This window comes from Acinetobacter sp. 789_lipA (assembly GCF_058242845.1).
Window position 1 is genome coordinate 57672 of record NZ_JBZAYS010000002.1, and the last position, 57671, is coordinate 115342.

Below are 57671 nucleotides of genomic sequence, written 5' to 3' on the forward strand. Positions count from 1 at the left end.
TGATCCAGATTGATGGCTCATATCATGACTGGTTTGAAGGAAGAGCCACCAAATGCTGTTTGCTGGTTTATATCGATGATGCTACCGGCAAGCTGTTGCATCTACGCTTTTGTGAGGCTGAAACGACCTTTGACTATATGCTTTCAACCCGAGCCTACATTGAGCAATACGGCAAGCCCTTGGCCTTTTATAGCGATAAACACTCGGTATTTAGAGTCAACCAGAAATCCAGGCAAGACAGCCAGATCACGCAATTTGGGCGGATTCTGAATGAGTTAAACATTGATATTATCTTCGCCAATTCACCCCAGGCCAAAGGTCGCGTAGAGCGAGCGAATAGAACCCTTCAGGACCGTTTGATCAAGGAGATGCGCCTGGAAGGCATCTGTTCGATTGCAGAAGCAAATGCCTGGTTGCCCTGCTTTATTGAGCAGTTCAATCAGAAGTTCGCCAAATGTGCGCGAAACTCAAAGAACCTGCATCGACCATTAACCGAATCTGATCTTGAACTGGATGATATTTTTACCTGGCAGGAACCGCGTAAGGTCACCAAGAACCTGACGATTACCTATGACAAATGTATTTATCTGCTTGAACCGACAGAGCTGAATCATAAGCTTGCTGGGCAATACGTTTCATTTCTGGAGTATCCGGATGGCACTGTGGCCCTCATGCATGAAGGACGAAAGCTCAACTACAGCATCTTCAATAAATTGGCTGGGCTGCAGCAAAATGAGATTGTTGAGAATAAACGGTTAGGTTCAGTCCTGGCGCATATCCAGCAACAACATGAAGAATTGGAGAAACAGAATAAACGTTCCCGTGCCAAGAAAAGTATGCCGAGCCGTAAAGCTCAGAAAGCTGTTATTGGACAAAGAAATTTAAATCCTGTGCTTGACTCTTGTGGTTAAAAACAGGACATTTTAAATGGTTTATCGCATAGACATTTTAATTGGTGAATAACAGGGTTTTGTAACTCCAAAATAGAAATGTCCGCTTTTACAATATGCACTTCTGCAATTTCCTTAGCGGACGGTTTGATATGTTGGTGTCTATGTCGGATAAAGAACTTAAACGATTGTCGGTCTTGCAGGAAATCTGCGATCAACGCATAACTCAATCCCAGGCTACTCAGCTACTTCATATTTCAGAACGTCAGATCAGACGTTTATTGCAAAAATACAAAGCTCAAGGCCCAGCTGCATTAGCACATGCTGCACGTGGCCAAATCAGCAATTCCAGGCTTCCTGAAGAGCTCAGACTCAAGTGCCTCAATATTGTTTCGGATCAACTGCATGGTTTCGGACCCACTTTAGCGCATGAAAAGCTCACCACTGTTCATGGATTCGATATTTCAGTGGAAACACTGCGTTCCTGGATGATTGCAGCCGATCTGTGGATTCCTCGCGCCAAGCGCCTGAAACGCCCGTATCAGCCTCGTTATAACCGAGATTGTTATGGTGAACTGATTCAAATCGATGGCTCACACCATGACTGGTTTGAAGGACGCGCTGCTAAGTGCTGTCTGCTGGTATTTATCGATGATGCCACAGGAAAATTACAGCATTTACGCTTCTGTGAGTCGGAATCAGCATTTGACTATATGATTTCAACACGTTTGTATGTTGAGCAGCATGGTAAGCCGTTGGCGTTTTACAGTGATAAACATTCAGTCTTCAGGGTGAATCAAAGCAGCAAGAAAGACACCAAGATTACCCAGTTTGGACGCGTACTCAGTACCCTCAATATCGATATCATCTTCGCCAATTCACCACAAGCCAAAGGCCGTGTAGAACGGGCGAATAGAACGCTTCAGGACCGTCTGATTAAAGAAATGCGCCTGGAAGGCATCTGTTCGATTGAGCAAGCGAATGCCTGGCTGCCCTGCTTTATCGAGCAATTTAATCGTAAATTTGCCAATATGGCCTTTAATCCCAAGGATCTACACCGGACTGTCACTGAAACAGCCGAAGAGTTAGATGATGTTTTTACCTGGCGTGAACCCCGCAGAGTCACGAACAGCCTGACGATTACTTATGATAAATGCGTATATTTACTGGAAAATACCGAAGAAAATAAAAGGTTGATCGGTAAGTATCTTTAGTTCCTTGAATACCCGGATGGTACTGTAGCCATCATGCATAATAGCCGAAAGATCAATTACAGCCTCTTCGATAAATTAAGTCAGCTGAATCAGCGAGAGATTGTTGAGAATAAACGGTTGGGTGCTGTTCTGAATCATATCCAACAACAGCATGAAGAACTGGAACAGCAAAACAAACGTAATCGTTCTCAAAAGATGCCAAGCAGACGTGCACAGAAAACAGCAATTCAAGAACGAAATCTAAATCCTGTGCTTGACTTGGAAATGTCCATATAGGACATTTCTATTTGGTTATTAGGTAGGACATTTCTACTTAGGAATAACACTAAGTGTAACTCCAAAATAGAAATGTCTATATTCTCACCAATAAAAATGTCTAGTTTATGATGGTTTAAACATCATAGACTGGATATGAAATATAGATGCTGATCACTATGTCTGACAAAGAAATTCAACGTCTTGCTGTTCTGCAAGACGTTCGAGATCAACGTATTAACCAAGTCCGTGCTGCAGAAATTCTTAATCTTTCAACCCGTCAAATAACCCGATTATTGCACAAGCTAAAGCAAGATGGTGTTTCAGGCCTGATACATGCCAGTCGTGGTCAACCAGGTCATCGTCGCCATGATGATTTATTAAAATCGAAATTTTTTCTATTATTTCTGAACATCTGCTTGGATTTGGACCCACCTTGGCGCATGAGAAGCTCAGCAGCATGTTTGCCCTAGATATCCCGGTAGAAACGCTTCGGCGGTGGATGACGGCAAATGACCTCTGGATTCCTCGATCCAAGCGCCTTAAACGTCCATATCAGCCACACTATAACCGGGATTGCTTCGGTGAGCTAATCCAGATTGATGGCTCATATCATGACTGGTTCGAAGGACGCGCTGCTAAGTGCTGCTTGCTGGTTTATATCGATGATGCTACTGGAAAGCTGTTGCATCTGCGCTTTTGTGAGGCCGAAACGACCTTTGACTATATGCTTTCAACCCGAGCCTACATTGAACAATACGGCAAACATCTGGCCTTTTATAGCGACAAACATTAGGTCTTCCGAGTGAACCAAAAATCTAGCCTAAACAGCCAGATCACGCAATTTGGCCGGATTCTGAATGAGTTAAACATTGATATTATCTTTGCCAACTCACCACAGGCTAAAGGTCGCGTAGAACGCGCGAATAGAACCCTTCAAGACCGGTTGATCAAGGAGATGCGTTTGGAAGGCATCAGTTCAATTGCCGAAGCCAATGCATGGCTACCCTGCTTCATTGAGCACTTCAATCAGAAATTTGCCAAGTGTGCGAGAAACTCGAAGAATTTACATCTACCCCTAACCGAATCTAATCTTGAACTGGATGATATTTTTACCTGGCAGGAACCGCGTAAGGTCACGAAGAACCTAACCATCACGTATGATAAATGTATTTATATACTTGAACCGACAGAGCTGAATCATAAGCTTGCTGGGCAATACATTTCAATTCTGGAGTATCCGGATGGCACTTTGGCCCTCATGCATGAAGGACGAAAGCTCAACTACAGCATCTTCAATAAATTGGCTGGGCTGCAGCAAAATGAGATTGTTGAGAATAAACGGTTAGGTTCAGTCCTGGCGCATATTCAACAGCAACATGAAGTATTGGAAAAACAAAATAAACGTTCCCGGGCCAAGAAAAGTATGCCGAGTCGTAAAGCTCAGAAAGCTGTTATTGAACAAAGAAATTTAAATCCTGTGCTTGACTCTTGTGGTTAAAAACAGGACATTTTAAATGGTTTATCGCATAGACATTTTAATTGGTGAATAACAGTGTTTTTAATATTACTTTAAGATCAGTATCTTATCGTTATTCATACCCTCTGGAACGTTCTCGTTCAACCGACTTGGAAACAAGTCGGTTTCTTTTTAAGCAAAACTGTAACTTTTAGCCAATAAAATTGATCAAAAAACATTCGTTTTTGCATTTTTTCCTGATTTCTCAAGGGTCACAGTTCATAAATAATCCCCAATTTCTGCGGACAACTCTTGGGATAAAATAGGCCAACTTTGTAAGCTAAAACTTACATGAATTTAAGATTTTTGAGGATTGGTAATCCAAAGCATTAGCCCTATGATGAATACATAAGGGCACTGGATGTTTCCAGAAAACAAGAATAAGAAAATAGCGCAAGGAATGGGCAGCACGAGATCAGTAAGACGAGCACCCCGATATGAAAAAGCCCGACAGGATGTCGGGCTTTTTTATTGCCTTATGATTTTAATTTCACTTTGACTTTACAAGATTTAATGTTAAGATATATATCAATGATATATATCTTGGTTTCGGGAGGTAATTATGGAAATTGCGAAAGTATTTCAAACTGGTCGCAGTCAGGCTGTTCGCTTGCCTAAAGCCTTTCGCTTTAATGGCACGGAAGTGGCCATCAAAAGCTTCGGTCGTGGTGTATTACTCATGCCCATCGACAATCCTTGGGATGTCATGTTAGAAGCAATAAATGAGTTTGAGGTTGGATTCCAATTGGAGCGAGCTGATCAAGGCGAACAGCTCCGTGAGGAGTTCAGATGATTTACCTCTTAGACACAAATATTTGTATCTATGTCATCAACAATAAGCCTCAACAAGTTTTTGAGCGCTTTAAGCAATATCAACTCGGCCAGCTTGCGATTTCGAGTATCACGGCATCTGAGCTGGCTTTTGGTGTAGAGAAGTCTGGATCTGAACGCAATAAACAGGCGTTAAACAAGTTTTTGTCACCTTTAGAGATTCTTCCTTACGATGAACAGGCGATTTGGCATTACGCCAAATTACGCCAGAATCTTCAATCTACAGGTAAACCGATTGGCAGCTTAGATATGCTGATCGCTGCTCATGCTTTGGCATTGGATGTTGTATTAGTTACGAACAATACAAAAGAATTTGAACGAATTGATGGTCTGAAGCTAGAGAATTGGGTCTAATCGCTATATCTAGCCCGCCCTATGCAGGGCTAGAATTCGTATAAGAGATTTATGTTAAATGGATACAGCTTTTGAAAATTTTAACTTTGAATCAGAGATTTCATTTTTAATATGATAAAAACCAAAGGATAAAGAAAATTTTGATTTAGGTATGTCATAAGTGAATTTTTCAGGTGATGTAGAGGTTTTTTTATCTTGTCTTGGAACTAAAGAGTCAAGTTCAGATATTTTGAAAGCAGTTATTCTTGTTGCAAGTGAGTTTGACTCATTAGAGACTAATTTTGGTGGAGAAAAGCTATCCTATTGGCAATTTTTTAAGAGAGGTATTACGTTCAGGTTTAATGAACATCAGATACTAGATACCATTTTCATCTACGTCAAAGAGAATGAAGAATATTACCCATACCCATTTTTAGAAAATCTGATCACAGGTATTAATCACAAAAGTACGATGCAATCTGTAGCTAATTTATTTGGAACCCCCGAAAGAGAAAGTAACAGTTGGCTTAAATACAAAATATTTGATAATTATTTACATTTTGAGTTTCATAATTCATTAGAATTGAAACAAATTACAATGGGACAATATTAATACCATGTTATTAATTTTTATGTATTTTTTTAAATTTAAACCCTAGATTTGAGTCTAGGATTTTTTAATTTCGTAAAACCGCCATTATGTTAAATTTAGAACATGTTACTTTAAGTTCATAGAGGCTTTGTTGCACAAACCTATCTGTAAAGGCTTTTTCAGCGATATAATTTTCAAATGAAGAAGCCTACACACAAAATCTACCGCACAACCAATTGGCCCGCATATAACCGAGCACTCATGAGTCGCGGAAATATTGCCATTTGGTTTGATCCTGCTACGCAATGGTATGCGCCATCAAAAGGCAAACAAGGGCGAAATCAAACCTACTCCGACGCAGCCATCCAATGCTGCTTAATGATTAAATCCTTATTTCGTCTGTCTTTACGTATGGTCACTGGCTTTGTGCAAAGTCTGATTAAACTTTGCGGATTAAATTGGATAGCTCCAGATTACACCACGCTTTGTAGAAGACAAAAGCATATTGATATTGTAATCAGCTACCAAAAAAGTAGCGATGGGCTGCATCTACTCATGGACTCTACAGGCATGAAGTTTCTAGGTGAGGGCGAATGGAAGCGCAAGAAACATGGACCTGAATATCGTCGCCAATGGCGTAAACTACATATTGGTATAGATGCCAAAACCCTGCAAATACGAGCAGTTCAGCTTACAACCAATAATGTCAGTGATTCACAGGTGCTTGGTGATTTACTTAATCAGATTCCACAAGATGAGCGGATTGACTCTGTTTATACCGATGGAGCTTATGACACCAAGCAATGCCGTCAGGTCATTGCAGATCGGCAAGGGCATGCGGTGATTCCACCTAGAAAAAATGCGAAACCATGGAAAGATACAAAGAGTAGCTCGCTAGAGCGAAATGAATTACTTCGAACAATTAAACGTTTAGGCAGGACACTATGGAAAAAATGGTCAGGCTATCATCGTCGAAGTTTGGTTGAAACTAAGATGCATTGCATCAAATTATTAGGAGATAAACTCAGTGCAAGGAGTTTTGATAGCCAAGTGAATGAGATCCATGCACGTGTAGCAGTCCTTAACAGATTTACGGAATTAGGTCGACCACTTACCCAAGTTACGCCTTAAATTTGGCTCAATTAGGGGCGCTTTGCATTTCAAATCTTTGTGCAACAAAGCCCTGTACAAGTACAATATAGCTTAAAATATTTAAAGCCAATCACTAAAAATCATACCAAAGTAATACGGCACATTTTTAGAGACCTGTAGTTGCAAGTTTTACTCCAAATCCACAAAATAACAAACCAATAGATGCCACACTGATTGCAGTAATTTTATAACGATGATTAAAGTAGCTGGCTAATTTTACACCTGAAAAAATTAATAGAGATAAATAGCTCATACTTATGATTTGTAAGACAATCGCAAGAATAGTGAAACTGAGTGATGGATAAGGATAATTTGGATCCACAAATTGTAGAAAAAAGGATAAGTAAAATAAAATTGCTTTTGGATTAATTAGGCTAATTAACAAGGCCGTTTGATATGGCTTGATACTTTCATTTTTAGTAGATTGATTGGCTATCAATTTAGAAATTTGAGGTTGTGGATGCCAAGTTCGATAAGCAGCAATCAAGAGTTTTACGCCAAGGTAACCTAAATATAGCGCTCCTATAAGCTTTAAAACAGTAAATAACCACGGAAAAGCATGCAATAACGACGCTGCACCTAAAATGGTAAGAATAATTAAAATTAAATCACCACTAAAAACCCCAAAGGCTGCTAAATAACCAGTTTTAATACCGTAACGTGATGCAATAGACATGACATAAAGTGAGTTTGGCCCAGGTAATAATACAATTAAAGTCGTGCCAATAATAAAAGTTGTTAGATCAGTAATTCCAAGCAAAATAAACTCACAGACTCAAAAGCCGATTCGGCATAACGTTAACATCAATTAAAAAATTTATTAAACAAAGAATTAGTATAAACCATTCATTAAATTAAATTTTCATCTAAATACTAGCAAGGATTTAGTCAAACAGTTGATCATCTTTAACTTCATTTGATAATTAAGTAAAAATGCGTTGATGGTAGATAACTCAATTACATTCCTATCAACGCTTATTAATTATAAAAACTAAATGCTACAACCATCAATACCGCAGCTTTGACCTTCAGTAGCCGTTATTTCGCTCTGCTTTTCTGTCCATACCTGCTCTAAAACACTTAGAAAGGTTTCTACAGATTGAGCACCACTGATTGAATATTTATTGTTTATAACAAAAAGTGGAACGCCACTAGCACCTATTGCATGTGCGTTTGCTTCATCTTGTAGAACACCTTGTTTAAACAAATCATTGCTAAAGACACTTTCCGTTTCCTCACGGGATAAGCCTATTTCAGTAGCAAGTTCAACCAACTCCTTACGATCAAATATAGACCGACCTTCTGTTACACTTGCCATGAATAACTTTTCAGCAAGTATCTCACCTAAACCTTTTTGCTGTGCTAGCTTTACTACGGCATGTGCATCTAAAGTATCGCCAAAAAGCATAGTATCAAAGTTATAGATTAGTCCTTCCGACTCACCTGCACTCTTTACTTGGCTCATCATCGCTTCTGCACCATTTTTTCCTCCAAACTTTTTATACAATGCTGCTTTAAATGGTTCAGGCACATACTTATTAGCAAGGCGGTAGCTATGATATCGAACGATCACATGATCCTTGTGTTCAAAAGCATCTAATCCTTTTTCAAATCTTTTTTTAGCAATCCAGCACCACGGACAGATAAAATCGGACCACACATCAATGGTTATTTGTGGGAGTAGTGTTTTCATAAATACCTCAGTAATCTTGATTAGATGTTGTATGAGCAAAGATCTTTTAAGCCTAGCCATAAAAATGGCTAGGCAATCATCTGCTTACTTCACTTCATAATTCGGATAATCTGTATATCCTTTTTCTGGAGAACCACTCACACCGTAATACGTTGTGCGATCACTTTCTGCCAAAGGCCAATTATTCTGCATCCGCTCTACTAAATCTGGGTTAGCAATATACGGAACACCGAAAGCAATTAAATCAACGTCACCTTTTTCCAAGGCAGCTTCGGCACTTTGTCGATTAAAACCTCCTGCGGCAATAATCGTGCCCTGAAAAACTTTACGGAATAAAGTTTTAAAACTCTCAGCTTCAATAGGTGCTGTTTCATAAGTAGGTTGATAGTACAAATGAACGTATGCTAATTCACGTTGCCCAAGAGCCAATGCAATATTTTTCCACGTGTCAGCTTCCCCTTCATAAGCTGCAAGGTCATAAATACGTCCAAATGGTGAAAGACGTACAGCAACTTTATCATTACCAATTTCTTGCGAGATAGCATCGATCGTTTCAAAAAGGAAACGTTGGCGATTTTCAACAGAGCCACCATATTCATCGGTACGGTTATTTAATTCAGTACTGAGGAACTGATCAAAGATAAATCCATTTGCGGCCATAATTTCTACGCCATCAAAACCAGCCTCTATAGCCAGACGTGCAGATTTAACAAAATCTTTAGTGACACGTTTAACTTCTTCAGTTTCTAGTGCTCTAGGAATGCTTGGTGTAACCGCACTAGGTTCTCCAGAATCAGAATACGCAAATACTGTAGTGTTAGTTGCTGGAATAGTTCCAGATGATACTGGTGCTTGATTTTCAGGTAGCACTGAAACATGTGACATTCGTCCCACATGCCAAAGTTGAGCAAAAATACGTCCACCTTTTGCATGCACTGCATCTGTAACTTTGCGCCATCCATGCATTTGCGCTTCATTATATAAACCTGGGGTATATAAATAACCACGCCCTTCTTCTGATACAGGTAAACCCTCAGTAATGATTAGACCCGCTGAAGCTCGTTGAGAGTAATAAAGTGCAACTAGCTCATCTGCCACATCATTTAATGTCCGAGTACGGGTCATTGGTGCCATTACTACACGGTTTTTTAATTGAATATCCGCCAAATTATGGGGAGTGAATAATTTATTCATCATATACCTCAAGAAAGATTTACAAATAATTTAAGCAATTTCTTTGACCACACTCATCAATCTGACAATGAATGACACAGGTCGATAACCTGTTTCTAAAAGATAGAAAAATTCGTATTTTGTTATCCCTATTGCGCAACAGATAAGATAGTGACACTATATCAACCAACTAATAGGTAGGCAATAGTATTTTTAATATTTTATTCCTGAGTTTTACTTATTCATACTCAAAATCGATTAAATATTATTTAACTTATTTAGTGTTCGATATCTATCAGCGAAAAAAGGAAACCCTAAAATGCGTAAATTACTTCCCTTTAATGAAGATAACTTCCACAACATTGGATGGAAAGAAGGTTTGGCTGTGGTACGTTTTCACGCACCTTGGTGCCCGCCTTGCCATAGTAGTGAAAATTTATTTAATGAATTTGCAGAACATATAGAGAGTAATGTAACTGTTGGAGTGGTCAATGTTGATCAATCACCAGTTTTAGCAAATCGTTATGAAATATGGGGTTTACCTTCTGTACTCATGTTTAAAGATGGACAATTAATTCAACGTATCGTAGGCGTAAAGCCCTTAACGGATTATCAAAACGCGTTAGAAGAGCTAATGAAATTAGATTCAAACGGTTTTGAAGATATTGATCAAGAAACAATAGGCTCACTTTGTCTAACAAATTCCAACAGCCATCCCGAATGATTTATTCAGATTAATTTCAAGTGGTGCTTGACATTTGGAATTAGTCTATATAATCTACAAACCAACTAGTAGGTAGATTGAATTAAATAATCAATTATTGAGGTTTTCCATGAGTGAACAACAATTTAAAGGTCAGAAACTTCTTGTCATTGGTGGTACGAGTGGCATTGGTTTAGAAACAGCACAGAAAGTCGCTGAACAAGGCGGTACAGTCGTCATCGTCGGGAATCGTGCAGATAAAGCCGAAGCAGCGCGTAAACAATTAGTTGCTATAACAAGTGAAGATCAAGTTTTTGCACTAACAGCTGATTTATCAAATTTTGATAGCGTTCAAAATCTAATTAGCAAATTAAATAGTGAACATAAAGACATTAACTTATTAGTTAACTCAGCTGGAATTTTTTACCCTAAAAGTTTCCTAGACCACTCATTGAGTGACTATAACAATTTCCTCGATTTGAATCGCGCTTTCTTCTTTATTACTCAACAAGTTGCAGCATCAATAGTTGCGCAGAATAAAACTGGATCGATTGTAAATGTAACTGCCGTTGCTGCACGTCAGGCTATTGAAACTGTTACGGCATCGGCTTATTCAATGGCAAAAATGGGATTAGAGGCTATGACTCGGCATGTTGCAGCAGAACTTGCTGAACATGGCATTCGAGTAAACGCTGTGAGCCCTGGCATGGTAGAAACTCGTATTTTTGAACGATTTATCCCTAGTGATCAACTAGATAGTGCTTTGCAGGATTTCAATAGTTTTCATCCATTAGGAAGAAATGGAACTCCACGTGATGTCGCAGAAACTATTGTATTTCTCCTTTCGGATAAAACATCTTGGGTGACTGGTTCAATTTGGGATGTAGATGGTGGTGTCATGGCATCACGAAAACTTGGTAAATAACGCTTAAAAATTGTAGAGGTACTGAAAATGAATGGTGAATGGACTAACAAATTATCTGCACTTGTTAAAAGCGTAGGTAACTTTGCAAAAACAAATAAACCTGTCGCTAATGCGTTTCACAACTTAGAAGTTGCGACACGAGAAAACAAAGTATTGGATGCAAAAACACATGAATTGATTTCTTTAGCAGTCGCAGTAACGACTCGCTGTGATGGTTGTTTAACGGCTCATGCTGCTGCTGCAAAAAAAGCTGGGGCAACAAAAGAAGAAGTCGCTGCTGCATTGGGAACTGCAATTGCTTTAAATGCTGGAGCAGCCTATGTCTACTCGGCAAGAACCTTAGACGCTTATGACGAGTTATAAATCATAGGGCTTGATTTTTATACAACTGTACTCACTTGGGTTATTCATTTACCCAAGTTATCTAAATTCAAATATAGAGATATTTTCATATGAAAAATACAATCAACGGTATTGATGTAGATGCTTTCCAACAGTTTGCGGAGGGCGTTAGCCAAAACCCTAATACATCAAAAGCTAGCTTTAATGTAGAAACTCGCTGGGCAGGTCAAACACGTTCTGTTTCAACGATTAAGTCCTATGAACTTTGTGGAAAAACATACGAGCGTAATTTCCATATTGCCGCAGATGAACCAACTGATATATTAGGAACTGATACAGCACCGAATCCACAAGAACTGTTAATGGCAGCTCTTAATGCTTGTATGACTGTTGGATATGTTGCAATTGCGGCATCAAAAGGAATCACTGTTAATAAATTAGAAATCAACACGACTGGTGAACTTGATTTACGTGGTTTTCTCGGTCTAGATGAAACAGTTAACCCAGGATATGATGAAATAGAATATAGCGTTTTTATTGATGCGGATGCTACGCCTGAGCAGCTAGAAGAGATTCACAATGCAGTGATTCAAACATCTCCGAATTTTGCGAATTTATCACGTGCAATTCGCATGAAACCTAAGCTTGTAGTCGTTCAAAAGTAAAGTAATAAGGGAGCATACGTACTAGCTGAGGTTTCTTTACTATCAGTGATATCATAGTATGCTCCCCCTCATATTTTCGTACAGGTAAAAGCCATTATGTCTATTGATACCAGAGCATCATTAATTAAATCGGCTGAGTATATGTTACGGTCTAAAGGCTATGCTGCATTTAGTTATGCTGATTTGGAAAAAGTGGTCGGAATCAAAAAAGCGAGTATTCATCACCATTTTCCAAAAAAAGAAGATCTTGGTGCAGTCATTATCGAGTCATATATACAGCAGTCTATTCTAGACTTCGAGAGAATAGAGCAAGATTTTCCGAATGCCTTTGGCCGTCTATGCGCATTCGCTTCTCTTTTTAGAGCAGCAATGTCAGATGGAATGCTGCCCTTATGTGGTGCGCTTGCAGCTGAAATGGCCGCATTACCAGATAAGTTACAAGTGCTGACTCGCCAATATTTTGAGATCCAATTAAAGTGGATTAAAAAAATTATTGATGAAGGAGTTGCATGCAGTGAATTATCTTCTAAAGGTGACACACACCAAAAAGCTTTTCAGATTTTAAGTTTATTGGAAGGCAGTAGTTTTGTTCGATGGGCTATGGATGACGGTACAGAACTAGATCCAGCTATTATTCGCAGTATTGTTAACGCCCTCTAAATCACTTTACATTTTAAGTAAACATAAACCTAATTATTTGAGGTTCATTCGCTTGTCATTCTTCGTAAGGCTGTCAATAAACAAAATAAGGCAGCCCAATACAATCGCGTTGTCGAACGGCTTTGTTGCACAAACCTAGCCTATAAGGTTTATTCAGTCCTATAATTTCAAAATGAATAAACCTACTCCTAAAACTTATCGTACAACCAACTGGTCTTCCTATAATCGCGCTCTCATTAATCGGGGCAACATTTCCATTTGGTTTGATCCAAACACTCAGTGGTATGCACAACCACAAAACAAGCAAGGTCGAAATCAAACTTACTCCGATACGGCTATTCAATGCTGTTTAATGATCAAATCTTTATTTAGACTCTCTTTACGCATGGTCACAGGTTTTGTTCAAAGTCTGATTAAACTTTGTGGATTAAATTGGACCGCACCAGATTACAGTACGCTTTGTCGAAGACAAAAACATATTGATATTGCGATTAGCTATCAAAAAAGTAGTGATGGGCTACATCTACTCGTCGACTCAACTGGCTTAAAGTTTCTAGGTGAAGGTGAGTGGAAACGTAAGAAACATGGACCTGAATATCGTCGCCAATGGCGTAAGCTTCATATTGGCATCGATGCTGAAACCTTGCAAATACGTGCAGTACAGCTTACTACAAATAATGTGAGCGATTCGCAAGTACTCGGTGATTTACTTGCTCAAATTCCCTTAGATGAACGAATTGATTCGGTCTATACCGATGGTGCTTATGACACGAAGCACTGCAGACAAGTCATTCTAGATCGAGATGCACATGCGCTCATTCCGCCAAGAAAAAATGCAAAACCATGGAAAGATCAGAAATTGAGATCTTTAGAGCGGAATGAGTTACTGAAAACAGTTAAACGTTTAGGAAGAACGCTTTGGAAAAAATGGTCTGGTTATCATCGTCGAAGTTTAGTTGAAACCAAGATGCATTGCATCAAACTATTAGGTGATAAATTAACAGCAAGGAGTTTTTCTAGTCAGGTGAATGAGATTCATGCACGCATAGCCGTATTGAACAAATTTACAGAATTAGGTCGTCCTCATACCCAAGTTGTCATTTGAATTCTGTTCAAATGAGCAGAGTGTTATCTTTTAAATCTATGTGCAACAAAGCCTATCCAAAGTTCAACCAGATCACAAAAGCTATCTTATTGGAACATCTAAATTACTCCCCTTGCAGAAAACTAAATAACATCCGAGATCAAAAATAGTAGATAAATATAATAGGATATCTACGCCAAAGTCTGTCGCAATACTCCTTTTATTACATGATAAAAATAGTATTTATCGGTAAACTAACCACAATTTGCTTCATATTTTAATAAGGTTCAAGATGACCCAGGTTCAATTGCAACAACTACAAAGACAGCTTTGGAATATTGCCAATGATTTACGTGGAAAAATGGGTGCTGATGAGTTTCGTGACTACATCCTTGGTTTCATTTTCTTCAAATATCTGTCTGAAAAAGCAATTACCTTTGCTAATGAGCTTCTGAAAGATGAAGGCATGGTGGAAAAGTACAATGAATTGGATGAAAGCAATCCTGACCATGCAGAACTGATCGAAGGCATCAAAGAAAACTCGGTAGATGAAGTGGGTTATGCCCTATCTCCTAGCCAACTTTTTCATAGCCTTGCAGAACGTGGCCGTCAAAATCAATTTATTCTGGATGACTTGGCCGAAACACTAAGAGCGATTGAACGTAGTACATTAGGTGCTGAGTCTGAAGATGACTTTGCTAACCTGTTTGAAGACCTTGATATCAACTCAACTAAGTTGGGTAACAACGCCAATGACCGTAATGAGTTAATCAGCAAAGTACTCACTCATCTGGACAATATTGATTTTGACTTGAGTAACTCAGAATCTGATGTTTTGGGTGATGCTTATGAATACCTGATTGGTGAATTTGCTTCTGGTGCAGGTAAAAAAGCAGGTGAATTCTATACCCCTCAAACTGTATCTACTCTCCTTGCCAAAATTGTCACACAAGGCAAAGATCGCTTACGTTCTGTATATGATCCGACCTGTGGTTCAGGTTCTTTACTATTACGTGTTAAACGTGAAGTCAAAGACGTAGATATGATCTTTGGTCAAGAGATGAACCGCACCACCTATAACTTGGCACGTATGAACATGATTTTACATGATGTGCATTTTGCCAAGTTTGATATCAAGCAAGAAGATACACTGACACGTCCTCAGCATATCGATATGCGCTTTGATGCAGTAGTGGCTAACCCTCCTTTCTCTGCAAAATGGTCAGCAGATCCTATTTACTTACAAGATGAGCGTTTCAGCCGTTATGGTAAGTTAGCCCCAAGTTCAAAAGCAGATATGGCTTTTGTTCAGCACATGCTTCATCAATTGGATGAGCAAGGCACAATGGCTGTTGTCCTTCCGCATGGTGTATTGTTCCGCGGTTCAAGTGAAGGTGTGATTCGTCAGTATCTGATTGAGAAAATGAATGTGGTAGATACCATCATTGGTTTACCTGCCAACATCTTCTATGGCACATCTATTCCAACCTGTATCTTGGTGCTCAAGAAAAATCGTACCCATACAGGTGATATTCTGTTTATCGATGCTAGCAATGACTTTGACAAACAGAAGAACCAAAACAAGTTACTGCCTGAGCATTTGGATAAGATTATTGATGCCTTTACACAGCGTCAGAACATCGAGAAATATGCCAAAGTCGCTACGTTGCAAGAAGTCAAAGACAATGACTACAATCTGAATATTCCACGCTATGTTGATACTTTTGAAGCTGAAGATGAAATTGATCTGAATGCCATTGCTCAACAACTCAAAGACCTTGAGCAGCAAAGCCAGAATACCGATAAAGTGATTGCTGAATTTTGCAAAGAGCTTGGCATTGATTCACCTTTTGCGGAGGTGAAGTAATGTCTGCACCAGCGTTAAGATTCAAAGAATTTGATGGGGATTGGAAGAGTTTCAGTCTATTAGATTTATCCTCAGATAAAACACTAAACAATGGTGTATTCAATGATCAAAATAAAGTAGGTAAAGGTTACAAGTTAATCAATGTCTTAGACATGTATATCGACAGAGATATTGATGAATCTAGACTTTCCTTACTTGATCTCAGCAAACAAGAATTTGAAAGAAATAAAGTTAAATATGGTGATATTTTTTTCACTCGTTCCTCATTAGTAAAAGAAGGAATTGCCTACTCTAATGTGTATTTGGGGAGTAGTAACGATATTACGTATGACGGACACCTAATTAAATTAAGTCCAAACTTAGAGCAAATAAACTCAATATTTTTAAATTACGGTTTGAAAACCTCTAAAGTGCGTAAACAGTTAATTCAAGGTGGTAAAACAGCCACCATGACAACCATTGGACAAAAGGAAATTGCATCTACAAAAATTGACGTCCCTTTCCTACAAGAACAAACAAAAATTGCCTCTTTTCTTTCTGCCATAGATGAAAAAATCAGTCAACTGACACAAAAACACCAACTTCTCAGCCAATACAAACAAGGCATGATGCAAAAGCTGTTTAGTCAGCAGATACGTTTCAAAGCGGATGATGGAAGTGAGTTTGGGAAATGGGAAAGTAAAAAAATAAGTGACTTATTTGATGAGGTAAGAAACAAAGTAGCAGATAGAGATATTGAAACGTACAGTATAACAGCGGGTAAAGGCTTTGTTAGTCAAGCAAATAAATTTGGTAGAGATATCTCGGGGAAGCAAAATAGTAACTATATTGTACTTAAACCTAATGATTTCTCCTATAACAAAGGGAATTCCAAAACTTACAAATACGGTTGTGTATATTTGAATGAGTTGACTTATGACATTGCTGTACCGAATGTATTTATTAGCTTCAGATCAAAAAAACAAAATTTAGTCCATGAAAAATTTTACTCGAAATTGTTTGAATTTCATTATTTAGATAGGTATTTAAGGTTATTGATCTCTAGTTCAGCTCGTATGGATGGGCTCCTAAATGTAAGTAAGGATGGTTTCTTTGAAATTAAACTTCCATATCCTTGTCTTGAAGAACAAACAAAAATAGCTAACTTCCTTTCTGCTATTGATCAAAAAATTGAAGTAACTTCACAGCAAATTGAACAGGCCAAACAATGGAAAAAAGGCTTGTTGCAGCAAATGTTTGTATAGGGGAAAACAATGACCCACGGAAAAAGTATCAAGCTGTTTTTGGTGGATGGTTCGATTAATGGCATCCTGACGGCTGAAATTATCAACTGGACAGGTCATGTTCTTTCAGCACCACGCACTAAACTCTTGGATCTCATCCAACGAGAAGAATGTGCCAGAACAGGTATCTATTTCCTTGTGGGTCAAGATCCCGAAGACTCATTACCAAGCGTCTATATTGGTGAATCAGATGATGTCGCTAACCGCTTGAAACAGCATAACCGTACCGAAGAAGCAGGTGGAAAGGACTTCTGGGAAAAAGTATGTCTGGTCACAGGTAAAGACCAGAACATCACCAAGACCCATATTAAGTATCTTGAGAGTCGCTTGATCGATATTGCGAAGCGTAGCGGACAATGCCTACTCAAAAATGGCACAGCACACCTCTACAACCGCCTACCTGAATCAGATACAGCGGATATGGAATACTTTCTGGAACAAATACAAGTGGTTCTTCCTGCCCTTGGATATACATTCCTCAAGGAAATGAAATATCCAAGTGAACAGCCAAAAGTACACAGTATTGCTCCTGCTTCAGTGGATACCTCCAACATAGAAGCAGATTTCTACCTATCCGCTAGAGACATTCAAGCCAAAGCAAAAATCATTGATGGTGAATTCTATGTACTCAAAGGTTCCCAAGTACGTAGAGATGTCAGTCAACCTACACACAACTACATGAAGAACCTTCGACCACAGTTGTTTGAAAATAACATCATTGATCCAAATACTTATACGTTCAATCAAGACTATTTATTTTCCAGTCCATCAGCAGCAGGTGCCGTCATCTTGGGAAGAGCATGTAATGGTCGTAAAGAATGGAAAGATTCGACCAACCATCTGACTTATGAAACATGGCAACAAAACCAAGTTGAGCGTGTAATTCAAGAATAAATGAAATTGTGAGGGTAAAGCGGTAAATGTCAGTACAAAGCGAAGAACAACTTGAAAGTGAATTGATTCAGCACTTAAAGACCTTAGGCTATCGTCAAGTTGATGTAAAAGATGAAAAGCAGCTCCTGATCAATCTCAAAACCCAGATTGAGCAAGCCAATGGGCTTTCTGTACTGTCTGAAAATGAATGGGGACAGATTCTCAATCATCTGAAAGCTGGTAATAGCTTCAATTGTGCCAAAGTGCTACGTCATCGCTTTCCAGTGACCTTTGACGATGGTTCAACACGACATATTGACTTCCTGTTCTCGGATGCAAGTAAGAACATTTACCAAGTAACACATCAAATTGCGATTGATCATTCCAGTATCAATGGGCATACCAGTCGCTTTGACGTTACCCTGCTGATTAATGGCCTACCATTAGTTCAAATTGAACTGAAACGTGCTGGCGTAGAACTCCCTGAAGCATTCAATCAAACGCAGCGCTATGCCAAAGCAGCCTATGGCAGTGGCACAGGGTTATTCAACTATATTCAGCTTTTTGTGATCAGTAATCGTGACCATACGCATTACTATGCCACAGGGACAAATAACTTCGAATTTACCTTTCCTTGGGCAAACTTTGACAACAAACATGTCCACAAAATCGATGCTTTTGCAGATACCTTTCTGAACCACTCGCATATTACTCAGATGCTGACTGAATACATGGTGATTCTGGAGGCAGAAAAGCGCTTAATGGTACTTCGCCCCTACCAGATTTATGCAGTACAGCAAATTATTCAACGTGTACAAACAGCCCAAACTCACGGCTATATTTGGCATACTACAGGTTCAGGTAAAACATTAACTTCATTCAAAGCCAGTCAATTGATCATGCGCTTGCCTGAAGTCGAAAAAGTGCTATTTGTCGTGGATCGTAGTGATCTGGACACGCAAACAGTGCGAGAGTTCAATGCTTTCAAAAAGGATAGTGTTGATACCACCAAGAATACCAATACTCTGGTCAATCAATTGGGTCAGAAACATGACAAGCTCATTGTAACGACCTTGCAGAAGCTCAATATTGCGATTAGTTCGGATCGCTATGCAGATAAAATTGCCTATCTGAAAGACAAGAAAGTCGTGATTATTTTTGATGAATGTCATCGTAGTCAATTTGGTGATACGCATCGTAATATCAAACGCTTTTTCAACCATGCACAAATGTTTGGCTTTACTGGCACACCTATTTTTGAAACAAACAGCCAACTTAAAATTGATTCCAAGGCTGTGACCACCAATGCCCTATTTGATGAATGCCTGCATAAATATGTGATTACCGATGCAATCCGTGATGGCAATGTATTACCCTTCCAGATTAGCTACCTAGGTAAGTACACTGCAAACGGTATCGAAACCAGTCACAATTATGAAGAAGATGTTGAAGGTATAGACACCAAAGAACTGTTTGACAATCCAGAACGTCTGGAGATGATCACTCGCTATATTGTCGACAATCACCACATAAAAACCAAGAACCAGAACTTCACTGCTATGTTCTGTGTAAGTTCAGTCGATGTACTGAATCAATATTATGCGCTATTTGAAAAAGTACAGCACCAGAAGCAACAAGAGGCAGAAGACCAAGGCCGAATCTTTAAGCCTCTCACTGTGGCAACTATATTCTCCTTTGCAGCCAATGAAGAACTCAAAGTTGAAGATAGTAATGGTTTGATTGATGAAGAATCTGCTGATATTCCAACAAGAATCAGTCAATCCAATCGTGACAAGCTCGATGGCTATATTGCGAAATATAATGCTCAATTTGGACAGAATTTTAACTCAGGTGATGAGTTTTATGCCTATTACCGAGATATTGCCAATCGGGTACGCAAAAAAGAAATCGATATCCTCTTGGTCGTGAATATGTTCCTGACAGGTTTTGACTCAAAGACTTTGAATACCCTATATGTGGATAAGAACCTCAAATATCATGGTCTGATTCAAGCATTTTCACGCACCAATCGCATCCTGAATGCAGATAAGCCATTTGGTAACATTGTCTGCTTCCGTAATCTGAAACAAGCTACGGATAAAGCCCTAGCACTGTTTTCCAACAAGGCTGAAGCAGAGAAAATTGTATTGATTCCAAGCTTTGAAAGCATCAAGGAAAAATACAATGCTGCTGTAGCTGAATTACTTAAGATTGCCCCTGACCCAGACAAGGTGCTGGAACTACCCACAGAAGAGCAGCAATTGCAGTATGTGAAGGCTTTCCGTGAAGTCATGCGGATCAATGCACAACTGGAAAACTTTGTTGAATACGACCAGGATGACACAGACTTAAACAAGGCTGAATTTCAGAAGCATACCTCACAATATAAGTACCTCTATACCAATACTCGTGTCGTACAACCGAAAGACAAAGTTTCTGTACTGAATGATGTGAACTTCCAACTGGAACTCATTCACAAAGATACAATCAATGTCGGCTATATCCTGAATTTACTGCAATCTGCAGTCAACAACACCGATCAGAAACAAAAGCAAAAATATCGAGCACAGGTGCAAGATCTACTGGAAAATAATCATACGCTGTACGACAAACAGGAACTGATCCAAAAGTTTCTGGATGAAAATATTCCACGCATGATCACTGGTCAAAGTGTAGAAGAAGCCTTTGCACAATTTTGGGATGTAGAAAAGGAACGAGCGATTGATGAGCTTTGTCAAAAAGAAGCAATCAAGCCTGAAGTGTTCAAACAAGTGATCGGTAAATATGAATACACCAAACGTCTGCCAAGTCGTGAAGATGTGACTGATCTACCTATTACTCGCCCCAAAATTTCAGAGCGTAAAACGCTCATGAATACGCTAGTGGTCAAAACCAGACAGTTCATCGATAAGTTCTACACTGGGCTGTAGTTTCCATTGGCCCTTGAACAATATACATATCTAAGCAAACTCCCCAACCAAAACTGGTTTTAGCCCTATATCATCGGGCTAAGATCAGGTAAGCATAAATTCCCCATCCCCACACTAAAACTCATTTCTCTGCTCATAGCGAAACTTGATGATTAATCTTTATGATCGTTTTTTATTCACCAATTACGATACTCACATCGAAAGTGAGAATATAGTGAAATGAAAACGGGCAATGTATTTTCTGATATTTGAGTTTAGCCCATCGGATTATCGAACAAATGGACCACATATGGTCTATGAAAATCCGGTGGTCTAGAATCTTCAGGCAACAAAAAACCCCATAAACCAAAGGCTTACGAGGTTGAATGTGGTGGGCCCAGACAGACTTGAACTGTCGACCAACGGATTATGAGTTCATAGGTCTATTAATTAGCTATCAAAATATAACCTAAACTGATATCAAGCTTATTTTACACCTTATAGTAAAAAGTGTAGCAAGTTGCTACACAGTCATATAACGTCTTTTCCAAATATTTCATTCAATCGTTTTCTATTTTCTTTTACAAAATTTGGATTATTTTTTAATTTATATTTCATTTCTTTCTTAAATTCACTCATTGAACTGCCAGCTACAGCAAAATCCATTTGGAACATAATATCATTAACTATCACATTTGCTTGAGATTCAGTTAAGCACCCTTCTGTCTTAAACCACTTACTAAACTGTTTATAATTTGGGTCGTTTGCATATATATACCAAGACCTTACAGTCATATCGAACTTCGCACCTAATTCTTTAACAAGCGCATTATCATCAAAATTGACATCTAAATAGATTTGAGTCTTATCATTAGTATTAGATACAACAACTTCAGTGGCATGCCTATTAAGAATTTTAAATCGAACTCCGACAATAGGTCGACCTTTCTTGATGGTATCGTATTCTAATTGAAGACTAGTCCTTTCATTAATTTCTTCAATAATTTTGTCTAAAACGTATCGTCTAAAATCAACCCAACGATCGTATTTTTTCTCCCCAATATCAATTAATGCTTTGATATTCTCAAGTGAAAGTTCAACCTCATAAGAATCTTGATTAGCATACTTAAATTCATTTTTGATAAAGTATGAATACAAACTCATACTGGTTACAGAGTCCAAAGCAAATAAATCTTTCAATTGATAGGTTGTAAAATTTCCATTTGCTAAACGAGTAAAATATGGAAGTACTTCACTGGTGAAACGTATCTGCAAAGCATTTTTAGCATCATCTTCCCAACGGAGTTCACGAATAATTGGTACTACTGAGTGTACTTTTTTAACTTTACGCTTATTATCATCCACGGACTCTTCAATTACAAAATGAGCTACTCGTGATGATAATTCTTTATAAATACGATCAATAGCAACATTAATGGAATTCTTCTTATCTAATCCTAATAGTTCGCCTAAATCATCTTTATGCAAATAAATATAAGTTTGCTCTGTAATTTCACGATCTTGATTATTCTTCTCACCATAATTCGCAACAGCCATTGCATAAAGTAGAGCTTTATACTCATTAGATGATAATTCAATTGGTCTAATCAGACGGTTACTAGTGCTGACTACTCCATTATGTCGAATATTACCAATACAATAAGGTAGATGTTCTAATTCTTCTGGTTCGTTGTGATTGCTCATGAGTGGAAAGATTAAAATATTTTCTACATGTTATACACAAAAGTGGAAGAAGATGCAAACCGCTCACTATTTTCTCTTCCTTACATTAAATTAACTCAGTTTATGCCCATCAAACACCTTAAGAGTGGAAGAAGTGTCACTATTAAAGTGCAATTTTGATACTATTCAGCCTTATGGTGGAATAAATATAAAATTAAACACTTTTAAGTGACGATTCTTCCACCTTTGATAATTCATCCGTGTCGCTAAAGCAATCAATTTGAAAGTAGGAATACCCTACAGCACCACTAAAGTGGAATTAATAAACAAATTTTCCACTATTAAAGTGACAAGCCTTCCACCATTCCGATATTCTTGACTATCAAACATCATATTATCAATTAAATTTTATACAAATAGTTTATCCACAGAATAAAAAACATCTAATGACAAGTCTTCCACCTTTATTTCAATAAAAACAAACTTATCAACATCACAAGCAGTTGAATTGTATTGTTTTAAATTAAAAAAACCACCTTAAAATAAATCACAATGACAAGTCTTCCACCATAGTGACATACCTTCCACTTATTGGTGACATACCTTCCACTCATTAGTGACAAACCTTCCACTTATCGGTGACAGTCCTTCCACTTATCAATGACAGGCCTTCCACTTATTAGTGACACGCCTTCCACTTTTAAAATTCTATCTATTTGTTTTTAAACAAATAAAATTTGTCTAATTATAATTAACTAATTAATACTAATTAATACTAATTAAAATTAGCTAGCTATATTTTTAAAAAAAGTTAAGAAATGTTTTTGCTACATCTTTTGAATTCAAAAGATAAAAATATGACAAATGAACTGTAGCAAGTTGCTACAAATATCTTTATATTAAATGAAATCAAAGTAAATTCCTTAAGACAAATATGTCAACTAAAATCATTGCTGTAGCTAATCATAAAGGTGGTTGCGGGAAAACAACTACTGTAGTACATCTTGCTTCAGAACTTGCTGAATTAGGAAATAAGGTCTTAGTAATTGATCTGGATCCACAAGCAAATGCAAGTTTACATATAGGATTAAGACATCCTAGCGAAGTTGAAACTACATCAGCTGAATTACTTATTGGTGATATAAGTCTATTATCGGAAGCATTAGAAGAAGAAACAAAATTTAAAAATGTTTCATTAATATATGGCTCATTAACTCTTGGTAAAACTGAAGATCAATTGAAAGATGATGCACCAAGACCAACCGAGGAACTTTCAAATAAATTGGAAATTCTAGAAGGATTATATGACTACATTCTTATTGATTGCCCTCCGAGCTTAAAATTATTAACCAGCAATGCTTTAGCGGCTTCGACACATGTTATTGTTCCAATCGAATCTGGTTCACAATACGGTCTCTATGGTGTTACTGATTTAATTAATCATTTAAGTAAAATTAGAAGAGTTAACCCTGAATTAGAACTCTTAGGTGCTTTATTAATTAAACATGATGAGCGTCAGAATGTATGTAAATTAATAAAAGATGAAGCATTTAATCAAGTTGGAGAATTATTGCATACCACAATTCCAATGAGCACTAAAGTTAATCAAGCTGCAATTTTGCAACAACCTTTATTATCTGTTGATAAAAATTCAAAAGTTCGAAAAGCTTTTGAAACTTTAGCACAAGAAATTGTTCAGCGTGTCAAATAATATAATTCTGGAAATACTATGGTAAGTAATAAAGAGATATTGGCTAAACGTCTTCAGCAAAATACTCAAAAGCATCAACATGCCCAAAAAGAGCATATTAATGATGTCAAAGAGTTAAGACGTAATGTACAAATTACAGATATTCAGGCTAGCCCTAACCAGCCTCGAAAACTCTTTAATCAACAAGATATTGAAGATTTAGCAGCATCAATTGAGGAAATTGGGCTATTACAACCAATTGCAGTTCGTAGAATAAATGATAAATATGAGTTGATTGCTGGTGAAAGACGAATGAAAGCCCACCAATTTCTCAATAAGAACACCATTGAAGTAATCATTATTGATGCATCGGATGAAGAAGTTGCTTTATTAACATTAGCTGAAAATTTAAAGCGAGAAGATCTGACAGATTATGAAATATATGTTGGATTAACTTCTTTGGATGAAAAATTAAAAAAAAATAAGCAGAAGTTAGCAAAGTCATTAGGTATGAATCGTGAAGATATGTATAAATATTTATCTTTTGAAAAATTACCTGAAGAGTTGATTGAAGATTTGGAAAAACAGCCCTCATTATTAGCACGGACCGCTGCTACAGCAGTGAAAAAGTTTCTATCAGATCATGATGAAAACCATGAAAATGCTAAAGAAGCATTATTCGAAGCATGGTCAAAATTGCTTAAAAAAGAAGTTGAACAGACAAAACTCGCATCACTAGCTGAAAAAATCTTTAAGTCAAGAGAAACGAAAGAAGTAATTCAAACTTCAATTGTACATAAAATTGAATATGATGGGAAAGTTGCTGGTAATATCAAATTTGACCATAATACATTAAAGGTATCTTTAAAAATCGGACAATTTGATGATCAAAATTTACAAGAATTAGAAGCTTTCCTAAAACGAATGTTAGAAAAATAAAGTAAAAAAAATAGTGTAGTAAGTTGCTACACTATTTTTTGCAATTAGGAAAATTTATATAAGTAGTCATAATAATATTTTCATAAATTTGTTATGTAAATTGAATATTTAAAGCGTATTTTTCGACCATCCTAAGATGAGTCGATGCAATGCTTTGGCATAAGAAAAAATTTAATAAAAAATTAATAAGTTTGGCATGCTGTAGTTTGGGCACAGTTATTTTGACGGGCTGTCAAAGTCCTGCTTTAGTTCAATCAACTTCTACTTCAGTACAACCATCAAAACAGCCTTAACGTGTGGTTTTTTTCTTGGGAGATGGAATGGGTATCACGACACTAACAGCTGCACGAATTTATACTGTTGGTGAAGATGGCCAACTGCCAGGGTCAGCATTTGTTCGTACTTTCTCAAAAGATGCACAGGTTACAGATAGCGCACCATCGATGGGGGCCTATATGACAGGTGTAAAAATGAAAAATGAAGTGATATCCATGCAGACTGGAACAATTGCAGTAGAACTAAATCAGGGCGGAAATCATCAATGTGGAACCAATCCTCAGAATCAGAATAAGCAAGACACCCAAACTTTACTCGAATTGGCCAAAGTACGAGGTTGGGGTACCGGGGTAGTCACAACAACTCGCATTACGCATGCTACACCAGCATCGACTTATGCCCATATTTGTCATCGTGATGCTGAAAATGACATAGCATCCCCATTAGTACCAAGTTCGCAAGGCGATATTTATCAGCGTTATAACGTCAAATTAAAAGATGGGGTTGATGTGATTCTAGGCGGGGGTAAGCGTCAATTTCTGCCGAAAGATCAAGGGGGAGAACGGATAGACTAACGTAATTCGATCGCAGAAATGCAACAAGCAGGCTATCGAATAGTCTATGATCAAACTCAACTCTCCCAGATGAAGTTAGGAAAGAACGAAAAATTATTGGGTTTGTTTAATACTAGCAATTTAAGTTATGACTTAAATCGAACCAAAAAAAACTTGCCTGAACCTAGCTTAAAGCAAATGACGTTGGCCGCTTTGGACATTCTAACCCAAAATAAAAATGGTTTTTTCCTGATGGTTGAAGGTGGGCGTATAGACCATGCTTTACATGACACTAATGCTAAGCGTGCATTACAGGATACGATTGCCCTAAATGAGGCTTTGGATGCAACCATTAAAAAACTTCAACAAAGTGACCCTGAATTAAAAAATACCTTGATTGTGATAACTGCAGATCATGATCACACTCTAATTTTAAATGGCTATGCCAAGCGTACCGGAAAATATGTACAAGGTCAGTAAACCAGTGTACTAGGTTTGGTTAAAAACGGCTTTGTTGCACAAATATTTAAAAATAAAATCTCCCATACCTACTCATATTTAAGTGACAACTTGGGTATGAGGGCGACCTAATTCTGTGAATTTACTCTGTACACGACAAAAATAGATAACTCATTGAAATAATGTCATAATAATTGTTTTCTAACGACGAATACTATGACACATCTCAATGAGTTATATCTTATCTTAAACAAATATCTAAAATGGAACAAGTCACATTTAAAGTGCTTTGCGCTCATCATGCTTGTGATTATTTTAAAGCAAACATGTAATCTTTCTTCTGCATCTAAAGCCTTGCCCATCAAGTGCTTACCACAATCATTTTATCGACGTATGCAGCGCTTCTTTGCAGGTCAGTATTTTGATTATCGTCAAATTTCTCAGTTGATTTTCAATATGTTTTCATTCGACCAAGTGCAACTGACTTTAGATAGAACCAATTGGAAATGGGGAAAACGAAATATTAATATCCTGATGCTCGCAATCGTTTATCGTGGAATAGCGATACCTATCCTTTGGACATTGCTTAATAAACGTGGAAATTCAGATACGAAAGAGCGTATTGCTTTGATTCAACGCTTTATAGCCATTTTTGGTAAAGACCGTATTGTGAATGTGTTCGCAGACAGAGAGTTTATCGGTGAGCAGTGGTTTACATGGTTAATTGAACAAGACATCAACTTCTGCATTCGTGTTAAAAAAACTTCATTGTCACCAATCATTTAGGAAAGAATCATAAAATTAGTGATTTATTTCGCCATCTTAAAGTTGGTCAAATTGAATGTCGTAAACGACGGATTTTGGTTGGTCGGGTGAAACTATATATAAGTGCACTACAGTTAGAAAATGGAGAGCTTTTACTCGTCGTTTCTCCTCAGTTTAATGCCAATGCTATTCAGGATTATGCATTACGCTGGGAAATTGAAACCTTATTCAGTTGTCTCAAAGGACGCGGGTTTAATCTTGAAAATACGCGCTTGACAGACCCTAGACGAGTGAAAAAATTGATTGCGGTGTTAGCTATAAGCTTCTGTTGGTGTTACTTAACGGGTGAATGGCAACATGATCAAAAAAAAGTGATAAAAATAAAGAAGCATGGACGACTCTCAATGAGTTTATTTCGCTATGGTTTAGACTATGTTCAAATGGCGATTCAGCGTTTAATTGGTTTTGGGAAAAAAGAAGAGTTTAAGGAAATTTTGGCAATTTTAAGAAGGCAGAACCCTGATAGGATAAGGGTTCTGTGAAATTTGTCGTGTACAGAGGTGAATTTATTAAAGACAGCTACGCGTGCATGAATCTCATTCACTTGACTATCAAAATTCCTTGAGCAGAGTTTATCGCCTAATAATTTAATGCAATGCATCTTGGTTTCAACCAGACTTCGCCGATGATAGCCTGACCATTTTTTACAGAGTGTCCTGCCCAAACGTTTAACCGTTCGAAGGAGTTCATTTCGCTCTCGTGAATGAGCTTTTATATCTTTCCAGGGCTTTGCATTTTTTCTAGGTGGAATCACTGCATACGCTTGCCGATCTGCAATGACCTGACGGCATCGTTTTTTGTCATAAGCACCATCTCTGTATAGACAGAATCGATTTGTTCATCTAAAGGGATTTGAGCAAGTAAGTCTTCCAGTACCTGTGAATCACTGACATTATTTGCGGTGAGTTGTACAGCACGTATTTGAAGGGTTTTAGCATCGATACTATTATGAAGCTTACGCCATTTGCGGCGATATTCAGGTCCATGTTTCTTACGCTTCCATTCACCTTCACCTAAAAACTTTAGGCCAGTAGAGTCTACGAGTAGACGGAGACCTCCACTACTTTTTTGATAGCCAATTGCAACATCGATATGCCTTTGTCTTCTGCACAGTGTGAAGTACGAATATCACTGATATTCGGGGCTGCTCAGCCACAATGCTTAATCAGACTTTGGACAAAGCCTGTGACCATACGCAAAGACAATTTAAATAAAGATTTGATCATTAAGCAGCATTGAATAGCCGTATAGGAGTAAGTTTGATTTCGTCCATGTTTTGCTTATGGATGAGCATACCATTGAGTCAAAGGATCAAACCAAATGGAAATATTGCCTCGATTAATTAAGGCGCGCTTATATGTGGACCAATTAGTTGTACGAAAGATTTTGGGTGCAGGTTTATTCATCAAGGAATTATACTGCGGAATGGCTTTGTTGCACAAACCTACCGATATAGTCCTGTCTACCCTCATAATGACATCTAGCTGTGTATCGTACATGTTGTACGCAATAGCCTGAGATTTGTGAGCTGGAAGAACTATAGCTAAATACTAAATAAATCATTACAGTAATCTTTAAACAATTTATCAATATCTTTAACTCTAAATTTATTGCGAATCATTTTTACTCGTGACCACCTTGCACGATATATCGTTCATCTATAGGATTTAAGTCCGCGCTATATTTAGGAAGCCACACAATGTAATAACACTAAATATAAAAAAAATGGAAGAATAATTCACTAAGTTATTGTTTTTAATTTGATGCTTGTTTTATATGGGGATGATAATAACTTCTGATTACTAGTTTTTACCTTAAATATACCGATTGAAATATTCATTTAAAGGCTATGAATACATGAGTTTTACAGTTTGGCTAGGTCAGCATGAGTACTTTTCGCAAGATTTAAGATCGACCATGAACGTGATTAAGTTATAGAGGATTGATGAAATAGTTTTTATGAATTTCTGGCTTTCTGGGCTGATTTTATCAAATTCATGTCTATGCAAAATTGCGACATATTTCTCGTGTTGGTAGTTATCCAGAGTTTGGTCTGCATCTATCCATAGTGCAGCCCTTTTTTTGGTGACAGTTTTTTCTTAGTGATTTTCGATCTGGATGTAGTGATTTCACGTTTGCAGAACATATCTTGGTGGTGATCCATCTAATATTCGTGATTATAAAGCGAGCTAATTCACAGGTTCTACAGATTATGTAGCGACTAACTATAAGTTGATGGTTGGCGCTTAGTTTATATTTACGCTTAGGTTTCAGTTAAAAAAATCAATATTTTGTTGAATTCGTGATTGAATCATCTCTAGGGTAGATTCTCAAATTTGATGGGGATACAGGCGCTGCGCAATTTGACTAAATTGAAGTGCAATTTCACGCATGGCCAAGATGATCTCATCGACTTCTAGAGTAGTCAGATTCGCTTCTGAAGTACCGAGTTTATGTATGTCATTTTGGGAAATATTGAGCGCTTCTCCCATAATGTCCATTTGATGATAACCACCTGGACCTTCACAGAAGGTCACATCATAGGCTGGAGCCAATTTCCATTGACCATTTTTTGCCATGAGAAAAGAAAAGTTCTTGGTATGGTCATCCCGATTATTGAAAAGTACATTAAACACAGCACGTTTAAAGGCATGCAGTCTTTGTCGCACATCTTGCGTACACATCAAGGTTTCCCGAAGAAAACTGCGATAGTCTAGGCTACCTGGAACTTTATAGTCTGCTCCAGTATATGCAGCCAAACTCTGCATTGGAATCCGCATGCCATTTTGACGGTCGAATCGTTTAGAAGCAAAAGCCATTAAACCATTGGGCAAATTAAAAAATGGTTGTCTGGAGTCTCGATTGCACAAAGTCGCAAACAATCTGCATAGACGGCTTTAATGGCGCAGACTTCAGGGTGCTCGTGCTGAGCAGGAAACTTAATCAGCCAGGCTTCATGTTGATTAGAAGCTTGAGTCGAAAACTCTAAATTGACAGGATCTCGATAAACCAATGCTTTGGGTCTGGCACCTTGGGGGGAGTCCCCCATGACCAGCAAATGTTGTAAAAATTCGCTACCTTCTCCTTTGAGGACTTCTTGGACTGAACCGTACCAGGTTTGTCGGAGAGTCAATATTCTGAGAGACTATCCCGATGACAAAATTAAAATATACCCCTGAAATCAGAGAAAGAGCGGTTCAATTACTAATTGAATCTGAAAAAGATTATCCTTCTACTTGGGCAGCAATCACAGCTATTGCTCCTAAAATCGGTTGTACTCCTGAAACACTACGTGTTTGGTATCAAAAATATTTAGATAAACAAAATCCAGTTAAAGTACAGCAGCTTTCAGACCAAGAACGTATCAAACAACTCGAACGCGAAAATAAAGAACTGCAACGCGCCAATGAGATTCTACGTAAAGCAGCCGCTTTTTTCGCCCAGGCGGAGCTCGACCGCCCACACAAATAATGGTGGATTTTATCCATAACAATAAAGATCGATATGGTGTTGAAGCGATTTGTAGAATTTTACCGATTGCAGCTTCGACCTATTATCGGGCTTTAGATCTCGTTGATAACCCAGAACATCGAGCGAAACGTGCTCTGCATGATTTACATCATGCAGAGCAAATCAAACGTATTTGGAAAGAAAGTTCAGGTCGATATGGTGTACGTAAAGTTTGGCAAAAATTGAAACGTGAGGGTTATGTTATTGCACGTTGTACAGTTGCTCGATTGATGCAAAAGCTAGGTATACAAGGTGTTTGGCGTGGTAAGAATAAACAAACTACTCGTAACCGAGATGACCAAAAACGGGCAGATGATTTAGTGAAACGTAATTTTAATGCTGATCATCCAAACCAACTATGGGTGGGTGACTTTAGTGTGCCGCAGCAAGCGGCGTAAGAGATGAGGGTATGGCCCCTCGCTATCGGCTTGCAGGAGCAGGTAGCAAACCACCATAAGCGGCTTGGATCAAAAGTCCCGGTCGTGAGCGTTATGGAAAAGGCATCGTAGAGATGTCAGGTAAGAATTAGGAAGGCGAACAACAGTGAACTGCCGTTCAAGTGTCGAAAGTACTCAAATGACATCAAAACCGGGGATGGAAGTTACCCCGCGATTAGTTTGGCCGTTACCTGCTTACGGGCCATTCGGTGTCCGGCGTAGAGGCAGCGCGATCCTAATTCAGGCTCTTACGTTGAACTGCGGGAACCTTCGGTGGCGATGTCAAGCGAAAGGCACAAGCTCAAAAGGCAAGGCTGATAATAGCAATGCGTCACCAAGGGGCGGAGCAACTCGTAGTAGTGTTGAAGTTACTGTAATGGTAATGGAGCGAAGGGGTTGCATTATCCAGGTCTACGGATTTGTCAACTGTGCAAGCAGGAGGAGCAAAACTTTATGACCAAACCATTTAATATTCCTAAAGCGTTAATCTGGGAGGCATTTAAAAAAGTCAAAGAGAATGGTGGCGCTCCAGGCGTTGATCATGAATCTATTGAGCAATTCGAAAAGCATTTAAAGAACAACCTATACAAACTATGGAATCGACTTTGTTCTGGCAGTTATTTTCCACCGCCAGTTAAGGCTGTTCCGATTCCAAAGAAGTCAGGTGGCGTGCGTATACTAGGTATTCCAACAGTTGCAGATCGAGTCGCGCAAACAGCAGTTAAGCTCTTATTAGAGCCGAAAATTGATCCATCATTTCATCCAAACTCATATGGATATCGTCCGGGGCGTTCTGCCCATGATGCAATTGCGATAGTGAGGAGACGAAGTTGGGATTATGACTGGGTTGTGGAATTTGATATCAAAGGTCTCTTTGATAACATCGACCATGATTTACTCATGCGTGCACTCAAGAAACACTGTGAAATTCCATGGATTCTTTTATATGTGCAACGTTGGTTAAAAGCACCAATGCAACACATAAATGGCCATCTTTTAGAAAGGAATCGCGGCACACCACAAGGTGGTGTTGTGAGTCCTTTATTGGCGAATTTATTTATGCATTATGCTTTTGATATGTGGATTACGAAACATCTTCAAAGTGTACGGTTCTGCCGTTATGCAGATGATGGCGTAATTCATTGTCGGAGTTTATCTCAAGCCAAACTTGTTTTACAAAAGATCGATGCACGATTTCGTGAATGTGGTCTCGAATTGCATCCAGACAAGACAAAGATTGTTTATTGCCAAGATATTAATCGTCGTAAAGCATATCCCGATGTTCAATTTACTTTTCTCGGGTACACGTTTAGGCCCCGTAAGGCTGTGGACAAGTATAAAAGAGTTTATGTAAATTTCTCTCCTGCAGTCAGTCGTGATGCACTTAAAGCAATGCGACAGACTATTCGGAAATGGCATCTACATCTGATGTGTAATCGCGAATTAAGTGATTTATCTGCAATATTCAATCCAATTCTTCAAGGTTGGCAGCAATACTATGGTCGATTCCATGGTTCAGCAATGTCAGCGATCTGGCAACACATGAATGCTTATCTTATACGCTGGATGAGGCGTAAGTATAAAAACTTGGCCCGTCATAAAAGACGGGCTAGATATGCCTTAGGGCGACTTGCGCGTGATTTTCCAAATGCCTTTGTGCACTGGAAAATGGGATGTTTACCATCGGTTGGATAATGGGAGCCGGATGAGCTGAGAGGTTCATGTCCGGTTCTGCGAGGGGCTAAGGGTGAAATTCCCTTGGTCTACTCACCCGTATATTCAAACTCATTCAGGCTGGGTATATACCGCATTTGTTATTGATGTGTTCTCACGAGCAATTGTTGGATGGAAAGTATCTACACGGATGAATACAGATATGGTGCTCGATGCATTGGAGCAAGCATTGCACGATCGAGGTATGCCTAAGAATGTGATTCATCATTCCGATAGAGGTGTTCAATATCTTTCTATTCGCTATACCAATCGTTTAGAAGCTGCAAATTTACGAGCATCAGTCGGTACAACTGGTGATTCATACGATAATGCTCTGGCTGAAACGGTGAATGGCTTATACAAAACAGAGGTGATTGAATATTTAAAAGCAGATTGGCAAGGTTTAGCAGATGTACAACTTGCGACACTAAACTGGGTAGATTGGTTCAATAAAAAGCGTGTACACAGTGCACTGGGTTATGTATCGCCTTTTGAGTTTGAAGCAATGTACTATGATAAGATTAACCCGTTAGGTCAGGTGGCCTAACTTAAATAAAAAAGTCTCCGACAAACCCGGTACGGTTCAGACCTCCTGTGCCAATTGCGGCAGGGGGATATTTTCTGAAGTTTGTATCTCTGCGACACAGGGTTCAAAGGAGAGGGCACCGATTACATGGGTGCCAATATAAGTTAGGCATTCCAAAGGGCCGATTCGTGCTGGATTCAGTCCAATTTTTCGAAAATATCGATCCATCAACAACATGTCCTAACCATCTGGTAAAGCGTCATAGACTGGACCTGAGAGTCCCATTTGATGAGTAGGAAAACCCTGTCTGAATGGTAGACCTTTTAAAGGGAGTAAGTAAGAAGAGAGCTCAACACCTCGCTGTATTGCTTCTGGGCTATATTCAAAAGCAATGTTGGGTCTACCATTGTTAGCGGCAGTTGAACTAATCAGCGTTCCCCCCAGCCAAGTTTCACCCCAACCGTTGTAATAACACTAAATATAAAAAAAATGGAAGAATAATTTATTAAATTATTGTTTTTATGTGGCTGTTAGTGATGTTATGAATAATAATAAATTTTTTCTTAAGAAATTTTACCTAAAAAAATTGATCAGATAATTTTCTTTAAATGTCATGTATACATAAATTTGACAGTTTGAAGGGATCGGTATGTGCATTTTTCACAAGGTTAAAGATCGACCATAAATGTGATAAACGGCAGGGGATCATTGAAAAATGAATGGATTTAAAAACTACATGTATGCACGGAAAAAAGTATCGCTGCGGTTCTGCTGACAGGCTGTATTGAGCATTGAATGCAAATGATGTAGTAATTGTCTACATGCTATAAGACTAGCATGATGAAGAATGAAATGTAGTTGCCAATATCTAACTTGGATTGAAAAGCATAGCGTTGTTATTCGGAGAAGTGAGGTGAGCCATCCTTCTCTTATACTTAAAATGATACTTATTCAACTGATCTCGACTCATGGGCTGGTTCCAATTAGATGGGTAATAACTTCCATCCCCTATTTTTATTACCACATTTCTTGCATTTAATCCCTTCTTTGGAGATTTGATTCAGCATCACTGTTGTCGATTGAATCAAATCAATGACATAGTTCGTTGGTGCAGGAAAAGCAGAAGAGGCTGCTTTATTGCAAAAGAGAACATTTGGATCAAATGGATTGGATTACACAAAAGCCATGATACAGCCACAGAGCAATTCACCTGCATGTAATCTGTAACATCCATTCTGGTCATCAGACGAAGATTAATCTGAAATTTAAGCACTAAACGCCATAAATCTATGTATGGGCAGACTTTTTTGAGACATATGTTGATAAACATGCGGCAAGTTACATTGCTTAAAAGTCTATCTAAGTTAACGATCTATTCAATTCTAGATAAGTAATCTGAATATTACGATCCTAAATTACCCGAAAAGTATTAAGATTTCTAAGAATCGTGTTTGTTGGTTTATTGGGGAAATTAACCAGTGGAATGAAGCAAAGATGATGGCTTATTAAGGATTGTGGGCCCCGACTACTTAAATTTTAGGTATTTTGAATAATGCATATTTCAAAAATCTGAATTAATGGATTTAAATTACCATAAAAACCTTCAACATTGGCTTGAATCCATTGTTGTTGAGAGCCAATGCGAGACCAATCAATACCATAACCAAAATGAGCAATCAGATGCTCAAAGAAAATCCGTTGTGTACGTCCATTGCCTTCACGGAATGGGTGTATGACATTAAGCTCACATTACAAGTCGGCAAGTTGAGGGATCAATTGTTGTGATGCTAAGCCTTGAAAGTACCTTTTTTCTTGAAATGGTTTAAGTAATTTATTGGTTTCAATTTCAATAAGGGAAAAATTACAAAAACGGGTGTCACCTTTGGAAATATCGATTTGTCTTAACTTTCCTGCCCAGTCGTATAAGTCGCCAAAGAGCTGCGCATGAATTGATTTTAAGTATTGTGAGTCGTAAGGTGGTTCAGCATATTCAATGAGGCTACTTGCTAATCCAGACAGTTCCAGTTCAGCTTGTTCTAAAATTTGTTCATCACGAATATTGAGTTTATTTTTTAGGATATTTGTGCCAGGGTAACAATACAGGCTGTCACCCATTTCCCCATATTTATCCATACATGCACCTGACTAAGATTCGGGTTGCGAATACTTCTTATATTTTTGCAAGATTTCAGCTTTACTCTGTTGAGTTGTTTGAGTTGTTTGAGTTGTCGTTGTAATGCCTTCAAGCTTTAGGCTGGCTTGATAGTTTTGCGAACGTGTCGCTTGAATATATTTTCTTTTCTGTTCAGTGGTTCTGAGCATTTCTAAACTCCATTGATGCTACACGTGACGTAATAAGTGTAGCAGAGAATCTTTTTGATCAATGCTGCATACACAGCATATCGAAATGTAATACAACGGTATTATTTCATGTAATAACAGAAAACTAAAAAAAATTGGAAGAATTTTTAAAATTTAGACCACCCATGATAAGTAAACCATATGTATTTGTTGATAATTGTAATTTTGAGAAAATTTAGTTGATAAATTAAATGAATTTTAATATACAAAGATATGCTCATTTTTTATATCGATAAAAATGTTAAAATTTGACTATTTAGTAAAAAATATAGAGATATTTATGGGGCAATTTATCATGCCCTTTTGCTTTGAGCGACAAAATGTTCAATTTAAGATAGTAAAAATTAACTCAGAACTACTGAAAATCAAAAAGATTAAACAGAGCCAGAAAGTAGTAGTACAAGCAAAGTTCAAAATAATCTATGTGAAAATTTGGCAAAAAATATTGCTATTAATGCAAACGGAGCCATGCTTACGTGTACATTCTAATTATGTTGCAATCTTACAGTTGATACATAATCTTGATGATTTTATCGAAAAATCACAGCAACACTTGTGCTTTGAGAGAAAAGCTCAGAAAGAGCTGGATGCTAAATTTTTTGCTAGATTTTTTAAGCTGACAAAGAGTTCAATAAAAGATCAACTTTTACCAAATTGTTCAGATCGTAATGAATTTAACCAATGCAATTTGATAAAAAATTAAGCGAAAGCGAATATGCCAAAGATTGAAACAGAAGAGCAATTCTTAGATTTAGCAGAAAAATTCCAAAAAGATTATTGTTTATTACGCAATCATGTTGTGAATACACAATTTGTCGATCTATCAGATGATTTGTATAAAGAAGTCTACGCGCTATACAAATTAGCACAACAAATTTATAGCTATATATCAGGCTCCAGACAGATCGGTAAGTATTCTTTTTTGGCTGCTTTGAGTTATTTTTCATGTCCGAATATTAGTAATACTCAAGAGTTGTCGTCTGTACGTTATTTGATTTTGCAAGCGAGTTTTTTAACATATCGGCAGTATCAAGAATTTGCAAAGATTGATAAAGCTGAGAATAAGCAAAAACATGTTTGTGATCTCTTTCGCTATGTATCACGATATGTTCTGGATTCTAATCATGCTGAATTATTTCAAGAATGCAGTGAGCTACTAAATCGCTATGTCACGTACGAACGTAATTTGAAAAAAGAGGATCGTAATCAACTTTTTAATATTAAAGATTTCAAACAAGTACAAGTCATAGAGTATTTATCGGCTCTATTAATAATTTTTAAAAGACTAGATGATCGTCGTGTAGTTCATCGTCAGCGTAAGTCAAAAAAAAGCAAAGTTTTGGAATGGCCAACTAAAAATGAACTCAAAAAATTTCGTGAAGTAAAATCAGGTAAGCATGAAGATATCGGACATAACGCAAAGATCAGTTTTTATGATGCCTCTCTTTACAAAGATGAAGATGGTGAAATTGAGTTATTGGACACTGAAGTAGAATTATACTCTGAAGATGAAAAAACTAAAAATTTTAATCATTTAATTAGTGATTATGCTGCGTATTACACGCGGCATCGCCAACGCCGTCATGCGCCATTTATTACAAATCCACATTATTTGGCGCCAGATATACTGAAGCAAATTGTTTATGTGCTAAGAGATGAATTATCAGGACAACCGAGGAATGCGGCGATCGCTGCTGCCTGTTTATTGTCTTTATTGACGGGATTATCACCCGTTGCACTGATGGATTTTAATGACCTTATTCAGGAGGGTACGTTGATTCAAAATGGTTCAAGTAGACGTCGCGAATATTTACTCAAATTAAATCTTAATATTACAGAGCAGAAGATTAAGAGCTTAAATGATGAGCGATGGAATGAAGTGATGACACATCAACTACATTTACCTTCTGCTTGGTTTGACTATATAGAACAAGCATCGAATCCAATAATTTCTTCAACAGACATTAATACAAAACTTAAGAATTGGCTTGATAATCGGTTTGTAGGTTCGATCACTGTTGAAAAACTGCAGGCTCAATTATATTTTCATATATATTATGAAACATATAATGAATATCTAGCTCATGTAATTGCTGGGCGGGATAGTCAGCATCACATGCCTGGTATCTATTATGGAGGGCTACCGAAAGCTCAACTCAGTAGCACATATCTAGCCTTTTTAGAAAAAGCACTTACACCACATTCCACACATTTTACTGAAGACACGGCTGAACTAAAAATATTGCAACAACAATTCAAAGTGCAATCTGCATTATCAATAGAAAGGATAGGGAGCCAACTGGCACTTGAACCCAATTTTGTGAAAGAGCAATTTGATATTTTACATAGGCATTGTCAGGAAAGTGTTCAAAAAGATCAACATATCATTAATCAACTGAATGCATACGCATGTTGGATGTGGCATATCAGCTTGTTGAGTTTGGCAAGTCGGCCTAAAAAAAATCTGTTGGGGAATTTGGATGATTATTGTGTTGAGCTTAAGCTTTTATATGTAAACGATAAAAGAAATAGTAAAGCAAGAAAAGATGGTCGTTTTATCCCATTATCTGATTTTTTCATAAAAACACTGCAAAATTACACAGTCTTTTTAGAACAAATTATTGAAGCGTACGGTTCGTTTTTTAGACAAGTCTTTGCAAAGAAAATTACTGTAAATGATCTTTTTGGCAAGTTCATTGATAGTAAAGATATCTTGCCGATAACTGTCAAAGAGTGGCAGAGCAGAAAAATTAAGTTAATCCCTTTATCTCGAAACTGGGTAAATTTATATATGGAAGGAATCTTTCCAAAGAATATGTATTCGAATTGGTTACGTCATTTTGATATGAATTTTTTGATGTATGCAGAAGAAAAAGAAGAAAAAGAAGAAAAAGAAGAAAAAAAAGAAGAAAAAACTGCTTTAGCATTCCATTTAATACAGGCTCTTTATGGTCATGATCAACGTGACCGAGAGGCTTTTCATCCGCATTCTTCACTTATTCCGAATGTCTATGTACAGCAAGCCCGCCAGCAATTGCAAGATAATGTCAAATTTTTATCGATTAAACACTTAGAGCGAAAATAGTTGTATGCAAAAAATCAAAGAACTAATAAAACCGCAACTAGATGATCTATTTGTTGATATTCATAAATTGGTGAAAAAGTCGCTAGATAGACAGCCTTCTTCACCTGAAGTATTGACGAAAGACATGCAGCAAAAACTTGATCAGCAGATCGCTGAAAAATGGCATGACATTAAAGATAGTGTTGATTATTTGAGTCAAAAGTTGAGCCGAGACGAACAATCAAAACTGATGCAATTTACTGAAGATGAATTTAATAAAAGAAGGAGGCAATTCAACCAGAATGTAGATAAAAAATCATACAGAATTAAGCTAAATCCACATACGAAACGGATAGTACTGCCTAGAAAAATTGAGAGTACAGAGTCACGATTAAAACACGGGCATCTACATATTCTGGTAGTCAAGGAATTAAGGCAGTATTGGCAAGATTCATTTGAATATTGGGATGAACCGAAGTACTTATGGGGAAATTTATGCTTAAGTTTTATATATATTTCAGGCTGTGCAGATGAACAGCATTTGATTACTATTCAGAAACAATTGCAGGATGCCATTGAGCTTGGTACAGATCTGAATTGTTTTCGGTTATACCATTCTGATTATCAAAAGATCACTAATCCATTGTTACTACATTATCGTGTTGAAAACTCTCAATATGGCAACGATGTAGAACAGGGAAAGTTGTACCAATGGAAACATGTTTTTTTTAACCCATATGCGCAGTTCATTTTACAATATTTAAAAAAGTTGAAAGCCACTCAGAAAGAATTTCGTCTGCAACATTCAGTTGAAGATTGTATTTTAGAAAGCTTGAGTAAGATAGGCAGGAAAAAAAGTCTTGGGGATCTGCAATATCAAATTAAACGCCGTGGATTTCGTGCATTTAATGATGTGCAAATGGTACTCGAATTTAATCCAAACCTTAGCCTAGATATATTTTTGAGTAATGTGCTTCAGCAAGAGATTAATACTGTCGCTTTAAGGCCATCCGAATTTAGATTGCTGTGGAATAATGATTACAATCAAGTCACAGAACAAGAGAGTCGCCCTATTCATTTTGAACAAGAGCAGTTACATCCGGAAGTTCCGACTGCTCAAAGCAAATTACAAACGATTCCGTATGAGTTGATGTTGTTTGATCAAAAGAAACGTAAAGGTCAAAAAGTTGAGCGTTTAGATAAAAAGAGGAATAAAGAAGAACGCACGCTACGTTTTTGGCAAGAAACCAGAAGGGTGTTAGAGGAGAAGATAGTTGATGCTAATACGGAGGAAAAGTCTTTAATTGATGCTCAACTACGCTTAATTGAATGGTTAATGCATTTAAAAAAACGAGGGCTTCAATTATCAACTATTGAAAGCTACTTAGGATCGTTTGGTAAAGAATTTATATTTGAGATTTGGCTCAATAAATTAGATTTAAAGCAACAATCCATTGATGATTATGAAGATTTATATCGACAGTTGTTGAAATATAGCAGTGAACGAGATGCACAAGCAACTCAACGTGAAGCTGTTAAAGGAAAAACCTCTCGTAAGATGCACCAAACAGCAGAATACCGTTTTGGTCGCCTAAAAGATTTTCATCAATTTTGTATAGAGAATTTTGATGCACCAGAGGTATTGGTGTTACAGAATTCAAGTTTTAAGCATTTACAAATTTGCAATGCACGCCTAGTAAGCCCTTTGTTATTTGGCAAGCTATTGGAAAAACTAGAACATTTAAGTCAAGAGCCAACGGCATCAGAGTGGGTCGATCATCTGAGTTGTTTAAAGCTGATGTATTTACTGAGTTATAGAACTGGACTCCGATTAAATGAAGTTCGTTGTCTTAAAATACAAGATATTATTTGCCCAGAGTTACTTTGTAAAGAAAAAGAAAATACAGCTTTTAATAATATCACGCTTCATATTCAGAACAATTCATATCGCCGTCTGAAAACGCAAAGTGCAAATCGTCAAATACCTTTGAAAATTGCATTGTCAGAACATGAGTTTTTAGTAGTACAACGTTACATACAACATCGTTATGAGCAATATTTGGTTAATCAGCAGGATGATCTACTTTTTAGTGTGAATCATCGTGTATTAACTGATCAATGTATCAGCAAAATTACAGTAGATTTGTTTAGTCAAATATTAGGTATGCATCATGGTTTTAGTTTTCATACATTACGCCACAGTGCTGCTAACTATCTAGCAATAACTTTGCTCGGTTCAAAAGAAATGATCAAGACCTACACAGATTGTCCTTGGGTAAAAGCAAAAAAGATGAGGGATTTATTGTTTGGTATGAAAGCACGTGCTCAAGAAGAGATTATTCAACATAAATGGCAGGTGCTCGCCTCTTGGATGGGGCATAGCAGTATTGAGCAAACGGCTTCAAATTACCTTCATGTTTTGGATTTATTAGCAGTCGATCGAATTTATAATTCGCCGTGTATCATTTCAAAAAAAGTATTAGAACAGTGTTTTAGTCCAGTGAAGTCAAGTACAGACTATATAAACCTAAATCGTTATACTCAGCAGCAGAAATGGTTTAATTCTTATCAGCAAACACAGCCAGTTACGATGGCTGGCCGACAAGAAAAGAAGTTTAGTATAGAGAAGAGTACTCTGACACCTTTTCAACGTTTGATAAGTTTTAGAGAAGGTCGTTTAAGCGAAGATACTCAAGCTCAAGAATGGATGCAACGATGTCAATGGATGAGCAATAAATGGATGGATCGCCAAAAATTTAATTTAAAAACGAATTATGTTTATAGTAAGAATTTAGAAGAGAGTTGGTTTGATGAACTTTACGAAAAGGCTAAAAAACTGACTCGTCAAGATGAAATAATTCCTCTCCTTGATTTTCATTATAAAGATGATAGGCAGCAAGATGCACTGAAAGAAAAGAACATGTTTAAGGCACTTAAAATATTATTATTACTTGGAAAACTGCGTAAGAATTTTCTACATTTTCAATGCCGAATGAAAGGTGATGAGCAACAAATTGTTAATTTTATTACTGGTATAGAGCCAATGTTAGGAGATCATCTGTATTTAGAAAAACAAAACTACCCAGTTAATTTGGGTGCTCCTGAGCGAACCGTTAAATTTAGTTTTCAAAGAGTTGTCGGTTCTAACAAAAAAAATGTTACTCCGCTGGTTATATTTAATTTAATGTTAAAAATGATGCAAGAAGATGAACTCTGGATCAAATAGCCTAAGCATCTTAAAAAGGGGAAATTTAAAAGCTTTAGCATCACAGTTTCGTCACTGGATTTTAGACACTAGTGTAAATTGGTAAATCGCTGAGCTAAAGTGTTGTAGTCCAAACTCGATATGACAGTTACCCATTTTATAGTGTGCCTGTCAGGTTAAATTTGAGCTAAATTATTCTCAGCCCAAATCCGCTTCCAATCAAATAATGATTCAAGTGGCGTGCCGCCTCTGCTCAATCTAATTCACAGTACCTAAAACAGGTATCAACTTCGGCCCAGCCATTCTCGCTTTGCTAATGATATCCACCAGCTCATAATAAGTCAGTTCAAACTTATCATCACTATCAAAAACATAAACCATGTTCTTGCCTTCATGTTCTTGCGGAGTAGGTGGTACAAATCGTTTCGGGATTAGGAGTTGAGTAATTTGTTCGTCAGTTAATTTAAATAAGTGCATGTTTTTATCCTACTCTAGGTAAGTCAGACCATTTTGTTAAATACGATGGTGATCTAAGGTTTTGATTCATGTGCCATGAGGCTTCTTGATTGTTGGCAATGCCTAGCGTAACGAGATTCTTCCCAAACCGTTCACTGATGGCTTCAATAACATCTGAAAGTTTTTCGCGCTCTTGCTTATGCGAATAGTCCGTGAATAGATCAGGCACAAATTTGGATTTATCCTTAATTTCTAAAAGTACGATTCCTGCCTTTTTATACTTAAAACCCTTCTTAAATATCTGATCGATACCTTTCATTGCAGCCTTGGTGATAAGTAACCAGTCGTCTGTATGCTCATGCATCTGAACTACGGTGTATGGAGTGTAACGCTCAGTCTTATCAAATCGACTGGTTTGAATATAAACCCCAATCATCTTGCAGATTGAGCCATCATCACGCATTCGCTTTACTGCTCTGGCTACATAGAGTCGCACCGAAGCCTTTAGATCATCCACTTCATACACAGGGCTGCCATATGAACGGCTGCTGATAATCTGCTTTTTGGCTACTGCATCATCAGTCAGGTCGATACAAGACAAACCCTGTAACTCAAGTACTGTCTTTTCCATGACGATGCTGAATTGCTTTTTAATTTCTTTAGGATTGGCGTTAATCAGATCTAGAACAGACTGGATGCCCATAGCATTGAGTTTCTTGCAGTTCTGCCTGCCGACTCCCCAAACATCAGATACATCGACTTGCGCCAGTAAAGTCTCAGCAGAGCACTGGTCCATATGAACTAAATTACACACGCCACCAAAATACTTGTTCTTCTTGGCTAAATGATTGGCAATCTTGGCTTCAGTTTTAGAGCGACCGATTCCAATACAGCAGGGTAGGCCTAACCATTGGAATGCTTTAGTTCTCATATCTTGCGCATATTCTGTCAGGTCAAATAAGTGCTCATACGTTGTGAGCTTTAGGAAGCATTCGTCAATTGAATAGACTTCTTGCTCTCCAGGTGCAACATAACTCCCGAGAAGCTCCATAAAGCGTCTGGACATTTCACCATACAGAGAGAAATTACTCGAGAGAACCTGAATGTTATGTTGTTTGATCAAATCCTGAATCTGAAATACAGGAACCCCCATCTTTATACCTAAGTCTTTTGCTTCTTGGCTTCTTGCCACGGCACAGCCATCGTTGTTGCTGAGCACAATGGTTGGGCAATCATTTAGGGCAGGGTTAAACACACGTTCACACGAGACGTAGCAATTATTCACGTCAACTAACGCGAATATTTCATTTTCACTTTTCATGGTTATTCTTCTTTTTATGAGCGGTGATGAATACGCTTTAGGTTAAAAGTCACTACACCCCAAACAGATATCGTCTGACTGTCATCGGGAATGATGTGATTGTAGTTAGGGTTTTCAGCTTTCAACCAAAGTTCTGGAAGCGGATAATTATCATCGCCAAATATCTCTTTGATTTCAGATTTTGACATCTTATTGGTAATCATCAACCGTTTAATGGTCGAGGCACTATTATCAATTAGGGCAACGACGATATCGTAATGTTTGGCTTCAATACTGCGATCGACAATGATTGGATCGTTGATCTCAAAACCTGCATCGAGCATGGATTCACTGTCTACATAAGCAATGAACGTAGAAATCGGGTTGTGAATCAGGAACTCATTTAGATCAAGCGCTTTGTCTTGTTCATCCTTGGTACTGAAGGCTGGACCTGCAGGTATGCGCTCTAGAGAGACGGGAATTGAGACTTTGGATTTGGGTAGAACTGCAGTAAGCCCTAACTGCGCAATCAGTTCATTTTGAACAGCGATTTGTTCCAGTACGGTATTGATGGTAGGGCTTGGCTTACCCTCTGGACCCATGAGCTCTTGCAAAGATGACCATGCGTCGTCAGAGAAGTAGATAGGCAACTTCTTAGACATGTGATACTCCTACGCTACGAGGCGTGTTTGGAAGTAGAATTTGTCTAAATAGGATATTACTAACAACGTTTGAAAATCAAATTTAAAAAGTTGTGGATAAACAAGGATGCGTCAGAATAAGACGTTTTGTTTCTGCTCATCGCGTGGAAAAGTGATGAATTCATCGGGCATTTGAAAAAAATATTCATGCGCGTGTTCATGATCTGCAGTCAGCCAGTCTTTTCTGTACTGCTCTGGAATAACGATGATGGAGCGTTTTTCATCCTTCGGTGCATGGAATTGCTTCATGAAGGGGTGATGATCCGAATTGATGGTCAACATTGAAAAGGAACGTACCTTATTGCCATCAATCACCGCATCATCATAGATCCCTGCAACCGTGAAAGGCTGATCATCTTTACGCTTGATGGTGTACCAGTATGGCTTGCCATTGATGTATTTGGGTTCGTAGAACTCTTGCACAGGGACTAGGCAGAACTTGCTGTATTTCCATGCGTGTCGAAAGCTGGGCTTATCAACTACAGACTCGGTACGTGCATTATAAGTGTGGCTGCTAAATTTCAATTCTTTCGCCCAACTCGGAAGTAATCCAAACTTTGCGATATCAAGCTTTAAGTGTTCTGAGCCATTCAAGATGATTGGAGCGTGATAAGAAGAAAAGACATGATCCTTAAGCTCAAGATCGAACTGGCTAGTATCGACACCCAAGAGGGTCAAATTTCTTTTACTTGGAAATAAGTAATTTGAGCACATGATTATACTACCTTTAAGTGTTGCCAACGGTATTTTAAAATTGCCCCCTTTGATCTCTTATTAAGTTTCAACCAAACTTCGACGGTGATAACCAGACCACTTTTTCCAAAGCGATCTGCCTAGCCGTTTGACTGTCTTTAATAATTCGTTCCGCTCTATAGACCTCGCTTGCTGATCCTTCCAAGGCTTTGCATTCTTTCTAGGTGGAATGATCGCATGTGCATCTCGATCTAAAATGACTTGTCGGCAGTGCTTTGTGTCATAAGCACCATCTGTATAAACAGAATCAATTGGTTCATCCAAGGGAATTTGAGCAAGTAAATCTTCGAGTACTTGAGAATCACTGACATTATTTGTGGTGAGTTGTACTGCACGTATTTGCAGGGTTTTAGCATCTATAGCAATGTGAAGCTTACGCCATTGGCGACGATATTCAGCCCCATGTTTCTTGCGTTTCCATTCACCTTCACCAAGAAACTTCAAACCAGTAGAGTCCACGAGTAGATGCAGTCCATCACTACTTTTTTGATAGCTAATCGCAATATCAATATGCTTTTGTCTACGACAAAGGGTGGAATAATCCGGAGCTGTCCAATCTAATCCAGAGAGTTTAATCAGACTTTGAACAAAACCTGTGACCATACGTAAAGAGAGTCGGAATAGTAATTTGATCATTAAGCAGCATTGAATCGCTGTATCGGAGTAGGTTTGATTTCGACCTTGCTTGCCTTGTGATTGTGCATACCACTGAGTCTTTGGATCAAGCCAAATGGAAATATTACCTCGGTTAATTAAGGCTTGAACCGTACCGGGTTTGTCGGAGACTTTTTATTTAAGTTAGGCCACCTGACCTAACGGGTTAATCTTATCATAGTACATTGCTTCAAACTCAAAAGGCGATACATAACCCAGTGCACTGTGTACACGCTTTTTATTGAACCAATCTACCCAGTTTAGTGTCGCAAGTTGTACATCTGCTAAACCTTGCCAATCTGCTTTTAAATATTCAATCACCTCTGTTTTGTATAAGCCATTCACCGTTTCAGCCAGAGCATTATCGTATGAATCACCAGTTGTACCGACTGATGCTCGTAAATTTGCAGCTTCTAAACGATTGGTATAGCGAATAGAAAGATATTGAACACCTCTGTCAGAATGATGAATCACATTCTTAGGCATACCTCGATCAAGCAATGCTTGCTCCAATGCATCGAGCACCATATCTGTATTCATGCGTGTCGATACCTTCCATCCAACAATTGCTCGTGAGAACACATCAATAATAAAGGCGGTATAGACCCAGCCTGAATTTGTTTGAATATACGTAAAGTCACTCATCCACAGTTGGTCAGGATGATCAGCAGTAAAATTACGTTTCACTAAATCATCTGCTCTTTTTTGATCATCTCGGCTACGGGTGGTTTGTTTGTTCTTACCTCGCCAAACACCTTGTATACCTAGCTTCTGCATCAATCGAGCAACTGTACAACGTGCGATAACATAACCTTCACGTTTCAATTGTTGCCAGACCTTACGCACACCATATCGACCTGAACTTTCTTTCCAAATTCGTTGAATTTGTTCAGCATGATGCTCATCATGTAGATCTCGTTTCGCTCGATGTTCTGGATTGTCAGCGAGATCTAAAGTTCGGTAATAGGTTGAAGCTGCGATCGGTAAAATCCTACAAATCGCATCAACACCATATAAGTCTTTATTGTTATGGATGAAATCCACCATTATTTGTGTGGGCGGTCGAGCTCCGCCTGGGCGAAAAAAGCGGCTGCTTTACGTAGAATCTCATTGGCACGCTTTAATTCTTTAATTTCACGTTCCATTTGCTTCATTTTTTCTTGATCAGATATCTGTTGTACTTTAATAGGATTTTGCTGATCTAAATGCTTTTGATGCCAGGCACGAAGTGTTTCAGGAGTACAACCAATCTTAGGCGCAATTGCTGTGATTGCAGCCCAAGTAGAAGGATAATCTTTTTCAGATTCAATCAATAATTGAACCGCTCTTTCTCTGATTTCAGGGGTATATTTTAATTTTGTCATCGGGGTAGTCTCTCAGAATATTGACTCTCCGACAAACCCGGTACGGTTCAGCTCGGTTATAGGATGACCAATTGGTTGTACGGTAGATTTTAGAGGCAGGCTTATTCATTTTGAAATTATATTGCTGAATAAGCTTTTGATGCTAGGTTTGTGCAACAAAGCCATTATAAGATGAAAGGAATAGTACGCTAAACTACTATTCCTTTCATTAAATTATTTTAAAAAACTAATTCGATGCCTGCACCATATTTCCAGCCTTTTTCAGAATCCGTAGCCTCTTGCATAGAAGTGGCTTTCTGTCCTTTTTCATATTGGTAAGCAACGTCAATAAAAGGTTTAATTCGCTTAGTAATTTCATATCGGGTTTTGATCCCCGTTTTTAGTTCTGATAAACCTGATTTTGCAGCATAGTCAGAATCATCACTAAATACTACATCTGCTTCGATGTAAGGTTGAGTAATAAGTTTTTGAGTTAAAATTAAATCACGTTCGAATTCAAAACTTGTTCCCCAAAAGTTATTCTCTCCTCCATAAAGATATGCTTGTGTCTCAAAGAAATAAGGGGCTAATCCTAATATACCGATAACACCATCAATCCGATTGTTGTTTGGGCTGTTTTTATCTTCACTATATCGAACACCTGTTTGCACATCCCAAAATGGGGCTACATTACGACTATAGAGTGCAGATATATCATAATTAATATCACTGCTTTCTGGCTTTGCTAGATTCGCTTCGATAAATATACGATTTTCATCTGTCCCAATCAAAGTTTCAAACTTCGTTCCTAGTGTACCCTTACCATCTTCATCAACTATCCATGCATTTTCAAGTTTTGTTGCTTGATAAATTTGTCCGCCATGTTCTTTAAGATGATCATCATGAGATGGGGCTGATCTCTTTCTTGCGGTCAGAATAATATTATCTCCCCCATTTGCATTTTCCATTGAATAATATTCTGGATACAATTCTTGGGGGCTATATCTTAAGCCACCAGATTCCTGTAATAAGACTCTCATACCATTTGTAATATTACTTTCTTGTTCCGAAGTGCTGCTATTAGCAAAAGTTAAGTTTGATATACTTATTAATGCAATTGATAAGACTGTTTTTGAGAAGAAATTCTTAGTGATTTGCATGTGGATTTACTCCCTTCTCACTTATTGGGGGCTGAGCAACAATATTTTTTGAAACACTATCTTTGTCTACTTGGGCCACAATTAGTTTATTCATCATTCCTGCGCTCATATGGTAAAGCAGGTGGCAATGAATAGCCCACTCACCTAATTCATCGGCTGTAAGCAGAGTAGTTATAGTTTTCCCTGGTGGAACAATTACAGTATGTTTATTTGGTATATTGCTTGGATCTTGACCATTTTCAAGCTGCATGAACATACCATGTAAGTGCATTGGGTGAGCCATCATACTGTCATTTATAAATTTCAATCTAATCCGTTCACCATATTTAACTTCTAATGGCTCCGTTTCATTGAATTTTTTACCATTGATTGTCCAGATATAACGCTCCATATTTCCGCCAAGTCGTACTTCAATTTCGCGTTCTGGAGCACGAGTATCTTGTTGTTGGTCAAGAGCTTGAAGATCACTATATTGCAAAGCTTTTTTACCTACAGGGGTTGAAGCATTTGCCCATCCAAATACAGTATCGTCATTTGTATTTGATGAGTTTTTAGGAGCGGTATTCATTGACATATCATGATTCATATCTTTCATAGAAGACATATCATGATTCATATCTTTCATAGAAGACATATCATGATTCATATCTTTCATAGAAGACATATCATGATTCATATCTTTCATAGAAGACATATCATGATTCATATCTTTCATAGAAGACATATCATGATTCATATCTTTCATAGATGACATGTCATGGCTCATCCCCATATCTTCCATAGTTAATAAAGCACGAGGGCGAGATTTAGGCATCTCAATTTGTTTGACTGCTGGGCTGCTTTCTTCATGTAATGTTCCCACTGAAAAACCGGTACGATCAATAGATTCAGCTTCAATTTGGTAAAGTGCTTGTTTTGGTTCCACAATTACGTCATAAGTTTCAGCAGTACCAATACGGAACTCATCTACAGGAACGGGCTTTACAGGTTGACCATCAGCACTGACTACAGTCATTTTTAGGTTTGGAATGCGTACATCAAAGAATGACATAGCGGAAGCATTAATAAAACGAAGGCGAACTTTTTCACCAGCTTTGAAGTTACCCGTCCAATTTTGCTGAGGTGTCTTGCCATTCATTAAAAATGTATAACCAGTCACATCGGACATATCTGTTTTCAGCATTCGCATCTGATTCCACATAGAACGGTCTTGCCAAGTCGCTTTTAGCCCATCACGTTTAACTTGTTTTAATACATCGAATACTGTTTCGCGGCGGTTCTGATAGTAGTCTGCTTCTTTTTTAATATTTTTCATAATTTGATCACTTGTCGAATTATGAAAATCAGAAAGCAAAACAACGTAATCTTTATCGGTTTTTTCAGCAGCTGTTAGTGGAGTTTTATCTTTAGGATAAATAACAAAAGCACCATATAAACCGTCTTGTTCTTGTCCTTTACTATGTGAATGATACCAATAAGTACCATTTTGGCGGACTTTAAACTTATATTCATAAGTTTTATTAGGGGCAATGCCATTAAATTTGTTAAATCCAGGTACACCATCCATAATTCCAGGTAATAATAAGCCATGCCAATGGATTGAAGAGTCCTGATTTTTTAACTTATTGTGAACACGGATAACGGCCTCATCACCTTCTTCAAATTCAAGAAGTGGTGCAACGAATTTACCATTTACAGTAATTCTCTCAACTGGTTTTCCTGTGATATTTACAGTTTGTTCAGCGATTGTTAAATCATATTCTTTAACTGCCGCCATTACCCAAGTTGATGAAAATAAACCAACTCCAATTAAGAGTATATGACTTAACTTTTTTGACATTCTATCTCACCTTTAGAAAGGTCAAGATTGAAGTAATAAAGCAAATATTTAGTATAAACTTTAATACTTCTTTCTCGCTATTTATAAAATTATTTATTGCTACTAGGCATATTCATCTTTGAATGATCCATTTTAGAATGGTCCATATTCATCATAGAATGATCCATTTTTGACATGTCAGATGAGTTAGGAGACTGATGTTGACTATGATCTTGCTGAGTCTTGTCATCTTTTTCCATTTTACAAGGTTTTGTACAAGGTTCCTGTGCTTTTACCGTTTTAGTGGCACTTGAGGTTGATACATCTTTTGCCCAAGATTGAGTACCAGCAATTAAAGTTCCAGCACACATTAAAATTGTTAGACTACGACGCACTACGGTTTTCATAAGTTTCTCTAAAAGTTAATTTCTTGCTACTACAATAAAGTGAAGCATTGAACATCTAAGTGACTTGAAAATGACATTTTTGTAATCTATCTCGATCAGATGTTTTATAACGTTATTATAGTTTTAATGAATGACTTAGGATTCGGAAATGAGAATACTATTAGTTGAAGATGAACAAAAAACTGGTGATTATCTCAAGCAAGGTTTATCCGAAGCTGGCTATATTACGGACTGGGTTACAGATGGGTTAACGGGTAAACATCAAGCTCTTTCTGAAGAGTATGACTTAATTATTTTAGACGTGATGTTACCTGGACTAAATGGTTGGAATATTATCAATGATATTCGTAGCAGCGGTAAAACAATGCCCATTCTGTTTTTAACAGCCAGAGATCAGATAGAAGATCGAGTAAAAGGTCTAGAGTTAGGCGCTGATGATTATTTAATAAAGCCTTTTGCTTTTGCAGAGCTTCTTGCTCGAATCAAAACTCTCCTTAGACGAGGGCAGCAAAGAGAAGATAGTAATATTATTAAGATTGCTGATTTAGAACTTGATTTGAGAAAACGTCGGGTAACGCGAGCAGGTCAACGCATTGATTTAACGGCTAAAGAATTTGCTCTTATGGAGCTTTTTATGCGTAGAAGAGGTGAAATTCTACCAAGAGCACTTATTGCATCTCAAATTTGGGATATGAACTTTGATAGTGATACAAATGTAGTTGAAGTCGCTATTAAACGATTAAGAAATAAAGTAGATAGTAATTTTACCCCTAAGTTAATTCAAAATATTAGAGGAATGGGGTATGTATTAGAGGTAGAAGATGAATAATAAATTATTCAAATCTATCAGTTTTCGGATCGGTATTATTTTCTCATTATCTACTATTTTCATTCTAATTATTATGGGCTTATTCATAAATAAATTGGTAATACATCATTTTGAGACTCAAGACCGTACCCAATTAGAAGGTAAAATCCAGCTGATTCAGAATCTTATCCAACAGAATCCTAAAAATTCTCCAGAACTTAATCTATATTTGAGAGACGCTTTAGTTGGACACCATGATCTTATGGTTCAAATAGAACGACCGACAGGTAAAGTTTTATTTAGTTCAGCACCTTCAACAATTAATACTCAACACTTAACCAAGTCTGCAAATAACTCTTGGATTAAATGGAAAATTCAGGATAAGACTTATCGTGGCATCATCTACAACACGGAGATGAATAAAAATAATGTAATACAATCTGTACGAATTATTGTGGGGATCGATACCTCAGAACATCTACATTTTTTAAATGATTTTAAGCGCCAACTTTTTTACATTGGTTTAGCTGGAACGATTTGTTTAATGTTTTTAGGCTGGTTTGCAACCTGGAGAGGTTTAAGACCCGTGCAAAAAATGGCTCAGGTCGCAGAAGGCATTTCTGCCCAACATCTTTCAGAACGTTTAGAAGTTGAGCACACACCAACAGAACTAAAATCATTAGCAATCGCCTTCAATGATATGCTGGACAGACTAGAATCAGCTTTAGAAAAACTTTCCGATTTTTCATCTGATTTAGCACATGAAATTAGAACACCGATTAATAACTTAATGACTCAAACTCAAGTATGTCTTGCACGTAACCGAGATATTAATATCTATCAAGAAGTACTATTTTCTAATTTAGAAGAATTTGAACGTTTGGCTCGAATGGTGTCCGATATGCTTTTCTTAGCAAAAGCAGAACATGGCTTAAATTTACAGAACTTACAGGATATTGACCTGGTTAAAGAAGTTACAGCTTTATTTGATTTCTATGATGCGCTAGCTGCCGAAAAAAATATGATACTTCAACAAACAGGATCTGGAAATGTCAAAGGTGATCCTGCTATGTTACGTCGCGCACTCAGCAATCTATTATCTAATGCAGTTAAATATGGAAACAAGAATTCTACAATACGCATAAAAATTCAACAGAATTTAGATAACACAATGTTTTCAATTGAAAATGAAGGTCCTGAGATTTCTCCTGAACAACTATCCAGATTATTTGATCGATTTTATCGAACAGATGCATCTAGACAAAGGATAGAGGAAGGAACGGGATTGGGATTAGCCATAACCAAATCTATTCTTGATATGCTTGGAGCAACTATTCAAGCAGAATCAAAAAATGGTCGAATAATATTTACTATTATTTTTCAAAGGTAAGTTTAAACTAAAGTGATGATTCTAATGGATTAGATTCATCACTTTGAGTGTGCCTAACTAACTAGATAGATTTAGGTAAATCGAAAAATTTAGCTAAACACTACCCCAAAGTAAATCAAATCCTCGCACTATCGTATCTATATAATATAGGACTTACGCAGTATTATTTATAGATTCTCTGTGGTAGCAGATGATTTTTATCGAGAATAAAGTCATCAATGAAGTTTTTGATCATTGGTCTAAATAATTTCTTCTGCCAACGATATACATTTTCAAAGATCCGCTCAAACTGGTTCTTTTGTATCTCGACGTAGGCCATCAAGGCTGAAAAAATATGATTCAAAATCAGTTTAGATCGTCTTACTTGAAACTTTTCAATATGACAAACCTGTTTAATCACTCGGTGATATTGTTCTATTTTCCAATGACTTGAATGTAATTCATGAAAACCCTCAAAGGACAATAAATCATCTTCATCTTGATGCACAATATAAAACCTCTGCTGTTCTTTTAACTGAGTCTTAAATAATTGTACAAAGCCAAAATCTTTGAGCCAGACCACTTGACCCTGATGGAAATTTGGCAATAAACGCAGTTGAAACCATTGTCCTTTTTCTGGGGAAACCTTACGGTTACAGTCGATACCAAACATAAATCGAATACCATATTTTCTTATGGTTTTTAGATTTCCAGTCGATGAATACCAACTATCACCTGTAATAAATTGAATCTTTGCACCCCAACTGAGTACTTCACTTAACATATCCATAAAGTAATCATTCTTGGTTTTACTTTCAGATTTGTCATAAATTCGGAAATTAATTGGAATATTTTGACCATTTTGATCTGTCGCATACAAGGTAATGAGATTAATACCCTTGACGGATCGGTGGTGTTTGCCTGACCAAAAATAGCTAACTAAGTCCATATGCTGACTATACGGTTTATCTAAAACAGTATCATCAATACTGACTATAAGTTTATTATTATCAATATGTTGAATTGCTTCTTGATATAGGTCGTGAGGTGTGTAGTCTTCACGCTCTAGAAAGCGATTTACACTATCATGCGAGATGTTATAAGTCTCGGCAAGTTGTGTGCAGCTAATAGAGTTCGGTTCTGTCATGAGAAAGCCCATATAAATGGGTAGAGTACAAGTTGCTGTAGAAGCATGTTTAATTCGTCTGATCACAGATACTTTATAAAGTATTTTAATACTTTTTTGAATTCGTCAATGCGTAAGTCCTATAATATTTAAATCATAGACTTTTACGTCGTAAACGAAGAGCATTTGTAATCACTGAAGCGGAACTAAAACTCATTGCTACAGCAGCGATCATTGGTGATAACAACCAACCAGTAAATGGATATAATATGCCAGCAGCGATCGGAATACCTAAAGCATTGTAAAGGAAAGCGAACATGAGGTTTTGTTTCATATTGCTAACTGTGGCTTCTGACAATGAACGAGCAATAGCAATTCCTCGTAAATCGCCTTTAACCAGAGTCACTTGAGCGCTATTCATAGCCACATCAGTGCCTGTACCCATTGCAATCCCTACATTAGCCATGGCTAAAGCTGGAGCATCATTGATACCGTCACCTGCCATTGCAACGATATAACCCTGTTGCTGTAATTGATTCACTAACTTCAATTTATCTGCGGGTTTGACTTCACCATGCACTTCATCAATTCCTAAACGAGCACCTACAGCGCGTGCAGTAGTTAGACCATCTCCCGTTGCCATAATAATACGTAAACCAGCTCGTTTAAGTTCTGAGACTGCTTCATACGTACTGACCTTGATTGGATCGGATACTGCTAATAATCCAGATAAGACACCATCAACGGCAAGATACATTACACTTGCACCTTCAGTACGTAATTGTTCAGCTTGAGGGATGAGTGATTGAACAGATATATCCAACTGCTCCATTAGAGCAGTGTTGCCTAAAGATAATTGATGGCCTGAAACCACACCCTGAACTCCAATTCCTGAACCGGATTCGAAATTTTCAGGTTGTTCCAATATTAAACCTTGTTCACGTGATGCACGAACAATAGCATCAGCTAATGGGTGTTCACTACCTTGGTCAAGACTAGCTGCTAAGCGCAAGACTTCAGATTTTTCCATGCCTGATAACGCCACTACTCGGTCAAATACAGGCCGACCCTCAGTTAAAGTACCAGTCTTATCAATGATTAATGTATCAATCTTATGAAAATTTTCAATTGCAGCTGCATCTCTAAATAATACCCCTTGGGTGGCTCCACGTCCTGTAGCAACCATAATAGACATTGGTGTCGCCAAGCCAAGTGCACAAGGGCAAGCAATAATAAGTACGGCTACTGCATTGATTAGGGCATAGACCCAACTTGGTTCTGGACCAAATATTCCCCAGACAAAGAAAGTCATTAACGCAATAAGCACTACGGCTATCACAAACCAACTAGCAACATGGTCAGCCATACGTTGCATAGGAGCTTTAGATCTTTGAGCTTGGGCCACCATTTGAACAATTTGCGACAACATCATAGAAGAGCCGATTCTCTCTGAACGCATGATCAATGAACCGTTAGTATTAAGAGTTGCACCGATGACTTTATCACCAAGGCGTTTAGTTACTGGTACTGGCTCACCTGTCAACATAGATTCATCAACTGCACTACTCCCCTCAGTAACGATTCCGTCTACTGGTACTTTTTCACCTGGACGAATACGCAGTAAATCTCCTACATGGACATTAATAATTTCAATATCTTCTTCTGAGCCATCCGCCTGAATTCGTCTAGCTGTCTTTGGTGCTAGACCGAGAAGTGATTTAATGGCAGCTGAAGTTTGTGAACGAGCTTTTAACTCCATTACTTGACCGAGAAGCGTTAGGGAAATAATGACAACCGCAGCTTCAAAATAAACAGCGACACGTCCCATAGAAACAAATGAATTCGGGAAAATTTCTGGTGTAACAGTAGCGACAACGCTATAAATAAAAGCAGCCCCTGTACCAAGACTGATCAGCGTCCACATATTAGGACTGTGATTTATAACAGATTGCCAGCCTCGTAAAAAAAATGGCCAGCCAGCCCAGAGCACTACTGGAATAGATAACACTAATTCGATCCAGCTCTGAACAGTCATATCAAATAGATTAAGTTGATGACCAAACATCGCTAAAAAAGTTACGATAATAGTGAGTGGTAGTGTCCACCAAAATCTTCGCTTGAAATCACGTAATTCAGGATTATCTTCCTCTTCTAGCTCTGGAAGTAGGGGTTCTAAAGCCATCCCACACTTTGGACAGTTTCCTGGATGGTCCTGTCTGATTTCTGGATGCATCGGGCACGTATAGAGGGTTCCATTATCTATATTTTTTTGATTAATAGGAACTAGAGAGCTGTTATTTGAAGAATGATGGTGTCCTATAGTTTTTTCTATATTTTTAGATTTTTCTAGGTTCAAAATATACAGCTTGGGATCTGAGATAAACTTGGACTGACATTTTTGACTACAAAAATAATATTTTTTTGCCTCATATTCATGATGATAAGTAGAATCCTGAGTAATGTTCATTCCACACACTGGATCCTTAAGTGCATTTTCATAGATTGGATCTTTTTGATTCATAATCATCCTCACTCATGTTTAGAGATACTTTCAGTTTGAGTAATTCATCATTTTTATAAAGAAACAGTTCAACTGATCAATTACTACTGTTTGATTTTTAAATGAGTTTAGCATCTGTTTTTTTTGTATTTTTCAAAATGACATAAATGTAATTTTGAAGTCATCACTATGTTTCTATGTTTGATTAATAATTGAAATATAACTGGAGGTGGCGAAGTCTTATTAAATATAGATTTTATAAAGTCATTTCTAATGAATTACCAGATCAAGAGGAAACATAAATGAAATTATTTCAAAACAAAATGACCGCTCTACGCAATGTGTTAGTAGGTATCACTATGATAGTCGCAACTACAAATACATTCGCTCATGTGGGTTTGTTGAGTGCAACTCCTGCGGTAAATTCATCTGTTCTTAGTCAGCCAAAGAATTTGACCCTTAATTTTGGTGCAGAAGTAATGTTGATGAATGTTAAGTTGTTAGATGCTCAACGAAAAGATATCCCACTAAAATATCAAGTTAGTCATGATTTAAAAAAATCATTCGATATTGCAGTTCCGAAACTTAAAAAAGGTAAATATACCGTTGTTTGGACAACAATGGGGAAAGATGGTCATAACATGAATGGTGAATATAACTTCACTATCCAATCATCAAAATAAAAATTAATAATTCCTCAACATGCCAGCAATTTGCTGGCATGTTGTTCTAGCATAGGGAACAATAATGATTTCTGAATATTGGATGTGGGCGACGTGGTTAACTAAGGTTTTTTTATACCTTAGTGTAGCTTTTGTTGTAGGTGGGTTCTTCTGTTATGTCTTACTTAGACAATATCTTGTAATCAAAGAATCTCTTCTTAAATATATTACAATTGGTGCTGGATTAGGTTTGATTTCTAGCACATTAGGTTTTTTTATTCTAAATGGTAGTTTTGCTAATTCAGGTCTTATAGGTATGTGGGATCTCACATATTTAAATATCCTGATTAATACTCCTACGGGACAAATACAAATTATTCGGTCTATCAGCTTTGCTCTTTTACTAAT

Annotated in this window: 41 protein-coding genes, 13 pseudogenes and 2 other annotated features (2 of these 56 cut by a window edge); of the genes and pseudogenes, 32 read left to right on the forward strand and 22 right to left on the reverse strand. The window is 37.6% G+C overall.

The genetic code is table 11. The features are described from left to right. The 7 genes and pseudogenes from AC4CUZ_RS18865 to AC4CUZ_RS18895 form a co-directional block, all read left to right on the forward strand. Positions 1-911 carry the 3' portion of an ISNCY family transposase gene (locus AC4CUZ_RS18865; RefSeq protein ID WP_071851543.1) on the forward strand. It extends 424 nt beyond the left edge of the window, so only the last 911 of its 1335 coding nucleotides appear in the window; its start codon lies off the left edge, out of view; it ends in the stop codon at positions 909-911. 143 nt (positions 912-1054) lie between these two features. After that, positions 1055-2380: pseudogene (locus AC4CUZ_RS18870) on the forward strand (ISNCY family transposase). A gap of 146 nt (positions 2381-2526) precedes the next feature. Beyond that, a pseudogene (locus AC4CUZ_RS18875) lies at positions 2527-3860 on the forward strand (ISNCY family transposase). Between the two features lie 580 nt (positions 3861-4440). Then, positions 4441-4671, forward strand: coding sequence for an antitoxin (locus AC4CUZ_RS18880; protein WP_000401521.1), 231 nt, complete (start codon positions 4441-4443; stop codon positions 4669-4671). Further along, on the forward strand, positions 4668-5063 hold the full coding sequence (vapC, locus tag AC4CUZ_RS18885; RefSeq protein ID WP_000639719.1) for a type II toxin-antitoxin system tRNA(fMet)-specific endonuclease VapC: 396 nt from the start codon (positions 4668-4670) through the stop codon (positions 5061-5063). Before AC4CUZ_RS18880 ends, vapC begins: the two co-directional genes overlap by 4 nt. Positions 5064-5223: 160 nt before the next feature. Next, on the forward strand, positions 5224-5655 hold the full coding sequence (locus AC4CUZ_RS18890) for a DUF6392 family protein (protein WP_004763240.1): 432 nt from the start codon (positions 5224-5226) through the stop codon (positions 5653-5655). 177 nt (positions 5656-5832) lie between these two features. Continuing rightward, positions 5833-6765 carry an IS5 family transposase gene (locus tag AC4CUZ_RS18895; RefSeq protein ID WP_081405714.1) on the forward strand — a complete coding sequence of 311 codons (933 nt, stop codon included), beginning with the start codon at positions 5833-5835 and terminating at the stop codon, positions 6763-6765. A 127-nt stretch (positions 6766-6892) separates the two neighbouring features. On the opposite strand, the gene leuE is transcribed toward AC4CUZ_RS18895, so the two are convergent. The 3 genes from leuE to AC4CUZ_RS18910 form a co-directional block, all read right to left on the reverse strand. After that, positions 6893-7546 (reverse strand): leucine efflux protein LeuE, encoded by a 654-nt coding sequence (leuE, locus tag AC4CUZ_RS18900; RefSeq protein WP_205667493.1) that lies wholly within the window; start codon positions 7544-7546, stop codon positions 6893-6895. A 231-nt stretch (positions 7547-7777) separates the two neighbouring features. Beyond that, entirely contained in the window at positions 7778-8479 is a 702-nt protein-coding gene (locus AC4CUZ_RS18905; protein WP_062034505.1) for a DsbA family oxidoreductase, read from the reverse strand. 84 nt (positions 8480-8563) lie between these two features. After that, a complete protein-coding gene (locus tag AC4CUZ_RS18910; RefSeq protein WP_228132313.1) occupies positions 8564-9676 on the reverse strand; it encodes an alkene reductase in 1113 nt (370 codons plus the stop codon). A 295-nt stretch (positions 9677-9971) separates the two neighbouring features. Here AC4CUZ_RS18910 and AC4CUZ_RS18915 point away from each other — a divergent pair, with 295 nt between their 5' ends. The 10 genes from AC4CUZ_RS18915 to AC4CUZ_RS18960 all read left to right on the forward strand — a co-directional run bounded on the left by AC4CUZ_RS18915 (position 9972) and on the right by AC4CUZ_RS18960 (position 20984). Next, entirely contained in the window at positions 9972-10376 is a 405-nt protein-coding gene (locus AC4CUZ_RS18915; RefSeq protein WP_025095515.1) for a thioredoxin family protein, read from the forward strand. A gap of 109 nt (positions 10377-10485) precedes the next feature. After that, positions 10486-11280, forward strand: a complete 795-nt coding sequence (locus AC4CUZ_RS18920) for an SDR family NAD(P)-dependent oxidoreductase (RefSeq protein WP_025095516.1) — start codon at positions 10486-10488, stop codon at positions 11278-11280. 27 nt (positions 11281-11307) lie between these two features. Further along, positions 11308-11643 (forward strand): carboxymuconolactone decarboxylase family protein, encoded by a 336-nt coding sequence (locus AC4CUZ_RS18925; RefSeq protein ID WP_025095517.1) that lies wholly within the window; start codon positions 11308-11310, stop codon positions 11641-11643. An 89-nt stretch (positions 11644-11732) separates the two neighbouring features. Then, positions 11733-12287 carry an OsmC family protein gene (locus tag AC4CUZ_RS18930; protein ID WP_034120175.1) on the forward strand — a complete coding sequence of 185 codons (555 nt, stop codon included), beginning with the start codon at positions 11733-11735 and terminating at the stop codon, positions 12285-12287. A 96-nt stretch (positions 12288-12383) separates the two neighbouring features. Beyond that, entirely contained in the window at positions 12384-12947 is a 564-nt protein-coding gene (locus tag AC4CUZ_RS18935) for a TetR/AcrR family transcriptional regulator (protein ID WP_025095519.1), read from the forward strand. A gap of 172 nt (positions 12948-13119) precedes the next feature. Next, entirely contained in the window at positions 13120-14052 is a 933-nt protein-coding gene (locus AC4CUZ_RS18940; RefSeq protein WP_004758956.1) for an IS5-like element ISAha2 family transposase, read from the forward strand. 271 nt (positions 14053-14323) lie between these two features. Then, the gene (locus tag AC4CUZ_RS18945) at positions 14324-15898 is read left to right on the forward strand and encodes a type I restriction-modification system subunit M (RefSeq protein ID WP_490748098.1); all 1575 of its coding nucleotides are present in this window, start codon (positions 14324-14326) and stop codon (positions 15896-15898) included. Continuing rightward, complete coding sequence (locus AC4CUZ_RS18950) at positions 15898-17142, forward strand: restriction endonuclease subunit S (protein WP_490748100.1); 1245 nt, start codon at positions 15898-15900, stop codon at positions 17140-17142. Before AC4CUZ_RS18945 ends, AC4CUZ_RS18950 begins: the two co-directional genes overlap by 1 nt. Positions 17143-17151: 9 nt before the next feature. Further along, on the forward strand, positions 17152-18075 hold the full coding sequence (locus tag AC4CUZ_RS18955; protein ID WP_034704644.1) for a GIY-YIG nuclease family protein: 924 nt from the start codon (positions 17152-17154) through the stop codon (positions 18073-18075). A gap of 26 nt (positions 18076-18101) precedes the next feature. Then, a complete protein-coding gene (locus tag AC4CUZ_RS18960) occupies positions 18102-20984 on the forward strand; it encodes a type I restriction endonuclease subunit R (protein WP_490748101.1) in 2883 nt (960 codons plus the stop codon). Between the two features lie 510 nt (positions 20985-21494). Here AC4CUZ_RS18960 and AC4CUZ_RS18965 read toward each other — a convergent pair. Then, entirely contained in the window at positions 21495-22667 is a 1173-nt protein-coding gene (locus tag AC4CUZ_RS18965; RefSeq protein ID WP_034700330.1) for a replication initiation protein, read from the reverse strand. Positions 22668-23580: 913 nt separating this feature from the next. On the opposite strand from AC4CUZ_RS18965, the gene AC4CUZ_RS18970 reads away from it, so the two are divergent. The 4 genes and pseudogenes from AC4CUZ_RS18970 (at position 23581) to AC4CUZ_RS18985 (ending at position 27871) form a co-directional block, all read left to right on the forward strand. Continuing rightward, positions 23581-24357, forward strand: a complete 777-nt coding sequence (locus AC4CUZ_RS18970) for a ParA family protein (RefSeq protein ID WP_004637171.1) — start codon at positions 23581-23583, stop codon at positions 24355-24357. Between the two features lie 18 nt (positions 24358-24375). Continuing rightward, positions 24376-25275, forward strand: coding sequence for a ParB/RepB/Spo0J family partition protein (locus AC4CUZ_RS18975; protein ID WP_000254416.1), 900 nt, complete (start codon positions 24376-24378; stop codon positions 25273-25275). A gap of 296 nt (positions 25276-25571) precedes the next feature. Next, positions 25572-26582, forward strand: a pseudogene (locus AC4CUZ_RS18980) (alkaline phosphatase); the annotation flags it as partial. Positions 26583-26780: 198 nt separating this feature from the next. Further along, positions 26781-27871 (forward strand): IS4-like element ISAba1 family transposase gene (locus tag AC4CUZ_RS18985; RefSeq protein ID WP_088631513.1). Its coding sequence is split into 2 segments (ribosomal slippage): positions 26781-27321 and positions 27321-27871, totalling 1092 coding nucleotides; the frame shifts between segments, so codons are not numbered across the junction. A gap of 11 nt (positions 27872-27882) precedes the next feature. On the opposite strand, the pseudogene AC4CUZ_RS18990 reads toward AC4CUZ_RS18985, so the two are convergent. Continuing rightward, positions 27883-28795 (reverse strand): annotated as a pseudogene (locus tag AC4CUZ_RS18990) (IS5 family transposase); the annotation flags it as partial. Positions 28796-29652: 857 nt separating this feature from the next. After that, a pseudogene (locus tag AC4CUZ_RS18995) lies at positions 29653-30492 on the reverse strand (type II toxin-antitoxin system HipA family toxin); the annotation flags it as partial. A gap of 50 nt (positions 30493-30542) precedes the next feature. On the opposite strand from AC4CUZ_RS18995, the pseudogene AC4CUZ_RS19000 reads away from it, so the two are divergent. From AC4CUZ_RS19000 to AC4CUZ_RS19010, 3 genes and pseudogenes are all read left to right on the forward strand, one after another. Next, positions 30543-31285, forward strand: a pseudogene (locus AC4CUZ_RS19000) (IS3 family transposase); the annotation flags it as partial. Further along, positions 30818-30934, forward strand: a sequence feature (AL1L pseudoknot). It overlaps the preceding pseudogene by 117 nt. A gap of 504 nt (positions 31286-31789) precedes the next feature. Next, the gene (ltrA, locus tag AC4CUZ_RS19005; RefSeq protein WP_490747823.1) at positions 31790-33031 is read left to right on the forward strand and encodes a group II intron reverse transcriptase/maturase; all 1242 of its coding nucleotides are present in this window, start codon (positions 31790-31792) and stop codon (positions 33029-33031) included. 79 nt (positions 33032-33110) lie between these two features. Continuing rightward, positions 33111-33596 (forward strand): annotated as a pseudogene (locus tag AC4CUZ_RS19010) (IS3 family transposase); the annotation flags it as partial. Between the two features lie 39 nt (positions 33597-33635). On the opposite strand, the pseudogene AC4CUZ_RS19015 reads toward AC4CUZ_RS19010, so the two are convergent. Both AC4CUZ_RS19015 and AC4CUZ_RS19020 read right to left on the reverse strand, forming a co-directional pair. Then, positions 33636-34019: pseudogene (locus AC4CUZ_RS19015) on the reverse strand (HipA N-terminal domain-containing protein); the annotation flags it as partial. A 490-nt stretch (positions 34020-34509) separates the two neighbouring features. Further along, positions 34510-34762 (reverse strand): annotated as a pseudogene (locus tag AC4CUZ_RS19020) (hypothetical protein); the annotation flags it as partial. A 220-nt stretch (positions 34763-34982) separates the two neighbouring features. On the opposite strand from AC4CUZ_RS19020, the gene AC4CUZ_RS19025 reads away from it, so the two are divergent. After that, complete coding sequence (locus tag AC4CUZ_RS19025) at positions 34983-35084, forward strand: AlpA family phage regulatory protein (RefSeq protein ID WP_419350460.1); 102 nt, start codon at positions 34983-34985, stop codon at positions 35082-35084. A 27-nt stretch (positions 35085-35111) separates the two neighbouring features. Here AC4CUZ_RS19025 and AC4CUZ_RS19030 read toward each other — a convergent pair. Both AC4CUZ_RS19030 and AC4CUZ_RS19035 read right to left on the reverse strand, forming a co-directional pair. Further along, positions 35112-35708: pseudogene (locus AC4CUZ_RS19030) on the reverse strand (putative adenosine monophosphate-protein transferase Fic). A 12-nt stretch (positions 35709-35720) separates the two neighbouring features. Beyond that, on the reverse strand, positions 35721-35897 hold the full coding sequence (locus tag AC4CUZ_RS19035) for a YhfG family protein (RefSeq protein ID WP_490748102.1): 177 nt from the start codon (positions 35895-35897) through the stop codon (positions 35721-35723). A 277-nt stretch (positions 35898-36174) separates the two neighbouring features. On the opposite strand from AC4CUZ_RS19035, the gene AC4CUZ_RS19040 reads away from it, so the two are divergent. Genes AC4CUZ_RS19040 through AC4CUZ_RS19050 form a run of 3 tightly spaced genes read left to right on the forward strand, consistent with a single transcriptional unit; the run spans position 36175 to position 42226 of the window. Then, complete coding sequence (locus AC4CUZ_RS19040; protein ID WP_000911011.1) at positions 36175-36639, forward strand: hypothetical protein; 465 nt, start codon at positions 36175-36177, stop codon at positions 36637-36639. 12 nt (positions 36640-36651) lie between these two features. Continuing rightward, complete coding sequence (locus AC4CUZ_RS19045; protein WP_490748103.1) at positions 36652-39021, forward strand: hypothetical protein; 2370 nt, start codon at positions 36652-36654, stop codon at positions 39019-39021. A 4-nt stretch (positions 39022-39025) separates the two neighbouring features. Beyond that, positions 39026-42226, forward strand: a complete 3201-nt coding sequence (locus AC4CUZ_RS19050) for a tyrosine-type recombinase/integrase (RefSeq protein WP_490748104.1) — start codon at positions 39026-39028, stop codon at positions 42224-42226. 237 nt (positions 42227-42463) lie between these two features. On the opposite strand, the gene AC4CUZ_RS19055 is transcribed toward AC4CUZ_RS19050, so the two are convergent. The 9 genes and pseudogenes from AC4CUZ_RS19055 to AC4CUZ_RS19095 form a co-directional block, all read right to left on the reverse strand. After that, positions 42464-42682 carry a hypothetical protein gene (locus tag AC4CUZ_RS19055; RefSeq protein ID WP_000550046.1) on the reverse strand — a complete coding sequence of 73 codons (219 nt, stop codon included), beginning with the start codon at positions 42680-42682 and terminating at the stop codon, positions 42464-42466. A gap of 4 nt (positions 42683-42686) precedes the next feature. After that, a complete protein-coding gene (locus tag AC4CUZ_RS19060) occupies positions 42687-43982 on the reverse strand; it encodes a Y-family DNA polymerase (protein WP_000834353.1) in 1296 nt (431 codons plus the stop codon). 14 nt (positions 43983-43996) lie between these two features. Then, a complete protein-coding gene (locus AC4CUZ_RS19065; protein ID WP_262734968.1) occupies positions 43997-44623 on the reverse strand; it encodes a LexA family protein in 627 nt (208 codons plus the stop codon). A gap of 111 nt (positions 44624-44734) precedes the next feature. Next, on the reverse strand, positions 44735-45376 hold the full coding sequence (locus tag AC4CUZ_RS19070; protein ID WP_262734967.1) for an SOS response-associated peptidase: 642 nt from the start codon (positions 45374-45376) through the stop codon (positions 44735-44737). A 60-nt stretch (positions 45377-45436) separates the two neighbouring features. Then, positions 45437-46177 (reverse strand): annotated as a pseudogene (locus AC4CUZ_RS19075) (IS5 family transposase); the annotation flags it as partial. Positions 46178-46213: 36 nt separating this feature from the next. Then, a protein-coding gene (locus AC4CUZ_RS19080; protein ID WP_490748105.1) for an IS3 family transposase occupies positions 46214-47433 on the reverse strand; the annotation gives its coding sequence in 2 pieces (ribosomal slippage) (positions 46214-47157 and positions 47157-47433; 1221 coding nt in all). Next, positions 47042-47158: a sequence feature (AL1L pseudoknot), on the reverse strand. Its footprint overlaps the gene before it by 117 nt. A gap of 218 nt (positions 47434-47651) precedes the next feature. After that, on the reverse strand, positions 47652-48572 hold the full coding sequence (locus AC4CUZ_RS19085) for a copper resistance protein B (protein WP_005401398.1): 921 nt from the start codon (positions 48570-48572) through the stop codon (positions 47652-47654). Then, the gene (locus AC4CUZ_RS19090) at positions 48559-50412 is read right to left on the reverse strand and encodes a copper resistance system multicopper oxidase (RefSeq protein WP_490748106.1); all 1854 of its coding nucleotides are present in this window, start codon (positions 50410-50412) and stop codon (positions 48559-48561) included. Before AC4CUZ_RS19090 ends, AC4CUZ_RS19085 begins: the two co-directional genes overlap by 14 nt. An 89-nt stretch (positions 50413-50501) precedes the next feature. Next, positions 50502-50798, reverse strand: a complete 297-nt coding sequence (locus AC4CUZ_RS19095; RefSeq protein WP_004281865.1) for a hypothetical protein — start codon at positions 50796-50798, stop codon at positions 50502-50504. Between the two features lie 148 nt (positions 50799-50946). Here AC4CUZ_RS19095 and AC4CUZ_RS19100 point away from each other — a divergent pair, with 148 nt between their 5' ends. Both AC4CUZ_RS19100 and AC4CUZ_RS19105 read left to right on the forward strand, forming a co-directional pair. Further along, on the forward strand, positions 50947-51627 hold the full coding sequence (locus AC4CUZ_RS19100; protein WP_294164469.1) for a heavy metal response regulator transcription factor: 681 nt from the start codon (positions 50947-50949) through the stop codon (positions 51625-51627). Then, positions 51620-52996: a heavy metal sensor histidine kinase gene (locus AC4CUZ_RS19105; protein WP_294164468.1), complete on the forward strand. Its 1377-nt coding sequence runs from the start codon at positions 51620-51622 to the stop codon at positions 52994-52996. Before AC4CUZ_RS19100 ends, AC4CUZ_RS19105 begins: the two co-directional genes overlap by 8 nt. A 163-nt stretch (positions 52997-53159) precedes the next feature. On the opposite strand, the gene AC4CUZ_RS19110 is transcribed toward AC4CUZ_RS19105, so the two are convergent. From AC4CUZ_RS19110 to AC4CUZ_RS19120, 3 genes and pseudogenes are all read right to left on the reverse strand, one after another. Further along, a complete protein-coding gene (locus tag AC4CUZ_RS19110; protein ID WP_490748107.1) occupies positions 53160-54188 on the reverse strand; it encodes an IS701 family transposase in 1029 nt (342 codons plus the stop codon). 67 nt (positions 54189-54255) lie between these two features. After that, positions 54256-56352 (reverse strand): annotated as a pseudogene (locus AC4CUZ_RS19115) (copper-transporting P-type ATPase); the annotation flags it as partial. 105 nt (positions 56353-56457) lie between these two features. Next, positions 56458-56628: pseudogene (locus tag AC4CUZ_RS19120) on the reverse strand (YHS domain-containing protein); the annotation flags it as partial. Positions 56629-56903: 275 nt separating this feature from the next. Here AC4CUZ_RS19120 and AC4CUZ_RS19125 point away from each other — a divergent pair. Beyond that, entirely contained in the window at positions 56904-57284 is a 381-nt protein-coding gene (locus AC4CUZ_RS19125) for a copper resistance CopC family protein (RefSeq protein ID WP_279741808.1), read from the forward strand. A 64-nt stretch (positions 57285-57348) separates the two neighbouring features. Further along, positions 57349-57671, forward strand: the start of a protein-coding gene (locus AC4CUZ_RS19130) for a copper resistance D family protein (protein WP_294164466.1). It continues 559 nt past the right edge of the window; only the first 323 of its 882 coding nucleotides appear in the window; it begins with the start codon at positions 57349-57351; its stop codon lies beyond the right edge, outside the window.

Coding starts and splice junctions, on each gene's coding strand:
- AC4CUZ_RS18960 (WP_490748101.1), top strand. CDS start 18,102: ATGTCAGTACAAAGCGAAGAACAACTTGAAAGTGAATTGATTCAGCAC.
- AC4CUZ_RS18945 (WP_490748098.1), top strand. CDS start 14,324: ATGACCCAGGTTCAATTGCAACAACTACAAAGACAGCTTTGGAATATT.
- AC4CUZ_RS18950 (WP_490748100.1), top strand. CDS start 15,898: ATGTCTGCACCAGCGTTAAGATTCAAAGAATTTGATGGGGATTGGAAG.
- AC4CUZ_RS19050 (WP_490748104.1), top strand. CDS start 39,026: ATGCAAAAAATCAAAGAACTAATAAAACCGCAACTAGATGATCTATTT.
- AC4CUZ_RS19035 (WP_490748102.1), bottom strand. CDS start 35,897: ATGCTCAGAACCACTGAACAGAAAAGAAAATATATTCAAGCGACACGT.
- AC4CUZ_RS19060 (WP_000834353.1), bottom strand. CDS start 43,982: ATGAAAAGTGAAAATGAAATATTCGCGTTAGTTGACGTGAATAATTGC.
- AC4CUZ_RS19090 (WP_490748106.1), bottom strand. CDS start 50,412: ATGTCAAAAAAGTTAAGTCATATACTCTTAATTGGAGTTGGTTTATTT.
- AC4CUZ_RS18910 (WP_228132313.1), bottom strand. CDS start 9,676: ATGATGAATAAATTATTCACTCCCCATAATTTGGCGGATATTCAATTA.
- AC4CUZ_RS18895 (WP_081405714.1), top strand. CDS start 5,833: ATGAAGAAGCCTACACACAAAATCTACCGCACAACCAATTGGCCCGCA.
- AC4CUZ_RS19095 (WP_004281865.1), bottom strand. CDS start 50,798: ATGAAAACCGTAGTGCGTCGTAGTCTAACAATTTTAATGTGTGCTGGA.
- AC4CUZ_RS19065 (WP_262734968.1), bottom strand. CDS start 44,623: ATGTCTAAGAAGTTGCCTATCTACTTCTCTGACGACGCATGGTCATCT.
- AC4CUZ_RS19070 (WP_262734967.1), bottom strand. CDS start 45,376: ATGTGCTCAAATTACTTATTTCCAAGTAAAAGAAATTTGACCCTCTTG.
- AC4CUZ_RS18905 (WP_062034505.1), bottom strand. CDS start 8,479: ATGAAAACACTACTCCCACAAATAACCATTGATGTGTGGTCCGATTTT.
- AC4CUZ_RS18940 (WP_004758956.1), top strand. CDS start 13,120: ATGAATAAACCTACTCCTAAAACTTATCGTACAACCAACTGGTCTTCC.
- AC4CUZ_RS18930 (WP_034120175.1), top strand. CDS start 11,733: ATGAAAAATACAATCAACGGTATTGATGTAGATGCTTTCCAACAGTTT.
- AC4CUZ_RS18915 (WP_025095515.1), top strand. CDS start 9,972: ATGCGTAAATTACTTCCCTTTAATGAAGATAACTTCCACAACATTGGA.
- AC4CUZ_RS19055 (WP_000550046.1), bottom strand. CDS start 42,682: ATGCACTTATTTAAATTAACTGACGAACAAATTACTCAACTCCTAATC.
- AC4CUZ_RS18955 (WP_034704644.1), top strand. CDS start 17,152: ATGACCCACGGAAAAAGTATCAAGCTGTTTTTGGTGGATGGTTCGATT.
- AC4CUZ_RS18965 (WP_034700330.1), bottom strand. CDS start 22,667: ATGAGCAATCACAACGAACCAGAAGAATTAGAACATCTACCTTATTGT.
- AC4CUZ_RS19045 (WP_490748103.1), top strand. CDS start 36,652: ATGCCAAAGATTGAAACAGAAGAGCAATTCTTAGATTTAGCAGAAAAA.
- AC4CUZ_RS18935 (WP_025095519.1), top strand. CDS start 12,384: ATGTCTATTGATACCAGAGCATCATTAATTAAATCGGCTGAGTATATG.
- AC4CUZ_RS18970 (WP_004637171.1), top strand. CDS start 23,581: ATGTCAACTAAAATCATTGCTGTAGCTAATCATAAAGGTGGTTGCGGG.
- AC4CUZ_RS18880 (WP_000401521.1), top strand. CDS start 4,441: ATGGAAATTGCGAAAGTATTTCAAACTGGTCGCAGTCAGGCTGTTCGC.
- AC4CUZ_RS19085 (WP_005401398.1), bottom strand. CDS start 48,572: ATGCAAATCACTAAGAATTTCTTCTCAAAAACAGTCTTATCAATTGCA.
- AC4CUZ_RS19105 (WP_294164468.1), top strand. CDS start 51,620: ATGAATAATAAATTATTCAAATCTATCAGTTTTCGGATCGGTATTATT.
- AC4CUZ_RS19125 (WP_279741808.1), top strand. CDS start 56,904: ATGAAATTATTTCAAAACAAAATGACCGCTCTACGCAATGTGTTAGTA.
- AC4CUZ_RS19040 (WP_000911011.1), top strand. CDS start 36,175: ATGTTAAAATTTGACTATTTAGTAAAAAATATAGAGATATTTATGGGG.
- AC4CUZ_RS18920 (WP_025095516.1), top strand. CDS start 10,486: ATGAGTGAACAACAATTTAAAGGTCAGAAACTTCTTGTCATTGGTGGT.
- AC4CUZ_RS19100 (WP_294164469.1), top strand. CDS start 50,947: ATGAGAATACTATTAGTTGAAGATGAACAAAAAACTGGTGATTATCTC.
- vapC (WP_000639719.1), top strand. CDS start 4,668: ATGATTTACCTCTTAGACACAAATATTTGTATCTATGTCATCAACAAT.
- AC4CUZ_RS18925 (WP_025095517.1), top strand. CDS start 11,308: ATGAATGGTGAATGGACTAACAAATTATCTGCACTTGTTAAAAGCGTA.
- AC4CUZ_RS18975 (WP_000254416.1), top strand. CDS start 24,376: ATGGTAAGTAATAAAGAGATATTGGCTAAACGTCTTCAGCAAAATACT.
- ltrA (WP_490747823.1), top strand. CDS start 31,790: ATGACCAAACCATTTAATATTCCTAAAGCGTTAATCTGGGAGGCATTT.